Source organism: Kocuria sp. CPCC 205260 (assembly GCF_040981045.1).
Classification (GTDB): Bacteria; Actinomycetota; Actinomycetes; order Actinomycetales; family Micrococcaceae; genus Kocuria; species Kocuria palustris.
The window spans coordinates 1-56,605 of sequence record NZ_JAVKPT010000004.1; the positions used below are offsets into that span (position 1 = coordinate 1).

The window sequence follows — 56,605 nt, forward strand, 5'->3', positions numbered from 1 at the left end:
CGTCGTGGGGCGGTCGAGTTCCGCTGCGAAAAAAGCCGAGGCCTTTTTCAGGATCGGCGGATTCAAGCGGTCAGTGCAACGAGTCCTGTGAGATGAGGCAGTCACTGATCACAGGAGGATCCGGATGCAGGGCAGGCATGGTCATCTCAGCCGGGAGCAGAAGCAGCTCGCGCTCAGGCTGCACGGGAAGGGCTGGCGGCTGGTCGACATCGCGAAGGAGATCAGCTGCAGCGCGCCGCTGGTCGGCATCATGGCCCGCACCGGCAGGCACCTTGACGCCAGGCCGTTTGGGTGGGAGCCACGTCAGGGCTGTCTGACGATCGACGAGCGCGAGCAGATCCTGCTCGGGATCAATCGCGGCGATACCTTCACCGCGATCGCAGAGCAGCTGGGGCGTGCGGTGTCGACCGTCAGCCGTGAGGTGAAGCGCGGTGGGGGTCGCTGCGGCTACTCGGCGTGGCGTGGTCATGAACGTGCCCGCGATCAGGCGCGTCGACCGAAGCCGTTCAAGCTTGCGTCGGGCCGGCTGCTCGAGGAGGTCGCCAGCCGGCTGGAGCAACTGTGGTCACCTGAGGAGATCGCAGCGCGCCTGCGGTTGGATCACGCCGACGACCCGGAGATGCGCGTGAGCCACGAGACGATCTACCAGTCGCTGTTCGTGCAGGGCCGAGGCGAACTGCGCCGTGAGCTGGCGCGGTGCCTGCGGTCCGGAAGAGCGGCCCGCAAGCCCCGCGGAACCACGGACGGTCGCGGCCGCATCCCCGGCATGATCATGCTCAGTGAGCGCCCCGCAGAAGCCGACGACCGCGCCGTGCCAGGCCACTGGGAAGGAGATCTCATCCTCGGCGAGGGCAGCCGCAGCGCCATCGGCACGCTCGTTGAGCGCTCGACGCGAATGACACTGCTGCTGCACCTGCCCGACGGCAAGAGCGCCGAGCAGGTCGAGGCCGCGATGCGCGCCGCAATCAGCAAGCTGCCGTCCTCGTTGATTCGAACGATCACCTGGGACCAAGGCGCGGAGATGTCCAAGCACGCCGCGTTCACCATCGCCACAGGAATCCCGATCTACTTCTGCGATCCCCACTCGCCCTGGCAGCGGGGGAGCAACGAGAACACCAACGGCCTGCTGCGCCAGTACCTGCCCAAAGGCACCGACCTGAGCGTCGTCAGCCGCGAGGAGTTGGACGCGATCCAGGACAGCCTCAACGGACGCCCCCGCAAGACGCTGGGCTATCTGACACCATCAGAGAAGCTCACAGAGTTCCTTGCGCCCACCGCTTGAATGCGCCATCTCGTTAGCGCGTCTGGCCTCGGCCAGTTCGCGTCGCAGGCGGCGGATCTCCTGCTCCGGGGTCTCACCTGCCGCGGCGGGTGCGATCTCGTGGCCGTGGCGGTTGCACCACATCCGCAGTGTCTCCTCGCCGACACCGACCTGCGGGCCGATCACCCGGATCGAGTGCGAGCGAGGCCCGCCCTCAGCGGCCTGGCGCTCCAGGACCATCCTCACAGCACGCTCACGCAGCTCGGGACTGAACTTCTTGGGCATGTTCCGATTCTCCTTCAGTTGGATCGGAACCAAACCCAGGACGCTTCATCCTCCTAAGTCCTGGATTTCCTGCTGATGTGATGCGCGTCCGGATGCCGCCGGGCGCGCATCGTTTTCTGTGCGCTCAGCTGTCATCCTCGGCCTCCTCCAGATCGCCGATCACACCGTCCAGCGACGTCATCACCGTCGAGAGCACCTTCCGCAGCGCTTCCTGCGACTCGCCATCGAGGTCTTCAACACCGAGATCGACGATCACACCGCCGGCTGCCAGCACGGTCCGAGCTGCGGCCATCGTCAGCTGGGACGGCCCCGGATCCTGCGGATCCTCAGTCAGACGAGGCTCCGCCTTCCGCTGCTTCAGCAGTGCCGCGCAACGAGACTCAGCCTCGAGCAGCGCCTGTCGCGGCTCCTCCCACCAGGCCGATTCCGTCGGGGTCGACTCCTGCCCCGATGCCGCCTCCGGGTCCAAGACGTCCCCGGAGAGCACCTGATCGGCATCCGCACCAGGCAGATTCGCGGGATCGACCATCGGGATCCCGAGCCCGTCCAGGGAGACGTCGGCGAACTCGGCAGCGTGCTCCGCCGTCGGAGCCGACTTCTTGGGCTTCTTGTAGGACTTGCCATCCAGGCCCACGACGTTCGAGGACTCCTCAGGTGACCCATTTGGGTCACCTGCCCGTGCGGCACGCTGCACCGTGCTGTAGGACAGATCCGTCGCCTGCGAGATCGCCCGCATGCTCATGCCGGCCTCGCGCATCGACTGCACGACCTCGTCGCGCTGCTCACGCGGCGGGCGCAGCTGGAGCCCACGGAAGTTCGCGTCGATCCAGGCGTCCCACGTCTCGTAGCCCAGCGGCTCCCACACGCGGCCTTCCCAGGCCTGCACGATCAGCGAGTGGACATCAGCCAGCCCCTCGGCAATCTGGTCAGTCAGCTCCCGCGCATCCGCCTCAGTCAGCGGCTGCGGGCTCGTCGTCATCGTCGTCTCGCTCATCGCTGCATCTCCTTCTCCTCATCCGGCAGCAGATCTCGGAGCGAGACCCCGAGCACCTCCGCCGTCTTCATCAGTTCCGTGTAGGTGAAGTCCTTGTGCCCGTTCATGCGTGCCGAGACGGCCGCGTGACCGAGCCCGAGCGCCTCACCGAGCTGCTTCTGAGTCATGTCGCGCAGCGCCAGCCGGGATCGGATCTGGAGCGCGAGCTGCTTCTGCTTCGTCATGCGATCAGCGTGCTCGATTTGAGAACCCTATGTCAAGATCATCAATCTTGTTTCGAGAACGTCGTGTCGCCTGGAGCGCACCTTGGCCACGCACCGCGATACAATCTCGCCATGACTACGACGCCGCAGGACCAGCGCGACAATCCCGTCGCCCACCACGTCAGCGATGAAGTCCGTGCATGGCTGGGGCGCAAACGCCGTACCCAAAGCGACCTCGCTCGGCACATGGGAATCGCCAAGAGCGCGGTCAGTGTCCGGCTGAACGGCAGTAGGGAGTTCTCGATCTCCGAGCTTGTCGAGATCGCCGCTTGGCTCGACATCTCATTGGCGGACCTGCTGGGACCGGAGTTGCTCCAGGCACGACGAAGCCCCCGCAGCGACCGTGTCGCTGCGGGGGCTGGGGAAAAGGAGTGGGCCCTGTGGGGATCGAACCCACGACCCATGGATTAAAAGTCCACTGCTCTGCCAGCTGAGCTAAGGGCCCCACCGCCGCCCGGACGTGCGGACGACGCCCACCATCGTAGACCAGGCACCGCATGGGCCTCGGCTGAGAAATCGGCATCCGCCGCCCGACCCGGTACCGTCGTCCCGTGACCTCCCACGACAGGCAGCAGCGCCACGAGACCGCCCAGAACACCGACGACGATCAGAGCACCTCCTACCAGCTCGACGAGAACGGCGACCCGCTGGGCTGGGCCGACACCCAGCGCCCGAGCCCCGAGTGGTCGGAGTCGGAGAAGCTCTTCGGCCCGTCGCCCATCGAGGGCGCCCTGGCGGCCGTGCTGGATGAGGTCCGCGAGCTGACCGAGGGCGAGCCGTCGTCGTCGATCCCGGCCCTGGCCAACGCGGATCCGGAGAAGCTGGCGGTCGTGGTCGCCACGGCCGGTGGCCACATCTACGAGGCCGGCGACAGCCGCGACTGCTTCTCCATCCAGTCGATCTCCAAGGCCTTCGTCTACGGGCTGGCGATCGAGGACCGCGGCTTCGGGGGCGTGGACGCCAAGATCGATGTGGAGCCCAGCGGCGAGTCCTTCAACCGCATCTCGCTGCATCCGGAGACCAACCGCCCGGCCAACGCCATGATCAATGCCGGGGCGATCACCGCCTCCTGGCTCGTGGACCCGCACCGCGGCACCGCCCGCCGCGAGCGCGTCCGGCAGCTGTTCTCGGCCTTCGCCGGGCGCGAGCTGATGATGGATCCCGACGTCTACTCCCAGGAGCACAAGGAGGGCGACCGCAACCGCGCGCTGGGCTGGATGCTCAGCTCCGTCGGGATCATCGAGGAGGACCCCACCCAGGCGCTGGAGGACTACTTCGCCCAGTGCTCCGTCATGGTCGACACCCGGGACCTGGCGATCATGGGCGCCACCCTGGCCGCCGGCGGGCGCAATCCGTTCACCGACGAGCGCGTCATGGAGCCGGTCACGGTCGAGCGCGTGCTGTCGGTGATGAACTCCTGCGGCATGTACGACGACGCCGGCGAGTGGTTCGTGCGCGTGGGCCTGCCCGGCAAGTCCGGCGTGGGCGGCGGCATCATCGCGGTGGTCCCGGGCCAGCTGGCCGTGGCCACGTTCGCCCCGCCGCTGGATCAGCACGGCAACAGCGTGCGCGGCACGGCCGCCTGCGAGCGCATCTCCCAGGCCATGGACCTGCACTTCGCCCGCGGCCCGCGCCCGTCCAAGCGCACCGTGCGCTCCATCCACTCCCTGGCCGACGCCCGCTCCCTGACCCACCGCGATGAGGACTCGCGCCGGGCCCTCAGCGAGCTGGCTTCGGACGTCGCCGTGATCGAGATCCAGGGCAACCTGCTCTTCCCCGGCACCGAGGAGACCGTGCGCGCCCTGCGCCAGTCGGCGCAGACGGCGAGCTCCGTGATCCTGGACCTGTCCGACGTCGATCAGATCGCCGGCTTCGGCCGCCACCTGATCGCCGTGACCGCCACAGAGCTGTGCGAGGCCGGCCGCGACGTCGCCCTGGTCGTGGGCGACCCCTGGACCGACGACTGGCACGACGCCTGGGACACCGTCTGGGAGGACATCTGGAAGGACGAGCCCGACGACGACTCCGATGGCCCGTCCAACCCCTATACCGACTCGCTGCCTGCCATCTCGGCGGCGCGCAAGATCCGCACCACGACCAAGCCGGAGAACCTCACGGTCTTCGCCACCCGCGAAGAGGCCCTGGCGCACGTGGAGGATCAGCTGATCGAGCAGCTGCGCCGACGCGACGACGACGCCACCGCCTCCGACGCCGACGCCGACGAGATGCCCGATCTGGACGCCGAGTCCACCATCGAGGCCGCGCGCTCCACCGACCTGCTGCGCGACACCGACGACGAGATCGCCGAGACGATCTGGTCGCGCGCCCAGGAGCTGCGGGTCCGCGAGGGCGAGCCCGTGCTGGACCTGGAGCCCGGCGAGTCCGCGGTGGTCCTGGTGGTCGAGGGCCTCGTGGAGATGATCCCGCACGGCTCCCACGAGGACGGCTCGGTCGTGCGCCGCATGCGCCCGGGCACCGTCTTCCGCTCCTCGGGCGTCAGCGACGAGCGGCTGAGCGTGCAGGCCGTGGCCGGCACCGACCTGGTGGTGCGCGTGCTCGACGCCCCTGCCCTGCGGGCGCTGGAGCAGGAGGAGCCCGCCGCAGCTCTGGAGCTGTGGCGCTCGATGGCCCGGGCCGCCTCGGAGGACCTGGAGACCGCCCTGCGCGCCAACATCGGCTGGGAGCCCGGCGACCACTGGAACGAGACCCCGGTCGAGGACTGAGCTCTGGTCTGCTCACACGGGGCTTCGGCTGAGCGCTGATCGGACCCGTGCGGCCTGATGCGACCGGCAGCAGCGGTCGTACGCTGGAGGCATGTCTGCTCGTGATCATCACCGCCCGGTGAAGTTCGACCCCGCCCTCTTCGACCAGAGGATCGGCGGGGTCGATCCCGCCGTGCTCGCCGAAGCCGCCCACGTCACCGCTGCGGCCGTGCTGCACCGCGGTCGCGGGCACGAGGATCCCGAGGTCAGGCGCCGGCTCGTCGAGTTCACGGACACCGAGGGCCTCGACGGCCTGGCCGCCCTGTGGTCGGAGGCCCCTCCGGTCAGCCTTCCCGGGGCGCTGTGGCGGCTCTACGCCCTGCGCTCTGCCGTGCAGGCGGATCCGGTGCGCCTGAGCAGGTGGTTCGAGGCCGGGCGCGACACGGCGCAGGTCTCCTACGTGGTGGCCGGGGTGGCCGACCCGCCCCGGGCCGCGGAGATCCGGGAGATGGCCGTCGCGATCCTCTCGGGCGCCTGGAACGGCGACTTCGACGTCGCCCTGGAGCGCTTCGCCGCCTTCTGCCGCGTCACAGCGCTCGGCCGCACCCGTCTGGGCGATCCCTGGGCATCGGACGACGAGACCCGACGCACCACCGAGCGCCTTCCGAGCAGTCCCGCCGCAGGCGAGCTCGCCGTCGAGGCTGCGGCCGCCGAGCTGGACGGCGAGCGGATGGCGCGCCAGGAGATCGCCGGGGCCAAGCGCCTCGAGCGCACCGCTGATGATCTCGAGGCCGCCGCTCGGGCCTGGCGGGCCGGCTCGCTCGACTGAGGCGTTGCCGGACCGAGAGCCCGGCAGGCGCCCGACCGGCGATGGGCCCGCACCGCCAGGGCAGTGATCCGGACCGTGTCGTCGGGCTCGGACCCACGTCGGGATCGCGCGGAGCCGGCGCGGACCCCGGCCCCGTCGGCGGCTTTGACCCATCACCGGGGGCGGCCCGTACAATGGATGCCAGGTGCCGGGCTGCGGCAGCCCCGGGCTCCATCATTCAGCCGCCTCGAGCGGCCACACGCCGAGAGGCGCTCCCGGTCCGGCACCCCTCAACCATCGATCGGCCACGAGCCGGTCCCTGACCAGGTCCCGCAGCCGCCGCACTGCGGGCTCATCCGCTCCATCGACCGAAGGCATGGCTCCATGGCACTGCGTGTCTTCCCCGAGGACAGCGGGGTGCTGCACACCCTGGCGCAGCTCAGCGATCAGGTGCAGGAAGCGGTGCGCTGCTGCTCCGAGATGCTCCCCGCCGAGGGTGATCGCGTGGCCGAGCTGCAGGCTCAGACCAGCAGCATCGGCACCCGGACCGCGGATCTGCACTTCGGGGCCATGACCTCGGCTCGCACCACCTACGCCCTGCCCCTGCCCCGTTCGGACATCTACATCCTCAGCAGCCACCTGGCGGAGGCCTCCGAGCACCTCCAGCTGTGCGTCGAGGCCCTTGCCGTCGACCCGCACCGTCTCTCCCACGGCGCCCACACCACGGAGCAGCTCTCCAGCATCAGCCGCATGGCCTCGCTCTCGCGCACTGCCGTGCTGCGGCTGCGCACGCTCGAGGGGCTCGACGAGTACTGGTTCGACATGCACCGCCTCCGCAAGCAGACCGAGCGGACGTTCCTGGTGCACCGGCAGCAGCTGTTCCGGGAGCTGGAGCCAGCAGAGGCCTTCGAGTCGCTGCAGACCGCCGATCAGCTGCACGAGGCCGCCCGCTCCATGACGGCGCTGGCCCACGAGGTCGGGCGCATCAGCATCTCCGAGGCCTGATCCGTGCTGCTCGCAGCCTCCGCCGCCGTCCTCGTCCTGGCTCTGGCCTTCGCCGTCATCAGCTCCGGGCACGACGTCTCCAACGCGATCGCCATGCCCGTGCGCCATCGGGCCCTGACTGCTGGCACGGCGCTGGTGATGGCCGCGGTGCTCAACGTCCTGGGCGTGGCGCTGGTGGCGCTGCTGGTGCCCATGCAGCCGGCCACCGAGAATCTGGAGACGCTGGTCCCGGATCCGCGCACGGGACTGCTGGTGGTCGCCAGCGCGCTCATCGTGAGCATCGCCTGGGCCCTTCTCACGTGGCAGCGCGGCCTGCCCGCCTCCATGGGCGCCACCCTGACCAGCTCCCTGCTCGCAGCCTCCCTGACCGCCGGGGCCCTGGGCCTGACCAGCTATCCCCCGAGCGCGGCCTGGCCCCTGGGCCTTCTGCTCCTGCCCGTGGTCCTGGGCCCGCTGGTCGCCTTCGCCCTGTCCTGGGTACTGCTGATCCCCGTGGTTCACCTGGCCAGTCGGTTCGAGGCCGACCAGGTCACCCTCTCGGCGCGCGTGGCCCTGGCCATCGGCGCCACCGCCATCAACCTCGGCCACGGCGTGATCCACGGACCGCGCATGATCGCCCTGGTCACCGCCGTCGCGGGGCTGTCAGGCCTCTCTGCTCTCGAGGCGCCCGAGGCCGCCGTCGCGATCGACGTCGTCGTGGCCCTGTGCCTGGCCGGCGGCAGCCTGCTGGGCGGCTGGCAGATCGCCCGCACGATCTCCTCCCGCATGGTCCGCCCCGATGCCGTGCGCGGGGCCACCGCCCAGGCCGTGGCCGGCGCCCTGCTGCTGCCCGTGGCGCTGGGCTCGGACGTGCAGATGTCCACCTCGCAGACGACCGCCGCCGCCGTGCTCGGCGCAGGCGTCAACCAGCGCTTCCGCTCCACGCACCACGTGGTCGTCGCCCAGGTCATCGGCTGCTGGATCATCACGATCCCCGCCTGCGCCGCCGCCAGCGCCGTGCTGGTCACTGCGGCCTCCCCCCTGCTGAGCCTCTGAAGGACCCCTGCCTTCCCCGGCTGTCGCCGCTGCGCTTCCTGCCCCCGACGCACGCCGCGGGACCGCTCGATCAGCTCCCGGGCACGCCGTCCGAGAATGACAGCGCCCCCGCTCGGATCCATCCGAGCGGGGGCGCTGAGTGCCTCTGAGGAGCCTGCGCGGGCAGGCCCTGCCGATCAGCCGAAGCGACCGGAGACGTAGTCCTCGGTGGCCTGCTGCTGCGGGTTCTGGAAGATGTTCGTGGTGTCGTTGTACTCCACGAGCTTGCCGGGCTTGCCGGTGGCCTCCAGGTTGAAGAAGGCGGTGCGGTCGGCCACGCGCTGGGCCTGCTGCATGTTGTGAGTCACGATCACGACCGTGAAGTCCTTCTTGAGGTCGTGGATCAGGTCCTCGATCGCGATGGTCGAGATCGGGTCCAGGGCCGAGCAGGGCTCGTCCATCAGGATGATCTCGGGCTTCACGGCGATCGCGCGGGCGATGCACAGACGCTGCTGCTGGCCGCCGGACAGGCCCGACCCCGGGCGGTCCAGACGGTCCTTGACCTCGTTCCAGAGGTTGGAGCCGCGCAGGGACGACTCCACGAGCTCGTCGGCGTCCTTCTTGGAGATCGCCTTGTTGTTCAGCTTCACGCCGGCCAGCACGTTGTCGCGGATGGACATGGTGGGGAACGGGTTCGGGCGCTGGAAGACCATCCCGATCGTGGAGCGGACGGTCACCGGATCGACGCCGCGGCCGTACACGTCCTCGCCGTCGATCAGGACCTTGCCCGTGGTGTAGGCGCCGGGGATGACCTCGTGCATGCGGTTCAGGGAGCGCAGCACCGTGGACTTGCCGCAGCCGGACGGGCCGATGAAGGCCGTCACGGTGTTGGGATCGATATCGATGTTCACGCCCTCGACGGCGCGGAAATCTCCGTAGAAGACATCGAGGTTCTCGACGTCGATTCGCTTCGACATGTGGTTCAGAGCTTCTTTCTCAGTCGGCGGAGGGTTCAGCGACCAGCGGTCTTGGGTGCGAAGGCGTTGGCGATCAGTCGTGCCGCCAGGTTCAGCAGCATGACGAAGACGATCAGCACGAGCGCGGCAGCCCACGCGCGATCCGTGGACGGATCAGGCGTGGTCGGCGAGATCGGGCGCATCAGCTGCTGGTAGATGAAGGTCGGCAACGAGGACATCCAGTCGTGGAACGGATTCGCGTTCATGGAGTCCAGGAAGCCGATCGTCACCATCAGCGGTGCCGTCTCACCGATCACTCGGGCGATGGCCAGCGTGACGCCGGCGGCGATGCCCGAGATCGCGGTGGGGATGACCACCTTCAGAATCGTACGCCACTTGCGCACTCCCAGGGCATATGAGGCTTCTCTCAGCTCATTGGGCACGACCTTCAGCATCTCCTCCGTGGACTTCACCACGGTGGGGATCATCAGCACGGTCAGCGCGATCGCGCCGACGATGCCCATGCGCACGCCCTGCTGACCCAGGATGATCGTGAAGAGGGCCGAGGCGAACAGGCCGGCGACGATCGACGGGATGCCGGTCATGACGTCCACCAGGAAGGTGATGATCTTCGACAGCGTGTTGCCGTTGGAGTACTCGACCTGGTAGATGGCCGTCAGCAGGCCGATCGGGACCGAGATGATCGTGGCGCACAGGGTCACGATCACGCTGCCCACGATGGCGTGCAGGATGCCGCCCTGGACGCCCGTGCCGTTCTCGACGCTCTGCTGATCGTCGATGGCGGTCACGCTGGACATGGTGGTGGTCAGCAGCTCCGGCGACAGCGTGGGGATACCGCGGAAGAGCACGGTCCAGATCACCGAGATCAGCGGGATGACCGCCACGATGAAGGCGCCGTAGACCAGATAGGTCAGGGCCGCATTCTTGCCCTGACGGGAGCCCTCGATCGAGGTGACCGCGATCGGAGCGGCGATCAGGAAGACCACGGCCGCGAACAGGGCCCACAGTGCGACGCTGAAGCTCACGAGGGCGGCCAGGGCGGCTCCGACGACGATCGAGCCGACGAGGATGGCCGGGATCAGCCACTTGGGGCGCTGACCCGACGTGAGCGAGTTCTGATTCTTGGGGCTCCGGGTCTCGGAGCGCTGCTCAGTGGTGTTGGTCGACATCAGTTTGCCCCCGAGAATTCCTTGTAGCGGGCGGTGATCGCGCGTGCTGCGAGGTTCACGATCAGCGTGATGATGAAGAGCACGAAGCCGGCGGCGATGAGCTCGGTGAACCGGTTGCCGAAGGCCTCCGGGTAGTTCAGCGCGATCTCCGCGGCGATGGTGTTGTTGCCCGTGCGGATCAGCGACCACTGCAAGCCGCCGGTGGAGAGCACCAGCGCCACGGCCATGGTCTCGCCGAGTGCACGGCCCAGGGCCAGCATGACGGAGGAGACGATGCCCGCCCGGGCGAACGGCATGACGGCCTGGCCGATCATCTCGAGTCGGGTGGCGCCGAGGGCCAGCGAGGCCTCCTCGTGCAGCTTGGGCGTCTGGACGAACAGCTCGCGGGACATGGCGGTGATGATCGGCAGGATCATGATCGCCAGCACCACACCCGCGGTGAGCATGGTGCGCCCGGTGTTCGAGGCCGGCCCCTCGAGCAGCGGGATCCACCCGAAGCTCTCGGCGAGCCAGTTGTAGAACGGCACCAGCGCCGGAGCCAGCACCGTCATGCCCCAGGCGCCGTAGACGACCGAGGGGATGGCCGCGAGCAGGTCGATCACGTAGCCGACCGGCTTGGCGACCTTGGGCGGGGCGAAGTGTGAGATGTACAGAGCCACGAGGATGCCCAGCGGGGTCGCGATCAGCAGCGCGATCACGGCCGCCATCAGGGTGCCCAGGACGATCGGGTAGACGTAGGCGAAGAACCCCTCGCCGCCGGTGATGGCGGAGCCCGGGATCGTCAGGATGTCGGCGGACTTCCAGCCGAGGAAGGTGAAGACCGCAAGCAGGATCACGAAGATCAGGATGCCTGCGGCCAGGCTCAGACCGGAGAAGAGCTGGTCGCCGAAGCGCCCGCCCTTCGAGCCGGAATCGAAGGCCCGGGAGCCCTCCGGCTTCTGCTCCGGCCGCCTCTTCTCAGAGACATTGGTGGACATTCTCGACCCCTTCGGGTGTAGATGCTTTCGTCGGCGGGCCGTCGGGCCGCTCGTGGTTGCGCGGCCAGCGGCCACAGCGACGGGCCCGCCCGTGCCCGGGATCTCTCCTCAGGGAGGCCCGGACGGGCCCGTCGCGGGGCGCGCATGCCGACTGGGTCGGCCTGCGCGCAGCGGATCAGCCGGCGGCGGTGATCTGGTCGATCGCGTCGTGCGCCTCCTGGCGCATTCCCTCGCTCAGCGGAGCGGAGTGCGCGGCGTCGGCAGAGGCCTGCTGGCCCTCCTCCGAGACCACGTACTGGCCGAAGGCCTTGGCCGCGTCGGCGGTGTCCTGATCCTGGTACTCGTTGCAGTAGATGTGGTACGAGACCAGGATGATCGGGTAGGCCCCGTCGGCCTCGGTGTCGCGGTCGAGCTCGAGCGCCATGTTGTTCTCGGCGCCGCCCTCGACGCGCTGGGAGGCGTCGACGGCCGCAGCGGCAGCGTCGGGGCTGTACTCGACGTAGTCTTCGCCCACGCCCACGGCCACGGTGCCCAGATCGCCGATGGCGGAGGCATCGGCGTAAGTGATGGCGCCGTCCGTGTCAGAGGCGGTGGAGACCACGCCGGAGGTGCCCTGGGAGTTCTCCTGGCCGGAGATCGGCCAGGACTCGGAGGCCTCGTCCGACCAGGCCTCGGGGGCGGCCGCATGCAGGTAGTCGGTGAAGTTCTCGGTGGTGCCGGACTCATCCGAGCGGTGCACCACGGTGATGTTCGTGTCCGGCAGATCGGCATCCGGGTTCTGCTGGGCGATGGCCGGATCGTTCCAGGTGGTGATCTCGCCGGAGAAGATGCCCGCGATGGTCTCGGCGTCGAGGTTCAGGGAGTCGATGCCCTCGAGGTTGAAGCCGACCGCGATCGGGGAGATGTAGGCGGGGACGTTGAACGCACCCTTGTCGCCGCACTGCTCCTTGGAGGACTCGAACTCCTCCTCGTCCATGGCGGCATCCGAGCCGGCGAAGCTCGCGCCGCCGGCCAGGAAGGCCTCGCGGCCGGCGCCGGAGCCATCCGGCGAGTAGCGGACCTCGACGGCCGGATCCAGCTCGCCGGCGCCATCCGACCAGGCGTTCATGGCCGCCTCCTGCGAGGACGCGCCCGCGCCCTGCAGCGTGGTCGTGCCGCCGCCGCCGCCGCAAGCGGTCAGTGCGATAGCGCCGATGGAGAGAATCGCGGCGCTCTGGCCGATGCGAGAAGCCTTCACGTGGTGCCCCTGTTCCTGTGGTTCTGCTGAAGCTGACGTGCCGGTGAGGTCCGGCGGCGCTGGACGAAGGCCCCGAATTCCCGGCCAAGCCCACCCAACGCTCACCGACTCTAGGATCGGCACGTAGCCGGACTCCGCTCAGGCCGTGAACGGAAGGTGAACTTCCCCGACCCTTCGGCGGTCTTTATGTATTGCTGAGCACATATTTTTTGATGGCGTGAGCGTCGTCATGCGGACCGCAAGCTCCCGAGCGGCCAGCATCGAGGCACCCTCGGTGCCACCGGCGAGGGGGCCAGATGCACCTAGGATGGCTCGCATGAGCGAAGCCGAGCAGAGTCCCGGGCTGGTGCACCGCGCCGGCAGGGAGTTCAGCGAGCGCGCCCGCGCCGGCGGGGCTCGCCTGCGCGGCGACATCCTGCAGGCCCTGCAGCTCACGGTCGCCGCGATCGGCGCCTTCGTCTTCGCCGAGAACGTGCTCGGGCACACGGGGCCGATCTTCGCGGCCACGGCGGCCACCGTGGCCCTCGGCTTCTCCAAGGGCGGGCAGCGCTACCGGCGCGTGCTCGAGGTCGCCATCGGCTGCACGCTCGGCATCGCGCTGGCCGAGGTGCTGATCCACTTCATCGGCGTCGGGACGTGGCAGGGCGGCGTCGTCATGCTGGTGTCCATCCTGCTGGCCCGGTTCCTGGACAGCGGCGTCCTGTTCACCACGCAGATGGCCCTGCAGTCGCTGCTGGTCGTCATGCTGCCGCCGTCGTCCGACGGCGCGTTCGCCCGCTCGACCGATGCCATGGTGGGCGGGGTCTTCGCCCTGCTCATGGCCTACCTGGTCCCCTCAGACCCCCGCCGCCAGCCGCGTGTGCACGTGCGCCGGCTGACCGATGAGCTCTCCGCCGTGCTGCGCGAGGCCGCCCAGGCCATCACCGAGGACGACTCCACGGCCGCATGGCACTGCCTGGTGCGCGCCCGGCGCACCCAGTCCGAGATCGATTCCGTGAAGACCGCGCTGCAGGCCTCCCAGGAGATCGCCGCGGCAGCGCCCGTGCATCGGCGCCACCGCTCGGAGATCGAGCAGATCGCGATCTCGGCGCACTACCTGGACCTGGCCGCGCGCGACAGCCGGGTGCTGGTGCGCCGGGTGGCCGGGGTCATCAACCACGTCACCCTGGCACCGGCTGCCATCGAGTCGATCTCCGAATGCCTGAGGGACATGGCGGATTCGACCGACACGGTGGGCCGCGCCCTGGCCGTCCCTCAGCGGGAGTCGCGCGAATCGTTCCTGCGCCAGGCGCGCAACGAGCTGATCACCGTGGCCGAGCGCCTGAACCCCCAGGACATGGGCGTGCAGACCCTCGAGGGCCAGACCCTTGTGCTGCTCATGCGGCCGCTGGCGGTGGACCTCCTCGAGGCCACCAACATGGACCACGAGGACGCCATCGCCCACCTGCCGGCCCTCGACGACTGGGACCGCATGTGAGCACCCGCTGTGCTGTCGGACCCGGTTCCTAGCGTGTGAGCCATGAGGTCGACGGCATGAGCACCAGGTCCAAGCGCAGCTCCTCGGGATACCGCTGCACGGAATGCGGGTGGAGCACCGTCAAGTGGGTGGGCCGCTGCGCCGAATGCCAGGCCTGGGGGACCATGGAGGAGGTCGGCGAGCACAAGGCCCGCACCACCCCGGCCCGCTCGATCGCCGATCCCGCCAAGCCCATCGCCCAGGTGGACGCCACCCAGGCCACCAGCGTCCCCACCGGCGTCGGAGAGCTCGATCGCGTCCTGGGCGGCGGGCTCGTGCCCGGCGCGGTGATCCTGCTGGCCGGGGAGCCGGGCGTCGGCAAGTCCACCCTCCTGCTGGACGTCGCGGCTCGCGTGGCCCAGGGCACCGCACCGCGCGGTCCGCGCTCGGTCCTGTACATCACGGGTGAGGAATCCGCGGCCCAGGTGAAGCTGCGCGCCGACCGCGTGGGCGCGCTGGCTGATTCCCTCTACCTCACCTCGGAGACGGATCTGTCCACCGCACTGGGACAGGTGGAGGCACTGTCGCCGGAGGTCCTGGTCGTGGACTCCGTCCAGACCCTGGCCAGCGCCGAGGTCGACGGCTCCGCCGGCGGCGTGACCCAGGTGCGGGAGGTCGCCGCCTCCCTGATCGCCGCGGCCAAGTCGCGGGGCATGACCGTGCTGCTCGTGGGGCACGTGACCAAGGAGGGGACCATCGCCGGACCCCGGCTGCTCGAGCACCTGGTGGACGTGGTCTGCCAGTTCGAGGGCCAGAAGCACTCGAGCATCCGGCTGCTGCGCGCGGTCAAGAACCGCTACGGTCCCACCGACGACGTCGGCTGCTTCGAGCTCGTGGACAGCGGCATCCGCTCGGTCTCGGATCCCTCCGGGCTGTTCGTCTCGCGCACCGCGCATCCGGTGTCCGGGACCTGCCTCACCGTGACCATGGAGGGGCGGCGCCCCCTGCTGGCGGAGGTCCAGGCGCTGCTGGACCAGTCCTCGACCGCCCAGCCGCGCCGCGCCACCTCCGGTCTGGACAGCTCGCGGGTGGCCATGCTGCTGGCCGTCCTGCAGCGCCGAGCGGGTGTGGGACTGGCCTCCATGGACGCCTATGTCTCGACCGTGGGCGGTGTGCGCCTCGGCGAGCCCGCCGCGGACCTGGCCACCGCGCTGGCACTGGCCTCGGCCGCACAGGACAAGCCCCTGCCCCAGCGCCTCGTGTGCTTCGGCGAGGTCGGCCTGGCCGGTGAGGTCCGGCCCGTTCCGGGGATCGAGCAGCGCATCCGGGAAGTCGCCAGGCTGGGCTTCACCCACGCCGTGGTCCCGGCCAGCCCGCAGGGGCTCAGCAGCATCCCCGACGGCTTCCGCGTCCGCGAGGTCACCAGCCTGGTGGAGGCCCTGCAGATCTTCTTCCCGCCGTCCTGACCTGTCTCACTTCAGGGTGAACTCGACCGGCTCCGCGGAGTCCTCGCCCAGCGAGACCTCCAGCTCATAGCCTCCGGCCGCGGCGTCCTCGAGATCCTCGGCGCACCCTTCCGCCGAGCGCTGGCGGTTCCACTGCATCCGGGCGCTCTCCTTGCCCCCGGCCTCGAGCTCGATCGGACGGTCCTGGCCGTCGATCTGGCAGTGCTTCGAGTCGAAGACCGTGTCGGAGCCGGAGGTGACCGTGTAGTCCATGCGCGCGGTGCCCGCATTGACCATGCAGGGGTCCTCGCCCGTGTTCTCGATGGTCATGATCAGGATCGGGTCCGCGTCCTCGGCATAGGTCTCGTGGTCCGTGGACCCCGTGATCTTCAGGGCATCGCCGCAGGCCTGTGCGGCCGGGCCGCTGGCGCCGTCGGTGGTCTCGTCCTGCGGGCGCGCGGAGAAGCCGTCGAAGGGATCCTCCGACTGCGCCGCCTCGGTGGCCGCCGCCTCGGGGTCCTCGGCCGTCTCCGAGCCGCCGGTGAGCGCGTTCACCGACCAGATGCCCACCGCGATCAGCAGCAGCACCACAGCTGCCGGGACCAGCAGGCGGGTCAGCCGCTGCGGATCACCGATCCAGCTGCGCCACCGCGACTGCCGAGCCTCCGGTGCCTCCGCCCAGTCCTCGTCGTCCCAGTCTTCGGCATATCCGCGCTCGTCGTCCCAGTCCTCGGGATAGCCGTGCTCGTCGCCCCAGGCGTCGCGATCGTGGTCGTCGTGCCGCCTGCGGTCAGGGCGCGCACCGCCTGCGGGCCGGCCGTGACGACGTCCCGCTGAGCCGCGCCGCTCCTCACGGTCCAGGTCCCCACCGCTCAGCTCCTCGACACGACCGCTCTGGGCTCGGCGCTGGTGCTCAAGCGCATCGCCGGGAGCGGCCTGCTCCCTCGATGAAGCCGCCCCGGCGGCGCGGCCCGGGCGCCGTCGCGCAGGCTTGCCGGTGGCCCAAGCAGGCAGCAGGTCGTCCTCCGGTGCGGAGGCTGCGCGCGAGGAGCGCGCACCGGAAGAAGACGAAGCAGCCCCGTCGCGGGACCCTGCACCGGCTGAGCTGCGCGGAGCAGAGGAGTACGGCTGAGGGGCCCCGAAGTCGTCGGGGACGTCATCGTCGTCCGGCAGCTGGGGACCGCGCGGGCCCGGGCCCACCGTGGACAGCTCCTCGGCGGAGTGCGGGATCAGGTCGTGGTCGTCCTGATCGATGGGGTCGTCGTCGAGGCCCTCGAAATCCAGCGGGTCCTCGGAGGACCGTCTGCGACCCGTGCGCTGCGGCGAAAACCGCGTCGCGGGCTCGGAGCTCGAGCGCGTCCGGGGCTGCGATCGTTCCTCGGACGGGGTCTGCGGCGCCTCCTGCTGCTCGGCACGGCGGCGGCGCCGGTGATGCTCGGGGGTCGTGGAGGCTCCGAGATCCGGCAGATCGAAGTCCCAGGGGGCGTCCCTGCGCCCGTCATCCGCGTCGTCCCGTGCCATGGCCTCCAGGCTACAGTGGCGCGATGCCCAGCCCGCACATCGCCGATCCCTCACCTCAGGATGCTCAGCGACTCGCGCAGATCCGCGACCGGATCGCCGCCTGGTACGCCAGCGACGGCCGCGACCTCCCCTGGCGCTGCCCCGAGCGCACCGCCTGGGGCGTGCTGGTCTCGGAGATCATGCTCCAGCAGACTCCCGTGGTGCGCGTGCTGCCCCGCTGGCTCGACTGGATGCGGCGCTGGCCCTCCCCCGCCGACCTTGCCGCGGCGCCGACCGCCGACGTCCTGCGCGCCTGGGACCGCCTGGGCTATCCCCGACGGGCCCTGCGGCTGCAGGCCGCCGCACAGGCGATCGTCGCGGACCACGGCGGCCGCGTGCCGCGCGAGCACGACCAGCTGCTGGCGCTGCCGGGCATCGGGGCCTACACGGCCGCGGCGGTCTCGGCCTTCGCCTTCGGCGAGCGCCAGTGCGTGATCGACACCAACATCCGACGCGTGCACGCTCGCCTCTTCTCCGGCAAGGGGCTGCCGAGCCGGTCCCTGACGGCAGCCGAGACCCGTCTGGCCCGCGCGCTGCTGCCCGAGCAGCGCGCGGCCTCGGTGGTGTGGAACCAGTCCGTGATGGAGCTCGGCGCCCTGATCTGCACGGCTCGGTCTCCGCGCTGCGACCAGTGCCCCGTGCAGGATCTCTGCGCCTGGATCGCAGCCGGTCGCCCGGAGCCGGAGGAGGCCCCGCGGGGACAGTCCTGGAAGGGCACCGACCGGCAGGTGCGCGGCGCGGTCATGGCGGTGCTGCGCGCCGCGGATCAGCCGGTCCCGGAGAGCTGGCTGACGCGGGACCAGCAGGTCACCCTGCCGCGCGGCGCGAGTGCGGATCTGGCCCGCCCCCTCGAGGCCCTGCTGACGCTCGAATCCCCCGTCGAGCAGCGACAGCGCGCGGTCGACGGCCTGGTCTCCGATGGCTTGGCCCACCGCCGCGGCGACAGGATCGCTCTGCCCGGCTGATCCCGACCGGTCTGCGCGGCCCCCGTCAGAGCGTGAGGATCATCCGGGTGTTGCCCAGCGTGTTGGGCTTCACCCGGGCGAGGTCCAGGAACTCGGCCACGCCCTCGTCATGGGAGCGCAGCAGCTCCGCGAAGACGTCCGGGTCGATCGGGCGCTGATCGGCCATGACCCGGAAGCCCTGGCGCTGGAAGAACTCCACCTCGAAGGTCAGGCAGAAGACCCGGTCCACCCCCAGCCTGCGCGCCCGCTCCAGCAGGGCCTCCACGAGCCGCCACCCCACGCCCTGCCCGCGCACCCGCGGGTCGGCGGCCAGGGTGCGGATCTCGGCGAGGTCCTGCCACATCACGTGCAGGGCCCCGCAGCCCACGATCCGGGCCGAGGTCCCGCTGGGCGACGGCTGCCCGTAGGCGATCCCGGACTCGTCGACCAGGCCGGCGCCGGAGGGGTCGTCGTCCACGAGCTCGGCGATGAGGAACTCCTGGATGCCCTCGTAGTACGCGACGGTCTCCTTGATCACCAGCACGCCCTCCTGCGCCAGCGGACCCACGAGGGCCTTGATCGCGTGGACGTCGCCCGTGGTGGCAGGGCGCAGGCGCAGCTCGAGAGTCATCCGGAAAGTGTACGACCGCCCGCGACCCTCGCCCTCGCCGGGGCCCCGGCCGAGCCCGGAGAGCGCAGACGCCGACGCCCTCCCCGAGCTGAGCTCGGGGAGGGCGTCGATGACAGGTGCCGCAGCGGATCGGCCCCGTGCCGGAGGATCAGGCCGTGGTCGGACCCGACTCCGGGCCGTGGCCGGGCTCGGGAGCCTCGGCGCCGGCCGATCCGGTGTCGCCGTCGGTGCTGTGCGGGACGTTGGTCCCGGACGGCACCTCACCGGGCACCAGATCCGGATCCTGAGCGGAGCCGTCCTGGTCGTCGTCGGAGAACTCCGTGTCCGGCAGCTCCGACATGGCCACCGACGAGAACGTCAGCTTGGCGTCGTCGCCGTCTCCGTCCACATCCACGGAGACGCGCTCGCCCTCCTTGATGTCGCCGAAGAGGATCTTCTCCGAGAGCGTGTCCTCGATCTCGCGCTGGATCGTGCGGCGCAGCGGACGGGCGCCCATGGTTGGGTCGTAGCCCCGCTTGGCCAGCACCTTCTTGGCGGCGTCCGAGACCACGATCGACATGTCCTGCTCGCGCAGGCGCTCCTGGAGACGGGCGACGAACAGATCGACGATCTGGACGATCTCCTTCTCCTCCAGCTGCGGGAACACGACGATCTCGTCCACGCGGTTGAGGAACTCGGGGCGGAAGTGCTCCTTGAGCTCGTCGTTGACGCGCTGCTGCATGCGCTCGTAGTTCGTGGTCGAGTCGTTGCCCGCCTGGAAGCCCATGGGGACGCTGCGCGAGATGTCCTTGGTGCCCAGGTTCGTGGTCATGATGATCACGGTGTTCTTGAAGTCCACCACGCGGCCCTGCGAGTCGGTCAGTCGACCGTCCTCGAGGATCTGCAGCAGCGAGTTGAACAGGTCCTGGTGCGCCTTCTCGACCTCGTCGAAGAGCACGACGGAGAACGGCTTGCGGCGGACCTTCTCGGTCAGCTGGCCGCCCTCCTCGAAGCCGACGTAGCCGGGAGGGGCACCGAACAGCCGCGAGACCGTGTGCTTCTCCTGGTACTCGGACATGTCCAGCGTGATGAGGGAGTCCTCATCGCCGAACAGGAACTCCGCCAGCGACTTGGCCAGCTCCGTCTTGCCGACGCCCGTGGGGCCGGCGAAGATGAACGACCCGCCGGGGCGCTTGGGGTCCTTGAGGCCCGCACGCGTGCGTCGGATGGAGCGGGAGAGAGCCTTGATGGCCTCCTCCTGGCCCACGACGCGCTTGTGCAGCTCCTCCTCCATGCGGATGAGGCGGCCGGACTCCTCGTCGGTCAGGCGGTACAGCGGCACGCCCGTGGCCGCGGAGAGCACGTCCGAGATGACCTCTGGGGTGACCTCGGCGACCTGGTCGCCGCCCTCGCGCCAGGCGGTGTCCTTGTCATCGCGCTCGGACAGCAGCTTCTGCTCCTGATCGCGCAGCGAGGCGGCCTTCTCGTAGTCCTGGCCCTCGATCGCATCCTCCTTGGCCTGCTTGACCTTGGCGATGCGCTCGTCGAGCTCCTTGATCTCCGGCGGGGCCGTCATGCGCTTGATGCGCAGGCGGGCACCGGCCTCGTCGATCAGGTCGATCGCCTTGTCCGGCAGGAAGCGGTCCGAGATGTAGCGGGCCGACTGGTGCACGGCGGCCTCGAGGGCCTCGTCCGAGATCGACACGCGGTGGTGCGCCTCGTACTTGTCGCGCAGGCCCTTGAGGATCTCGATCGAGTGCGCCTCGGAGGGCTCGTCGACCTGGATCGGCTGGAAGCGGCGCTCGAGCGCTGCGTCCTTCTCGATGTGCTTGCGGTACTCATCCAGCGTGGTGGCGCCGATGGTCTGCAGCTCGCCGCGGGCCAGCATGGGCTTGAGGATCGAGGCGGCGTCGATCGCGCCCTCTGCGGCACCCGCGCCGACGAGCGTGTGGATCTCGTCGATGAACAGGATGATGTCGCCGCGGGACTTGATCTCCTTGAGCACCTTCTTGAGGCGCTCCTCGAAATCGCCGCGGTAGCGAGAGCCGGCCACGAGCGAGCCGAGGTCCAGCGTGTAGAGGTGCTTGTCCTTGAGCGTCTCCGGGACGTCGCCGCGCACGATGGCCTGGGCCAGACCCTCGACCACGGCGGTCTTGCCGACGCCCGGCTCGCCGATCAGCACCGGGTTGTTCTTGGTGCGCCGCGACAGGACCTGCATGACGCGCTCCATCTCGCGGGCGCGCCCGATCACGGGGTCGAGCTGGCTCTCGCGGGCCGCTGCCGTCAGGTTGCGCCCGAACTGGTCGAGCACAGCCGAGCCCGCGGGGGTGCCCTCGCCGGAGGTGCGAGCGCCTGCGCCGGCGGTCTCCTTCTCCTCGCCGCCGGACTGGTAGCCCGAGATCAGGTCCAGGACGGTCGAGCGGACCTTCTGCGGCTCGGTGCCGAGCTTGGTGAGCACCTGGGCGGCCACGCCCTCGCCTGCGCGGATGATGCCCAGCAGGATGTGCTCGGTGCCGATGTAGTTGTGCCCGAGCTGCAGCGCCTCGCGCAGGGAGAGCTCCAGGACCTTCTTGGCCCGCGGCGTGAAGGGGATGTGCCCGGAGGGGGCCTGCTGGCCCGGGCCGATGATGTCCTGGACCTGCTCGCGGGCCCCGTTGAGGGTGATGCCCAGCGAGTCCAGGGCCTTGGCGGCCACGCCCTCGTTCTCGTGGATGAGGCCCAGCAGCAGGTGCTCGGTGCCGATGTAGTTGTGGTTGAGCATCCTGGCCTCCTCCTGGGCCAGGACCACGACCCGTCGGGCCCGATCGGTGAATCGTTCGAACATGGATACTCCTCAGTCGATGTTTGGCACCGATGCTACGCACGCCGGAGGGTCTCGCCGCCATTGTTCGCCACCGGCGAGACGACCCCGCACTGCCCCCCGAAGGAGCCTTCTGACAGGCGGCCGGAGGCAGCGGCGCTCAGGGCACGGCGGTCCCCGAATGAGGAATCCCCGCACGTCCGGAAGGACGAGCGGGGATCCGCACTGCGATGGAACGGCAATCTCAGATCGAATACCTGCGGGCATTCACCACGAGTTCGTTTCCGAAGCGACCTGAGATTCTCGATTCGGTGATGAATCCCTCAGGCCGCGCGCGCTCACTTGTGAGCGGCGTAGTACGCGTCCTGGACCTCCTGGTGGATGCGGCCGCGATCGGAGACGTTGTAGTTGTTCTCCTTCGCCCAGGCACGGATCTTGGGGGTGTCCGGATTGGCGCGGGTGCCCGAGGACTTCGCGGCGGGGCGGCCGGCCTGCTTGGCCTGAGCCCGGCGGGCCTTGCCCACGTACGGGCGGATGGCCGCGCGCAGCTTGTCCGCGTTGGCGGAGGAGAGGTCGATCTCGTACTGCGCGCCGTCCAGGCCGAAGCGGACGGTCTCGTCCGCGGGGCCGCCGTCCAGGTCGTCCTCGAGAATGATCTTCACGGTCTGCGCCATGTGTGGAGCTCCTTCAGCATTGATTCGATGTGCTCGTGCGGTCAGGAGATCCGCGGAGCCGATTCCGGGCCCGATCACCACGAATTGCGCACTCAGGATCCCCTATTGCCCGCAACTATAGATATCGGATGCCGCTGAAAGCAATTCCCCGGCTCGGAGAAGCCGGGGAATCGGAGAAGAATCAACTGCGCGGTGCATCCTGATGTTCATCGGATCCGCTCCGAGCGGAACCGCGTCCGCCGGATTCCCGCGCCTTCAGATCCTGATACCACTTCTCGGCATCGGCCTGATCGCGATTCACGGCCTCCTGCGCACGGCGCTCACCGCGATCGGCCCGGAACAGGGCCCGCATGGTGAACCAGAAGATCAGCCCCACCCCGATCGAGGGCAGGAGCACAGCGATGTATTCGCCCATGGCGGATCAGTCCTTCTCGGGCTTCATCAAGGGGAACAGGATCGTGTCGCGGATGCCCAGATCCGTGAAGAGCATGATCAGACGGTCCAGGCCCAGCCCCAGTCCGCCCATGGGCGGGGCGCCGTGCTCGAGGGCGCGCAGGAAGTCCTCATCGAGCTGCATGGCCTCGTCGTCGCCGGCCGCGGCCAGGCGGGACTGCTCGGTGAGCCGCTCGCGCTGCACCACCGGGTCGATCAGCTCGGAGAACGCGGTGCCGCGCTCCATGCCGCCGATGATCAGGTCCCAGGCCTCGATGACGTCCGGCTTGTCGCGGTGCGGCCGGGCCAGCGGCTGGGCCGCCGGCGGGTAGTCGCACACGAACGTGGGCTGGATCAGCGTGGGCTCCACGATCTCTCCGAAGAGCTCGATCACGAGCTTCTCGGCACCCCAGGCGGGATCCACCGAGACGTCGTGCTCGGCGGCGATCGCCCGCAGCGCCTCGGCGGGGGTCTCGGGCGTGATCTCCTGTCCCACGGCCTCCGAGAGCCCCGGGTAGACGCTCAGCCACGGCCACTCGCCGCGCAGGTCGATCTCGCCCTTGGCGGTGCGCAGCGGGCCGTCGATCCCCAGGGCGTCGGCGGCGGCCACGATCATGCGCTGCATGAGCTCGGCCTGCGAGAACTGATCGCCCCAGGCCTCGTAGACCTCCAGGGTGGTGAACTCCGGGGAGTGCGTGGAGTCCACGCCCTCGTTGCGGAACACCCGCCCGATCTCGAAGACCCGCTCCACCCCGCCCACGACGGCGCGCTTGAGGTAGAGCTCCGTGGCGATGCGCAGGGTCATGTCCTGATCGAACGCATTGAGGTGCGTGGCGAACGGACGGGCCGTGGCGCCGCCGTGCACGAGCTGCAGCACGGGGGTCTCGATCTCGATGTAGCCCTCGTCCTCGAGCGTGCGGCGCACCGCGGAGATGATCGCGGCCCGCTTGCGGACCACGTCGCGCGCCTCCTGGCGCACGAGCAGGTCCAGGTAGCGCTGCCGGACGCGGGTCTCCTCGCTGAGCTCGGATCCCTCGTAGAGATTGGGCAGCGGCCGCAGGGCCTTGGAGGCCATCTGCCAGGAGGCCACCATGACGGAGAGCTCGCCGCGGCGGGAGCGGATCACGGTGCCGGTGGCGGCCACGAAGTCGCCCAGGTCCACCAGGGACTTCCACTCGGCCAGCGACTCCTCGCCCACGACCGACTTGGAGAGCATGAGCTGCAGCTGGACGCCGTCGCCGTCCTGCAGGGCCGCGAAGCACAGCTTGCCGGTGTTGCGCACGAACACCACGCGCCCGGTCACGGAGACGACGTCCTCGGTCTCCTCGCCGGTCTCCAGATGCTCCCAGCCGTCGCGGACCTGGGGCAGCGTGTGGGTCCGGGGGACCTCGACCGGGTAGGCCTGGCGACCCGTCTCGAGCAGCGCGGCGCGCTTGTCCATGCGGAACTGCCGCTGCTCGTCGCTGCGGGCGGCCTCGGCCGCGGCGGACGAGGACTCGGGTGCGGGGCTGGCTGCGTTCTCGCGCGTCTGATCAGTGGTCACAGTCCCCCAGGATAGCCACCGGCCGGGGTGTCGTCGCATCGGCACCGGGCCCCCGACCGGCGGTGAGAGCCGCCTCACGGACGCGGGGCGGCCTCGATCTCCCGGTTGTCGATCAGCCGCGTGGTCCCCACCCGCGCCGCCACCAGGGCCAGGGCTCCGGGGCGCGGCGGGATCTCGCTCAGGGTCTCAGGCTCCACGACCACGAGGTAGTCGAGCTCCACCGTGCGCCCGGTGCCGATCGGCTCCTCGTCGATCCGACGGCGGGCCCCCGCCAGGTCGATCTCCCCGAGGGCGAGCTCCCCCAGCGTGCGGGAGAGCACGAGCCCGGCCCGACGCTCGTCGTCGTCCAGGTACGCGTTGCGCGACGACAGCGCGAGCCCGTCCGGGGCCCGCACGATCGGGACCGGCCGGATCTCGACGTCCAGGTTCGTGTCGCGGACCATGCGCTGCACGATCAGCAGCTGCTGGGCGTCCTTCTGCCCGAAGTACGCGCGCAGCGGCTGCTCCGTGCGTCCTGAGACCAGGCTCAGCAGCTTGTTGACGACGGTGACTACGCCGTCGAAGTGGCCGGGGCGCGAGGCTCCGTCCAGCACCGTCCCGAGCCGCCCCGAGCTCACGGTCACCAGCGGGTCCCCGCCCGGGTACATGTCCTCGAGCCCGGGAGCGAAGACCAGATCGACGCCCAGCCCCCCGAGCAGCTCCAGGTCTGCCTCCAGGTCCGACGGGTAGCGCTCGAAGTCCTCGTTCGGTCCGAACTGCAGCGGGTTCACGAAGATGGAGACGATCACCAGGTCGTTCTCCTCGCGGGCCCGGCGCACCAGGTGCGCGTGCCCCTCGTGCAGCGCGCCCATGGTCGGCACGAAGCCGATGGACAGCTGCCCTCCCCGCCGGGCGACCTCCCGCCGCACGGCGGCGCGCAGCTTCTCCGGCTCGCGCACTACGACGGGGTCCGACGATTCCGCGGAACCGCGCGGCGCCGAGGCATCGGCCGCGGGGAAGCCGCCGAGAGCGGCGGCGCCCTGCCCGGCGGCCGCGTGGGCGCTGCCGGATCCCTCGCTCCGGCTCCGGCTCAGCGCCTCGAGGACCTGCGCGTGCTGGGCCTCGGTGAGCATGCCGCGGTCCCGGGCTCGGTCAGCCGTCAGGGCCGCGAGCGCCCGGTAGGCCCGGTCGATGTCCTGCTGACCGGTGCCCAGGGCGTGCTCGGCGAGGGTCTGGCGGTGCTCGGCCACGGTGCCGGCGTCGCCGCGGGCCACCGGGCCGGTCAGCGCCGACTCCCCTGCCGACAGCGCATTGTCCAGGGCGGCCCGCGCCAGGGGTCCGAGCACGCGCTCCGGCTGCTCGAGTCCCAGCTCGCCCAGCAGCTGCAGGGCCTGGCCGGTGATCGTGGTGAGGTGGTTGGCGCCGTGGGCCAGGGCCGCGTGGTAGATCGGGCGGTCGGCCTCGGCGATGACCACGGGCTCGCCGCCCATCTCCATGACCAGCGCCTGCGCGATCGGCAGCACCGCCGCCGGGGCGGTGACACCGAACGCGCAGCCGCTGAGTCGCGGCAGGTCCAGACTCAGCCCGGTGAACGTCATGGACGGGTGGATCGCCAGCCCGATGGCTCCGGCCTGCCGCGCCGGCTCCAGGACCTCCACGCCCCAGCGGCCGGCGGTGTGTGCCACGAGCTGCCCGGCCTGCCAGTGCCCGGTCGCGGCCAGTCCGCTCACCAGGTCGGCCAGCTGATCGTCGGGAACGGCCAGCAGCACGAGCTCCGCGCGCTCCACGATCTGCTGCGGGGTGAGGATCGGGACCTCGGGCAGCAGCAGCTCGGCACGCTCCCGGGAGGCCTCCGAGACGGCGGCGACCCCCACCACCCCGTGCCCGGCGGCACGCAGCGCGGCTCCCAGCACCGCCCCCACTCGCCCGGCGCCGATCACGCCCACTCCCAGGCGCCCGGGGCGGTTGGCGGCTTCGCTCACGGTCTTCTCCTGTGTGCTCTCGGGTCTCTGGGCCGACGCCCGCTTGCGACGGTCCCGACGGCTCCTGCGACGGTGCTGCTGCGACGCTCCGGCGCAGCGCCACCACCCTATGACGGGCGGTGCGCTCGCGCGCACGCTCAGCCCCTGGCGCCCACGAGGGTGTGCTTCTCATGCGCCCGCAGCGACTGCTCGGACACGAAGCGCTCGGCGACCTCCCGGTCCATGGCCATGATCATGGGGCTGACCGGTCCCTGGATCGAATGCAGGCTGACGTCCGAGAGATCCAGCCAGCGCGCCAGCGGCCCTCGCGAGATCTCCATCGACTGGATCTTCCCGTGCGGGACCAGGCAGGCGGTGCGGGAGAGCCTGCCGTCGATCGTGACGACCTCACGCCGCGTCACCGAGAAGCCCCGACGACGGCGCACGACCCAGGAGATGCGCGCCGCTCGGCGCGGCGAGATCGTGAACCGGCACTCGGGATCCTCTACGAGATCGGCCGTGAGGCCGTAGCACGCCGTCTCGAAGGCCTCGCGCGACTCGTCGGCGCCCAGCGCCTCGGCGAGCATGATCGCCAGGTGCTCGTCGGTCGCCACCGGGATCAGCGTGGTGCGCCCCGAGCCGTTCATCTCCTCGGCGGGATCGCCGTAGCCGGCCACGTTGATCGCCACGCGGCTCCAGCCCGGGCGCCGCCACAGCATGGGGCGGTTCACCTTCAGCGCCTGGATCCGGCCCGTGGGCACGGTCTGGGAGACCGTGCTGAGCAGCCCGTAGCGCAGCCGCAGACCGCTGTCGGTGCGGTAGGCGCTGAAGCCCCAGGTCTTCTCGAGGCGCTGGAAGAGCGAGACCACCAGTCCCACGACGACCGGGATCCAGCCCGCGAAGGCCGCGCCCATGAACTCGGGGAAGAAGATCAGCGCCGCGAGCGCCGCCGCCCCGACGACCACCAGCATCACCATGGACGGGCTCAGGGCCCAGGACAGCAGGACGCGGCTCACGGGAACGCGCAGCAGCAGCTGCTCTGCGCCGTGGTCCTGAGCCGCGGCCGGGACAGCGGCTCGCGCCCAGGGCAGCGCCGCCTCGGCATCGCCGGCCTCCGCAGGGGCCTCCGGCTGCGGACGGCTGCGCGAGAGCAGCTGGGAGCGCAGCCGTCGTGCGTGGGCATGGGTCAGGTAGCGCAGCACGACGGCCGACTCGCCGGCATCGGCGACCTCGAAGCTCAGCTCGGCCAGGCCGAAGATCCGCGCGCCCAGGGGCCGCCGGATGTCGAGGGCCTGGACGCGATCCAGGCGGGTCTGGCGCTCCTGGCGGGCCAGGGCGCCCTGGCGCAGACGCACGTGGGTGCCGGTGATCTGATACGTGGTGAACCACCAGGCGACCAGCGAGAACAGGGCCACGACCACCAGCAGGCCCACGACGACCACCACGCCCACCAGCAGCAGTACGAGCCACAGGACGGTGCCCTCGAGCATCGAGGCCCAGCCCGGCAGGCCCTCCGCGGAGTCGTTGAGACCGGGGCCGTCGCCGCGGAAGAAGCCGTCCATGACGTTGGACAGCAGCACTCCCAGGACCGCGAGCACCACGATCCAGCCGCGGATCAGCGGCGAGAGCGGGTGGAGGCGGTGCCAGTCCTCGGCCGAGTCCGGCTGATGCGCCTCCGCCTCCGGGGAGGCGCCCGTCGGCTGGGCCTCCGAACGCTGCGCAGGGCTGCGATCGGACATCTGCTCGCCCCTCACAGCTCGATCAGGCGGGCTTCCCCGCGCTCGGTGAGCCTCTCGCGCAGCCGCCTGGCCTCTTCGGCGGTGATCCCCGGCAGCTCGGCGTCGGTCTCCGCCGAGGCGGTGTGCAGGGTGATCGACGACAGCCCGAACATCCGCAGGATCGGTCCGCTGCTGACGTCCACGTACTGCATGCGGCCGTAGGGCACCACGACCAGCGTGCGGACCAGAAGGCCCTTGCGGACCATGAAGTCATCCGCGTCCTCGCGGTAGCCGTAGGAGCGCACGCGCCGCGGGGTCAGCAGGACCTGCACGAGGCACAGCACCGCGACCCCGAGGGGCCACGGCAGCACGGCCCACCACGAGGCCTCGCCCCACACGCCCACGAGCTTGAGCACGAGCGGCCAGCCCACCGCCGCCGCGAAGATCAGATAGCCGATCACCTCCGAGATCACGCGCACTCGGATGTACCTGGGGTCCAGCCCCTTCCACTGTCCGTCCTGGGGGCCGGGGGCCGGCAGGGTGGCAGGATCATCAGCGCGCAGCCTCGGAGCGCCGTCGGGCTCATGGGTCATGATCGAGATGCTCCTGATCGAGAAGATGACGGATCAGCACCCCACAGTAAGGGGCCTGCCAGCGCACGCACATCCTCCGTGCGAGGGATCCCTGCCCTCCGGAGGCACGAGGCTCAGTCGCGCCAGCGGGCGAGCCCGCCCTCCTCGGCCGTGCGGCCCCGACCGCGCTCGGCGGCGCCGTCGGCCTCCGCGTCCGGGTCCTCCGGCGGGATGCGGCAGAAGCGCTCGACGATCCACCCGACGACGGCCAGCGCGACCCCCACGCCCACCTGGAACAGGCAGCGCCACAGCGGCCCCTGATCCGTGCGCAGGGAGATCAGCGCGGCCTGGTCCACGGCGAGCATGGCGTGCCAGCCCAGGCACAGGGCGCCCAGCACGGCCACGGCCTGCGCCAGGGCGGCGATCACGGTGCCCCAGGTGCGGTCCATGCGGATCTCGCGGTCACCGTCGCGCAGCCTGCGCACGCGCAGTCCGGCGACCAGCAGGATCGCGGCGAAGACCAGCAGCGCGATCCCGGAGGCCACCGGCAGGGCCAGCAGGGGCCCGTGCAAGCTCTCGGAGACCAGCTGGGCGATCCAGCCGCCCATGAAGGCGACCGCCGCGAGCACCGCGAGCAGCCGCACCGTCAGCCCCTTCACCATGTTCCTGCCTCCGTCCTCGATCCTGTCCGCCGCCGGCTCAGTCGTCCGCGGTCTCGTCCTCGCCGGGGGCGTCCTCGAGGCGGAAGGTCTGCGCCCGTACGCCCCGGGCATCCGAGGCCTGCGCCGCCAGCTCGGCGATCCTGCTCCCGGCGAGCTCGGCCTGGGGCTCGAGCAGCGCCCAGGGGAAGAGCACGAAGGCCCGCTCGTGGGCCCGCGGGTGCGGGATGGTCAGCTCGGGATCATCCATCACCGCGCCGTCGAAGTCGATGATGTCCAGATCCAGGGTGCGCGGACCCCACCGCTCCAGGCGCACGCGGTCGTGATCCGCCTCGATGCGCTGGCACAGTGCGAGCAGTTCCCTGGGCGAGAGCTCGGTGCTCAGCCGCACCACGCCGTTGAGGAACTGCGGCTGGCCGGGCGGCCCGCCCACCGGATCGGTGATCGCGATCGGGGAGACCGCCTCCACGCTCACCCCGGGGGCGGCGCGCAGCTGCTCGACCGCCGAGCGCAGCAGCTGCCCGCGGTCCCCGAGGTTGGAGCCCATGCCGATCAGCGCCCGCGGCATCAGGACCGCCCCCTCAGCACCGTCACGGCCACGTCCCGGAAGGCCACCTCGATCGGGGCGTGCGGCTTGTGCACGGTGACCTCGACAGCCTCCAGAAGGGCCTGCTCCCGCAGCAGCCGGGCCGCGATCCGCTCGGCCAGAGCCTCGATGAGATCCACCGGCGGGCCGACGATCTCCTCGTGGACGGCCTCGGCGACCTCTCCGTAGTGCACAGTGCGGGTCAGCTCGTCCGAGCTGCCCGCAGGACGCAGGTCCAGGTGCAGCACCAGGTCGACCGAGAACTCCTGGCCGTCGCGGCGCTCGTGGTCGAACACCCCGTGATGGCCCACCTCGGTGAGTCCGTTCAGCGCGATCCGATCTGCGCTCATGCGATCCCCTCCTTGCCGACGGGGCGGTTCCAGGCCCCGGCCACGGCGATGGCGTCGACGCTCGAGGCGACGTCGTGCACGCGCACCGCCCACGCCCCGCGATCGGCAGACAGCGCCGAGATGGCCGCCGTGGCGATATCTCGCTGATCCGCTGGACGCGGCGCGGTGCCGTTGCCGAGCAGATGGCCGATGAAGCGCTTGCGCGAGGCCGCCACCAGGATCGGATAGCCGGTGGCCACGAACCGCGGCAGGGCCTCCAGCAGCTGCCAGTCCTGCCGCCCTCCCTTGGCGAAGCCGAGCCCCGGATCCAGCACGAGCTTGGAGGGATCCAACCCGGCATCGAGGAAGCGCTGGGCGACCTCATGGATCTCGCGCAGCACATCGCCCACGAGGTCGTCGTAGACCGCCAGCGAGTCCATGGTCCCGGGGGTGCCGCGGGAGTGCATGCAGATGTACGGTGCCTGCCGCTCGACGACCAGCGGGACCATGCCGTCGCGCACAGCCACGCCGGAGACGTCGTTGACGCAGTGCGCCCCGGCGTCCAGGGCGGCCTCTGCGGTCGACGGGTTGAAGGTGTCCACGGACAGCACGATTCCGGCATCCGACAGCTCGCGGATCACCGGCAGGATGCGCCGGCGCTCCTCCTCCGGATCCACGCGCTGCGAACCGGGGCGGGTGGACTCGCCGCCGACGTCGATCAGATCCGCGCCCTGGGAGGCGAGCTCGTGCCCGTGGGCGATCGCGGCCCGGTGGGAGTCGTGCCGGCCGCCGTCGGAGAAGGAGTCCGGCGTGACGTTGAGGATGCCCATGACGAGCGTGCGACCGGAGGGCAGCCCCGCCCAGTCCCCCCAGCCCAGCTCGCCGCGGACGGCAGCGGGCTGCGGGGCGACGGCCTCCGGAGGGGTGGGCTGCATGGTCGTCTCAGCCTCCCAGGATCAGGCTCATGGCCTCGGAGCGGGTGGCGGCCTCGCGCAGCTGGCCGCGCACCGCGGAGGTCACGGTGGACGCGCCGGGCTTGCGCACCCCGCGCATGGACATGCACAGGTGCTCGCACTGCACCACCACGATCGCCCCGGCGGCGCTGAGCTCGTCCATGAGGGCGTCGGCGATCTGGGTGGTCAGCCGCTCCTGGACCTGCGGGCGGCGGGCGTAGACCTCCACGAGCCGGGCGATCTTGGACAGGCCCGTGACCCGGCCCGAGGGCCCCGGGATGTAGCCCACGTGCGCACTGCCGTGGAAGGGCACGAGGTGGTGCTCGCAGGTCGAGTAGAACGAGATGTCCTTGACCAGCACCAGCTCGGAGTGCCCGATGTCGAACGAGGCGCTGAGCACCTCCGACGGATCCTGGGCGAGCCCGGAGAACATCTCGGCGTAGGCGCGGGCCACCCGGTCCGGGGTCTCTCTCAGGCCCTCGCGATCGGGGTCCTCCCCGATCGCGGACAGAATCTCCCGGACCGCGTCCCGGATGCGCGGCTGATCGACCGGGGCGAGATCGCCGGGGCCGCCGCCGACCTCGTGGTGGTCCTGCTGCTGCATCGCTCAGCCACGCTCCCTGTCATCGGGGGCGTCCTGGTCCCAGGGGGCGTCGTCCGAGCCCGCCGCGGTGGAGCCGGCGCGCCCGGAGGGCGCCTGCCCGTCGCCGGACTCGGAGCGGTTGTCGCGCCCGTCGCGATCGGGGTGCTCGGCGCCCGGCTCGTCGTCGTGGCGGTGCCCGGCCTGACGCTGCTTGGGGTCCTCGCCCTCGCCGGGCATGGCCTCGAAGCGCTCGCGCTCCTCGGGGGATGCCTCGGCCAGCTCCTCCTTCTCGCGGGAGGTGGTCACCGGGGGCAGGTCCGACTGCGGGCGGCCCTCGGCGGAGATCCACTGCTGCCGCTCGGGCTGGCGGACCAGCTCGGCGAAGATCTCGGCGATGTCCGCCTCGAGGAGGGTCTCGCGCTCGAGCAGCTCCAGGGCCAGGCGGTCCAGGATCTCGCGGTTGGCCACCAGGATCTGATGGGCCTCGTTCTGCGCGTTCTCCAGCAGCGCGCGGACCTCGGCGTCGACGATCGCCGCCGTGGCCTCCGAGTAGCCGCGCTCCTCCGAGCCGCCGCGGCCCATGAACGGCTGGCTGTCGTCGCCGCCGAGCTTCATGGAGCCCACGCGCGAGCTCATGCCGTACTGCGTGACCATCTTGCGGGCCGTGTCGGTGGCCTTCTGGATGTCGTTGGCCGCGCCCGAGGACGGGTCCTTGAACACGACCTCCTCCGCGGCGCGCCCGCCCATGGCATAGGCCATCTGATCGAGCAGCTCGTGGCGGGTGGTCGAGTACTTGTCGTCCGCCGGCATGACCATGGTGTAGCCCAGGGCCCGGCCGCGCGGCAGGATCGTGATCTTGGTGACCGGATCGGTGTTGCGCAGCGCCGCCGCCACCAGGGCGTGGCCGCCCTCGTGGTAGGCGGTGACCTTGCGCTCGTGCTCCTTCATGAGCCGCGAGTGCTTCTGCGGTCCGGCGATCACGCGGTCGATCGCCTCGTCCACGGCGCGGTCGTCGATCAGCTGGGCGTGCGAGCGCGCGGTGAGAAGCGCGGCCTCGTTCATGACGTTGGCGAGCTCGGCGCCGGTGAAGCCCGGCGTCCGCTTGGCCACCGAGCGCAGGTCGACCGACTCGTGCAGCGGCTTGTCCTGCGCGTGCACACGCAGGATCTGCTCGCGGCCCTTCATGTCCGGGGCGTCCACGCCGATCTGGCGGTCGAAGCGGCCCGGGCGCAGCAGGGCGGGGTCCAGTACGTCCGGGCGGTTGGTCGCGGCGATCAGGATGACGTTGGTCCCGGCCTCGAAGCCGTCCATCTCCACGAGCAGCTGGTTCAGGGTCTGCTCGCGCTCGTCGTTGCCGCCGCCCATGCCGGCCCCGCGCTGGCGGCCGACGGCGTCGATCTCGTCCACGAAGATGATCGCCGGCGCCGACTCCTTGGCGGTCTGGAACAGGTCGCGGACTCGCGAGGCGCCCACGCCCACGAACATCTCCACGAAGTCCGAGCCGGAGATCGAGAAGAACGGGACGCTGGCCTCCCCCGCCACGGCCTTGGCCAGCAGGGTCTTGCCGGTTCCGGGAGGGCCGTAGAGCAGCACGCCCTTGGGGACCTTGGCACCCAGGGCGGTGTAGCGATCGCGGTCGACCAGGAACTGCTTGATCTCGTCGAGCTCCTGCACGGCCTCGTCCGCGCCGGCCACGTCCTTGAACGTGACCTGCGGGTTGTCCATATCGAACTTCTTGGCCTTGGAGCGGCCGAACTTCATGACCTGGGAGCCGCCGCCCTGCATGCGGGCGAACACGAACCAGAAGATCGCCAGGATGATCAGGAACGGCAGCAGGAACTGCAGCAGGGACAGGAACCAGTTGGTCTGCACCGGCTGATCGGTGTAGCCCTCGAGCCCGGCGTCGTCGATGGCCTGCACGACCTGCTCGCCGCGCGGCTCGACGTAGAAGAACTCGACGTTTCGCCCGTAGTCGCGTCCGTCCGCGGAGTAGTCCTCCGCCAGCGTCAGCTCGACCTTCTGATCGCCGTCGTAGATCTTGGCCTCGGTGGCCTTGTCGTCCTGCAGCAGCTCCAGGCCCACGTTGGTGTCCACCCGGCTGCCTCCGCCGGAGGTCAGTGTGGACAAGACGGGGATCAGGACGAGCAGAGCCAGCAGGACCCAGATGAAGGGTCCCCTCAGGAAGCTCTTCTTCTTCTTCTCAGTGGCCAAGGCCGTGGGTCCTCTCTTCGCATTTCCCGTCCGCGATGCGTCGCGAGGCCGCCGGACGTGCCGGAGCCTGATGTGCAAGGGTATCGCCCGGTCCGCACGGCATCGTGCGGCGGACCGGGCGTTCACCCCTCGGCGGACACCCTCAGGAGTAGACGTCCGGGGAGAGCACCGCGATGCATTCCAGGTTGCGGTACTTCTCGTTCCAGTCCAGGCCGTAGCCGACCACGAACTCGTTGGGGATGTCCCACCCGACGTAGCGGACGTCGATCTCGACCTTGGCGGCCTCCGGCTTGCGCAGGAGGGTGCAGATCTCGACCGAGGCGGCGCCCCGGGACTTGAGGTTGGCAAGCAGCCAGGACAGGGTCAGCCCGGAGTCGATGACGTCCTCGACGATCAGGACGTGGCGGTCGGTGAGGTCGGTGTCGAGGTCCTTGAGGATCCGCACCACTCCCGAGGACTTGGTGCCGGAGCCGTAGGACGACACGGCCATCCAGTCCATGGGGTACTGCCCGGCCAGGGCGCGGGACAGATCGGCCATGATCATCACGGCGCCCTTGAGGACGCCCACGAGCAGGACGTCGCTGTCTCCGTAGTCGGCATCGATCTGCGCGGCCAGCTCGGCCACCCGCTGATCGATCTCCTCCTTGGTGTGCAGGACCTCGGTGAGGTCCCCCTGCGCATGCTCGGGCTTCACGGCTCTCCTTGTCCGCCTCCGTGCCGCTGTCGTCGAGGAACGCAGCGGCAGGCCTGTGGCCGGGCCGTCGTGCGGTCGGGGCCGGTGCGGGAGACGCGGAAGCCTGCGGCTGCATGCCGCTCAGCGCGGCTGGAGGACCAGCTCGAGCGTCCCTGCTCGGCCGCCGCCGCAGCTGGGTCGGCGCCTGTACGCGGCCACCCTACCCGCCATCTGCACGGGTCCGGCCTCCCCGTGCCCCGAGGCGAGCTCGTGCAGGGCGGTGAGCCGCTCGTGCGTGGGCCGCTCCCCTCCGGCGCGCATGCAGGCCTGCGCCAGGGCGCGGCGCACCAGCGGCTGCGGCTCGGACTGCAGGACCGCCAGGGACAGGACGACGACGGCCGCCCCGTCGCGCTGCGGCCCGACCTCCGAGCCTCTGTGCGGCGGCTCGTCCGGGACGACGACGGCGCGCTCGAGCACCTGCAGGGACAGCTGCTCGAGCAGCTCGGCATCCGGACCGAGGATGGCTGCGGTGCGGGCCAGGGCCTCGGCCACCCCGGGACCCAGCTGGCGCTCGAGCTCGGGAAGCACCGCGGCCCGGACGCGGGCGCGCAGCATCGTCTCGTCGGCGTTCGCGGGATCGTGCCAGGGCTCGAGCTGCTCGGCCGCGCAGATCGCCTCCGTCTGGCGGCGGCGCAGCTCGAGCAGCGGGCGCAGCACGGGGACGGGGCCGTCGTCGCGCACGCGCGGCATGCCGGACAGCGAGCGCGGCCCGGAGCCGCGGGCCAGCCCGAGCAGCACCGACTCGGCCTGGTCGTCGAGGGTGTGCCCCAGCAGGATCGCTCGGGCGCCGTGGGCGGCGGCGATCTCGTGCAGGGCCGTGTAGCGGGCCGCGCGCGCGGCGGCCTCGGGCCCCTCGCCGCGTTCGCGGACCTCGACCGCTCGGATCTCCACGGGATCCAGCCCGAGCTCGCGGGCCTGCTCAGCGGCGCGCTCGGCGACCAGGGCGGAGCCCTCCTGCATGCCGTGATCGATCACCGCGGCCCCCACGCGCAGTCGGCCCCTGCGCGCCCAGTGGGCGGCGGCGGCGGACAGGGCCAAAGAGTCGGGTCCGCCGGACAGGCCCACGAGCAGCAGGCCCGGGGCCTCCGCGCGATCCGGGCTCTGCGTTGCGACTGGGGCCGGCGCGGGCGGGAAGGCGGTCTCGACCGTGCTGAGCACGGCTCGGCGGGCGAGGGCGACGTCCTGCGACAGTCGGCCGCGCCGTCCCCTCTGGGTCAGTTCAGCCCCGCCGCCGACTCGTGGTGGCGGGCCTCCCGCAGGGCGAGCTCGAGCACCTTGGACAGCGTGGGCGTGGTCTCGCCGAGGGCGCTCAGCGCGGATTCGAGCTCGGCGACCGGAACCACCGAGGCCAGGGCGGACACGGCGTTGGACTCGCCGTGGATCCCGGTCTGGATCTGGGTGGTGGTCAGCACCGGCTGGGACTTCTCGACCGTGCTGAGCACCTCTTCGATGTCCGAGGTGCCGGCGCGCTGCTCGAGCATCACCAGGCGCTCGTAGACCGCCGGGTTGCCGATCTTGATGCGGCGTCCGGAGTTCAGCTGCGAGAGCATGGGAGCGGACAGCCCCAGGACCTCCGCGAGGCGGCGCTGGGTGATGCCGTACGCGCCCACGACCGCCCCGAATCGCTCGGAGAGCGGCTGGCCGTACAGCTTGATCTGCTGGTCGATGTTCTCGGTGCTCACTTTTGCAATTATGTCACAGTCAGGTCACGAACGGGACTCGATCGGCCTTCTGAGACCTCAGAAGGCGACCCGATCGACCCACTCCTGCGGGTGGCGGATCTCCCGAGCCGAGGGCAGGTTCTGCGAGCCGAGCCAGACCCGGTTGAAGCCGTCGCGGCCCACGGCCTCCACGACCTCCGTCACGAAGCGCTGGCCCTGCACGTACTGCGCGGCCTTGGCCTCCAGGCCCAGCAGCCGGCGCACGGCCCGGTCCAGGGGCCCGCGCAGATCGGCGCGGCGCTCGAAGCGCCGGCGGATGGTCTTCACCGACGAGACGATCGAGGAGTCCACCCCGTCCATGACCCAGTTGGCGTGGCCCTCGAGCAGGCTCATGACGGCGGTGGTCCGCTCGAGCATCTCCCGCTCCCGCTCATCCAGCGCCGCGCTGAGGGGACCGAGCAGCGAGTCCGGATCCTGCGCCTCCTGCCCGCGGCCACGGCGCATGCGCTTCACGGCGGCCCCGGCTGAGGAGCCCACGGCGGACAGCCTGCGCCCGAAGGCGTCGGCGTCCCCGGACAGCGAGACCGTCAGCTCCCGCATGTCCCGGATCATCTGCTCGCGCAGCCACGGGGCGGCCGCGAACTGGACCCGGTGCGTCTGCTCGTGCAGGCACACCCACAGGCGGAAGTCGTCGGGATCCACGTTCAGCTCCCGCTCGATCTGCAGCACGTTCGGGGCCACGACCATGAGCCGCCCGCCCGGGAAGCGCCGAGCGGCGTCCTCCGAGACCATCCCCGCATAGGGGTCGTACTGGCCCAGGACCTTGGTGGACAGGTAGGCCATCAGCCCGCCGGCCTCCGCCGCGGCCGCCCTGGCGGCGACCGACTGGATCAGCTCGGCGTTCATGCCCCGGTCCAGGCGGTCGGCCCGCGCCCGCCGCAGCTCGCTCAGCGCCGGCTCGAGCAGCAGCTCGAAGGTCGCCGTGTTCGCCCGGGACCAGCCGGCGCGGTCCACGACGACCACCGGGGCGTCATCCAGCCCGCGCGCCGCCGCCAGACCGGAGATCGCGTGGACGTGATCGACCGAGGCCTCGGCGTGCCCGCGGATCGAGTCCACCGCGGTCCGCAGCTGCTCGGGCTCCGGGGTGGGCCCCGGCGGGGCGGTGCGCGCCGCGATCCGGGCCGCGCTCGGCCAGTGGATCAGCCCGGAGCGCTGCGTGCTCGACGACGACTCGGAGGTGCTCATGGCGCTATGGGATCACAGGCGCCCGACAGCGCAGGGGACGGGGGCGGCGCGGCTCAGGAGCCGTCGGCGGCGACGATCGCGTGGATCCGGTCGGCGGCATCGCGGGCGGCGTCGGTGTCCTCGACGTCGTCGAAGAGGACGACCACCACGGCCGGGCTGCCGTCCGCCCGGATCGTCTGCCCGGACAGCGCCGTGACCACGTTGAGGGTCCCGGTCTTGGCGCGGGTCACACCGCGCGCCTCGGACTCGTCGGGGTCGTCGAAGCGCTCGGCCAGCGTGCCGGTGGCCCCGCCCACGGGGAAGGCCTCGATCATGGGAGCGAACCGCCCCGAATCATCGGCGGCGGCCGTCAGCAGCAGGCGGCCCAGGACGTCGGCGCTCACGCGGTCGTCCATGGTCATCCCGGAGGCGTCGACGATGCGCAGACCGTCCGCTTTGGAGGCCTCCTCCTCCGGCAGCGTCTCGAGCACGGCCTCCCGCGCGGCCTGCTGGGCCCCCTCGATGCTGCCGTCGTGACCGGCCGAGCGGGCCGCCACCCGGCCCAGCACCTCCGCCAGGCGGTTGTCGGACTCGCCCATCATGCGCCCGGCCTGCTCCTGCACGGTGGCCGACTCCACGCGGCCCAGCTCCGTGACGCCCTCCTGCTGTTCGGACGGCAGCAGCGGGTCCGCGGACGTGTCCTGCTCCCCGGCCGACTCGACGCGGACCTCCTGGCCCACCTGCTCCTCGAGCTGCGAGCCGAGCTCGCGCTCGAAGGCCTCGGTCACCGAGGCGACCGGGTCCTCGTCGTAGACCCCTTCCTTCCCGGGCACCTGATGGGAGCCGAAGGCCATGGGGCTGATCGGCCCGATCTCCTGGGACTCGATGTCGCCGTCCTCCCAGGCGGGGTTCAGGGACGGGCCCGAGAAGATGCTCGTGTCCACCGCCACCCGCACGGGCTTCTCGGGATCCACCTCCCCTGCCATGGCCTGCGCGGTGGACTCGGCGAGATCGGCGATCCCCGCCCGACCCGTGACGGCCTCCGGATCGCCGTCCCCGGGCGCCAGCAGGGTGTCCCCGCCGGCCACGAGGACCACTTCGTTGGGGCTCTGGCCGGCTACTGCGGTCGTGGCCAGGCGCTGGTCCGGACCGGTGTGCGCCAGCAGCGAGAAGTGGGTCAGGATCTTCTGGTTGGATGCCGGCACCAGTGCCTCGGCCTCCCCGTCCGAGAACAGGACGTCGTGCGAGCCGGGATCGATGACCATGACTCCTGCAGACCCCGCGGTGGAGTCCTCGATCGCCGCCCGGATCCCGTCCTCGGTCTGCTGCGACAGATAGCCTCCCGGCTGGTCCTGCCGCGGCGCGGCCGGGTCCGGCACGGTGACATCTGCGTCGGCGTCGTCCTGGCCGCCGAAGGCCCCGGGGACGGAGACGATCAGCGAGGCCGCGATCGCCAGCACCACGAGGGCGGCGATCACCGCGGCGACGGGGCTGCGGCGTCGGGAGGGGCCGTCCTGGGGCTCGTCGCCGGGCACAGGGCGGTCGCGGCGGGGATCCTGTGGGGTGCTCACGCCCCCTATTGTGCCGATCCCGCCCGCGCGCCGCCGAGGCCCGACCTGCGCGGCGGGCGCACGGGCCGCTACCCTGAGAGGCGAACGAGTCAGAGAACCCCGACGGAGCACGAGGAGCAGCCATGGAGCTGGACGTCACCATCGAGATCCCCAAGGGATCGCGCGTCAAGTACGAGATCGACCACGAGACGGGGCGCATCCGCCTGGACCGCGTGCTGTTCACGTCGATGGGATACCCGGAGCACTACGGCTACTTCGAGGACACCCTGGGCGAGGACGGCGATCCGCTGGACGCCATGGTCCTGCTCGACGTCGACATCATGCCCGGCGTGATCGTGGAGGCCCGCCCGGTCGCTGTGTTCAACATGAACGACGAGGCCGGCGGCGACGCCAAGGTCCTGTGCGTGTCCACGGACAAGCGCTACGACCACATCCAGGGCCTGGATGACATCATGGATTTCAAGCAGAAGGAGATCCAGCACTTCTTCGAGCGCTACAAGGATCTCGAGCCCAACAAGTGGGTCAAGGGCGAGGGCTGGTCCGGCAAGGACGAGGCCGAGCGCCTGGTCCGCGAGGCGCAGGAGCGCTTCGAGGCCTCGCACTACGACTCCGCCGCCGAGGCCGAGCAGAACTGAGTCCATTCGCGCCCAGCGCACAGGCCCCGCCTCCCGTCGCGACGGGAGGCGGGGCCTGTCCTCTTGCTGAGGGAGCCCGACGTCGGCCGTCGTCGCCCCTTGTGCTGTCGGTGCGCTGTGGTTGCATGAACCCGTGATGAGCCGATCGGATGAGGTCCCCCAGCGGGTGCCCTACGTGCTCGAGCACCAGGGCACCACGGTCGTGCTCGGCGAGCCGCTGCACCTGGCGGAGATCGATCGCATGCTCCAGCGGATGCACGTCCAGACCGCCACGACCGTCTCGGCCACCGGCGGCATGAACCTGGAGGGCGTCCTGCTCAACAGCGTGAGGGCGGACCTGCCCCTGCACCGCTTCTGGGAGACCCTGCACCTCGCCGCGTTCGACGACGACTCCGTCGACTGGCGCGACCAGGACGCGGACGTCCTGGTGCCCGAGCCCCCGCAGTGGCTGCGAGAGGCCCGGTGCTGGGAGTACGACCCCATCGCCCCGCTCATGGGAGGCTCGGCGCAGGACCCCCAGATGCCGCACTCCGGCGGCTGGGTGGCTCGACCCTCGTTCGGGGGGCTGGACTCCGCCCGCCACGGCGGTGCGGTGGGGCTGTTCCAGCTCATGGACCGGGAGAGCTTCTGGGTGCTCGCCGGACAGGACGCCCTGATCGAGATCGTGGAGCTGGCCAGGGACCTGCAGCGCTACCGGCGCGGCTTCCCGCAGATGCGCGTGTGCTTCGACGAGACCGACCGCATCGGCTCCCTGTGCCTGCCCCTGATCTGCCGGGAGGTGCTGGAGGACGAGCTGATCGCCCGCTCGATCGACATCGAGCCGCGGTTCTGGCCCCCCGGCGACGACTGAGCCGGCAGAGCCGACCACGCCACCGGCTCAGCCGGCCGGCTCGGAGATGAAGCCCTCGGAGACCATCCAGTCGAAGGCCACGTCGACCGGCTCGCGGCCCTCCACGTCCACCTGGGCGTTGAGCTCCTGCAGCGTCTCGTTGTCGAGCTCGGCCATGATGCTGTCCATGACCTCTGCCAGCTCCGGGGACTCCGCGAGCGTCTGCTCGTTGTAGACCGCCGAGCCGTTGTAGGCCGGGAAGTACTTCCGGTCGTCCTCGAGAACGGTGAGATCCAGCGAGAGGATTCGACCGTCGGTGGCGAACACCTCGCCCACGTTGCAGTCGCCGTGGTCCGTGGCCGTGTAGATCGCCCCGGTGTCGTAGAGGCCGATGTTGCCCTCGGGCATCTGGTCGCTGTCCCGTGCCAGGTCATAGTGCTCGAGCAGGGGATTCAGCCCGTCCGGACGGGAGTTGAACTCGGCCTCCACGCACAGCGTCCGGTCCTCGACGGGCAGGCTGCGCAGGTCGGAGATCGTCGTGAGCCCGTGCTCCTGCGCGAACTCCGAGCGCACCGCCAGGGCGTACGTGTTGTTGAACTCGGCCGGCGGGCCCCAGATCAGTTCGTTGCTCCGGTCCTCGTCGGCCACGGCCTGCCACTGCTCCTGGGGATCGGGGATCCCCTCCTCATGGCCCATGTAGGTGATCCAGGCGGTGCCGGTGTACTCGACGGTGAGATCGCCCTCGCCCTCCGCCATCATGCGGCGCACCGGCTGCGAGCCCGGCACATTGGTCTGGTCGGTGACCTGGTACCCGGCGGCCTCCGCGGCCAGGACCAGGATCTTGCCCAGAATGAGCTGCTCGGTGAAGTTCTTGGAGACCACCGTGACCGGGACGTCCTCGGCGCCTTCGACCGGGGTGATGGAGCCCTCCTCGAACTGCGGGACGTAGGAGGCCGACGGGGACAGACCACAGCCGGACAGAGCCATGGCGGCCGCCGCGGCCAGCGATGCCGCGGACAGGGCCCGACGGCGACGCGGCGAGCGGAGCCCGGCTCGCGTCCTCGATCCGCTGGTGGTGGTCGTGGTCATCCTGGCCTCCGTGCTCCGATTCTGGTGCTGCTTGCTGACATCGCCCACGGCGGCCTCACAGCCCCCGGGGACGGGCGATGTGCTCGACCACCCGTCCCAGCCAGTCGATGGCCAGCGCCAGCAGCGAGACGAGCACCGATCCAGTGATCAGGACTCGTGGCAGGTCCAGGTTCACACCGGTCGTGATCGCCACGCCCAGACCGCCGGCGCTGACGAAGGTGGCGAGGGTGGCTGTGCCGACCACCAGCACGAGCGCGGTCCGGATACCGGCGAGCATCAGCGGCACCGCCAGCGGCAGCTCGATGCGCCACAGCACGGACAGCGCGGACATGCCCATGCCCCTGCCCGCCTCGACCAGCGACTGATCCACCGAGTCGAGTCCGACCATGGTGTTGCGCAGCACGGGAAGCACCGCGTAGACCACGAGCGCCACGATCGCGGCCGTGGAGCCGAAGCCCATCCACATGGCGAAGAGCACAATCAGGCCCACCGCCGGGGCCGCCTGGCCGATGTTGGCGATCGCCATGATCACCCCGGTCCAGCGCCGCATGGGCCCTCGGGTCAGCAGGATGCCCAGCGGGATCGCGATCACGAGCACGACGACGGTGGCGATCGCGGTGAGGCGCAGGTGCTCGAGGGTCGCGTTCAGCAGCGGTCCCGGTGCGAGCGTGACCAGCTCGGTCTCCGTGAGATCCGCCTGGCTCAGCCACAGGATCAGCACGCCCAGGGCCGCCAGCAGCACGACCGGGTAGATGATCAGCGAGCGCAGCCGGCCCCGGTCGGCCTGGATCCCGGAGGCGCTGCCCAGATCTGCCGCGGCCGTCATCGTCGAGCCTCCTCCGGCTCGGCCGCGCTCGAGCCGCCATGCGGGTCCTCCTCGGTGATGACCCGGATCTCGCCGGTGTCGTCGTCGCGCGAGACGCGGATGTCGGCGTCGTTCGAGCCCACGGGGGCCGCTCCCGAGCCGGTCGCGGTGCGCTGGGACTGCAGCGACTCCATGACCGCGTCCAGGTCGACGACGCCCTCGAAGCGCCCGCGGGCGCCGACCACCAGGCCCGCGCCCACCCGGGAGACGAGCATGGTGTTCAGCGCGTCCTCGAGGGTCGCGTCCTCGCCCACGATCGGCAGGTCCGGATCCAGGCGGCTGGGCAGCTGCTGAGCCCGGCTCAGCTGCTCGAGCGACGGCCAGGCCAGCGGGCGCCCGGAGCCGTCCACGATCACCACGTGCCCGTGGCCCGCGCTGCCGGCGCGCTCGAGAGCTCTCTGCACGGAGTCTTCGGGGGTCAGCGTCACGGCCTCGCGGCGCGGCATGTCCCGCACGCGGGACAGCCCCAGCGCCTTGAGACCGGCGCCGCGGCCCACGAAGTCGGCCACGAAGTCGTTGGCGGGCTCGGCCAGGATCCGCTCGGGGCGGTCGTACTGCTGGATGTGCGCACCCTCGTCGAACACGACCACCCAGTCGCCGAGCTTCACGGCCTCGTCGATGTCATGGGTGACGATCACGATCGTCTTGCGCAGCTCCCGCTGGATGGAGATCATCTCCTCCTGCAGACGAGCGCGCGTGATCGGATCGACCGCGCCGAACGGCTCGTCCATGAGCAGCACGGGCGGATCCGCGGCCAGGGCCCGGGCCACTCCCACGCGCTGCTGCTGCCCGCCGGAGAGCTGCTTGGGGTAGCGGTCCCGGTACAGCGCCGGGTCCAGGGAGACCAGATCGAGCAGCTCGTCCACGCGCTCGGCCACCCGCTGCTTGTCCCACCCCAGCATCTTGGGGACCAGTCCGATGTTCGCGGCCACGGTCATGTGCGGGAACAGGCCGCCGGCCTGGATGACGTAGCCCATGCGCCGACGCAGCTCATCGCCGTTCATGGTCGTGACGTCCTCGCCGTCGATCACGATCCGGCCCTGGCTGGGCTCGATCAGGCGGTTGATCATCTTCAGCGTCGTGGTCTTGCCGCAGCCGGACGGGCCCACGAACATCACGGTCGAGCCTGCCGGGATCTCGAGGGTCAGGTGGTCGACCGCCGGCTTGGCGCGCGAGCCGTACTGCTTGGTCACGCCGTCGAGCAGGATCGGGACGCCGGTGACCTCGGAGCGGGCTTCGGGGGCGGTGTTCTGGGCAGAGCTGCGCGGATCAGACACGGAGACCTCTCGAGGTGGTCAGGCGCCCCAGCAGGGCGAGGAGGAGATCGAGGATGAAGGCCACGACGATCACAGCGATGACGCCGGTGAGCACCGAGGCCAGAGCGTTGGCTCCGCCCAGCCGGGAGAGCCCTGAGAAGATGAAGCCGCCCAGGCCGGGACCCAGGACCCAGGCCGCGATCGCGGCGACGCCCATGACCATCTGACCCGAGACGCGCATTCCGGTGAGGATGACCGGCCAGGCCATGGGCAGCTCGACGCGCAGCAGGGTGGACAGCCGGCTCATGCCGATGCCGCGGGCGGATTCCACGACGGTGTCCGGGACGCCGGCCAGGCCCACGACCGCGTTGCGCAGGATCGGCAGCGCGGCGTAGAAGGTGATCACGACGATGGCCGGGGCGATGCCGAAGCCCAGCGGGGCGACCAGCAGACCGATCAGGGCGAACGAGGGGATGGTCAGACCGATCGCGGTGACGCTGTTGGCCAGCTCGGACAGGCGCTGGGAGCGGTAGCACAGCAGCGCGATCGCGACGGCCAGCACGGTGGCCAGCGCCAGGCACTGGATCACCAGCCACAGGTGCTGCCAGCTGGAGAACAGGATCACCTGCCAGCGCTCAGCGAGATAGTCGGGCACGGGTCGGTCCCTCCGGAGACTGGGAGCTGCCGGGGCGGAACCGGCAGATGGGCTGGGCCCCTCTGACCCGTTCACCATAGGCGGGTGAATGCTCATCTGCGCGGATTGGCTCATCAGCGCACTGACCTGTGATCCGCATCTCAGAGCTTCGGGTACGATGCTGCGGCCGCCGGGCGCCCCGGCCCGCGCACCGTCTCCCGCCGCACCCGGCAGCGTGATCGCCGGCACCGGCATGCAGGCCGGCCTGGCCCCGCTGGCCTGGCGCGACGGCCGCGGCCCGGCGGTGATCAGCGCGAAATCGATGAGCCCACGGCTCGGCTCGGCGGCCCCCGGCGCCCCGAGACCGCCATGCGGGATGTCCTGGCCTGCCTGCTGCCGGAGCTGGCGCTTCCGGCGCCCGAGCCGCCGAGCTGATCCGGCCGCCGCGGGCGAGCGGCAGCCCCAGCGCAGCGGCTCGCCCGAAGCCCGGGCTGCGGCTCAGCCCTGCGGCAGCAGGGAGCGCAGGATGCGGGCGGCGCCGTCCTGGTACACGCTCGTGGTGACCTCCCGCGCCGCCTCCACGACCTCGTCCGGGGCCTGGCCCATGGCCACTCCGCGGGCCGCCCACTCGAGCATCTCGATGTCGTTGTGCCCGTCGCCGATCGCGACCGTGTGGGCGGGATCGACGTCCAGGCGGCGACGAACCTGCTCCAGCGCGCTGGCCTTGGAGACGCCGTTGGCCGCCACATCCAGCCATGAGGTCCAGCCCACGGAGTAGGCCACGCCGTGCAGGCCCGAGCGGTCGATGGCCTCGGCGAAGTCCTCCGGCTCCTCCGCAGAGCTGCTGACCACGAGCCGCACGGCGTCGAGCTCGGCGAGCCCGCGCATGTCCGTGGGGATCGCCTCGATGCCGAAGGAGCCGTCCTGGAAGCGCTCGGTCGAGTAGAAGCTGCCGTCGGCGGTCTCGATCGCGTACTTGGCCGCGGGCAGGACCTCCCGCAGCGCCTGCAGCGCCTTCTCGGGGTTGAAGGTCACCGCGTCGATCACGCGGTACCAGTCCTCGTGCTCGCTCGACAGGTGCATGGTGATGCCCCCGTTGGAGGACACGGCGTAGCCGGACTCCAGCCCGAGCTTCTCGCACACGGGCAGAGTGGCTCCGCGCGAGCGCCCGGTGGCGATCACCAGATGGTGCCCCGCTGCAGCCGCGGCGCGCGCCGAGTCCAGCACCGCCTGCGACATGCGTCCGTCGTGATCCACGAGCGTGCCGTCCACGTCCAGGCACACGAGGTAGCGCACGCCCTCCTGCAGCTGCCAGTCGCTGCCGACCGGCTCGCGGTCGGGCTCGGGGAACGGCGCCGCCCCGTGATCCGGGGCGTGGGGCGGATCCTGCTGAGGGTCCTGGGGCTGGGGAAGGGTGCCATCGGCGTCGTGCGGCTTGTCGTGAGCCCGATCGTCGGTGTCGGCGCGCTGCGTCTGAGTCATCCCCCGAGCCTGCCACAGCACGACGGCGGGCCGCCGTGGCCGACACCACGACGACCCGCCGCTTCACGGGACGTTCACCCAGCAGGCGCCTGAGGGGCTCAGCGCACCTGGATGACCTCCTGGCCGCGCATGTACGGGCGCAGCGGCTCCGGGATCACGACGGAGCCGTCGGCCTGCTGATGCGTCTCCAGGATCGCCACGAGCCAGCGCGTGGTGGCCAGCGTGCCGTTGAGGGTGGCGATCATCTGCGTCCCGCCCTTCTTCACCTTGCCATCGGCGGTCGTGGTGTCGGCCAGCCGCTCGCGGATGTTCAGGCGGCGGGCCTGGTAGGTGGTGCAGTTCGAGGTCGAGGACAGCTCGCGGTAGCGGCCCTGGGTGGGGATCCAGGCCTCGCAGTCGAACTTGCGCGCAGCGGAGGTGCCGAGATCGCCGGCGGCGGTGTCGATCACCCGGTAGGACAGCCCGCAGGCCTGCAGCATCTGCTCCTCCCACTCGAGCAGGCGGGCGTGCTCCGCCTCGGCCTGATCCTGGGTGCAGTAGACGAACATCTCCAGCTTGTTGAACTGGTGGACGCGGATGATGCCGCGGGTGTCCTTGCCCGCCGAGCCGGCCTCCCGGCGGTAGCAGGTCGACCATCCGGCATAGCGCAGCGGGCCGTCGGACAGGTCGATGATCTCATCGGCGTGGTAGCCGGCGATCGCGACCTCGGAGGTGCCGACCAGGTAGAGGTCGTCCTTCTCGAGGCGGTAGATCTCGTCGTCGTGCTCGACGTCGAAGCCGGTGCCGGCCATGATCTCCGGGCGCACCAGGGTGGGGGTGGTCAGCGCGATGAAGTCGTTGTCCATGGCCAGGTCCTGGCCCATGCGCAGCAGAGCGGTCTCCAGACGCGCGATGTCGCGCTTGAGGAAGTAGAAGCGCGAGCCTCCGACCTTGGCGCCGCGGGCCATGTCGAGCCCGTCCACGAGCTCGCCGATCTCCAGGTGATCGCGCGGCTCGAAGCCCTCGGCTGCGAAGTCCCGGGGCTGACCCACGTGCTTGAGCACGGCGAAGTCGTCCTCGCCGCCTGCCGGGATGCCGTCGATGATCAGGTTCGGCAGGGCCTTGAGCAGCTCGTCGATCGTGGCCTGGGCGGCATCGGCCCGGGAATCTGCGTCCTTGACGCGATCGGAGAGGTCCTTGACCTCGGCCAGCAGCTGCTGCTTCTGCTCGCCCTGAGCCTGGGCGACCTTCTTGCCGAAGCTCTTCTGCTCGGCGCGCAGCGTCTCGTACTCGGTGATGGCCGAGCGGCGGGCGGAGTCGGCCTCGAGCACGCGGTCCACCACGGACTCGTCGGCGCCGCGGGCGGCCTGCGAGGCGCGGAACTTGTCGGGATTCTCGCGGAGCATGTTGATATCGATCACCGGGCCAGGGTAGCGGAGTCGGCCTTTCCCGGCTGGCTGTCATAGCTGCGCGCTACGGTGGTCGCTCTCAGTCGATCGCAGGCCGTGCGCCGTCCCGATCCGCCACCACTGCGAAGCTCAGGAGCCCCTGCCGTGTCCGAGTCCCTGGACCAGCCCCACGTCCAGCACGTGGCCGTCGTCGTCAACCCCATCAAGGCCGGGGCGGACGATGCCATCAACCACACCACGCTGGCCTGCCGCAAAGCGGGATGGCCGCAGCCCCGGTTCTTTGAGACCCGGGCCGATGACCCCGGAACGTCCATGACCCGCGAGGCCCTCGAATGGGGCGCCGATGTGGTGCTGGCCGCCGGCGGCGACGGCACCGTGCGCACCGTGGCCGAGGTCCTGGCCGGCACCGGGACGCCGCTGGGGCTGATCCCCATGGGCACCGGCAACCTCCTGGCCCGCAACCTGGGCGCCCACCTGGATGACATCCACCACTCCGTGGATGTCGCGCTGTTCGGGGAGGACAAGGCCCTCGACATGGTCGCCTTCCGCACCGAATCGGACGACGGAACCATGGACGAGAAGCTGCTGTGCGTCATGGGCGGGGTCGGGTTCGACGCCGAGATCATGGAGCACACGAGCGACCGCCTCAAGAAGAGGATCGGATGGATGGCCTACGGCGAGGCAGGGATGCGCCGGGTGCTCATGTCCCCGGCGTGGGCGCGCTTCAGCCTGGACGACGGCCCCTGGCAGTCGCGGCGCGTGCGCTCGATCATGGCCGCGAACTGCGGGACCCTGACCGGCGGGCTCGTGCTCGTCCCCGGCGCCAAGCTGGACGACGGCAAGATGGATGTGGTGGTGATCGCCCCGCGCCACCTGCTCGGCTGGGCGCGGCTGGCCGGCAAGGTGATCACCCAGCACCGCCATCCGCTGCCCGAGCTCGATCACTACGAGTGCCGGAAGGTGCGCGCCGAGTTCGCCGAGCCGACCAGCGGCGAACTCGACGGCGACTCCGTGGGCCATGTGGTGGCCTTCGAGGCCGAGACCCTTCCCGCGGCCCTGAAGCTGCGGGTTCCGCCCACCATGGTGCGCGAGTCCCTGGATCTGATCGACGACGACACCCAGGCTCGCCACCCCGAGCATGAGCCTGCGATCCAGGCGGACTTCCACCGCCGCCGCAGCGCCGACGACGAGCGCTGAGCCTTCCGCAGAACGCCGGGGCGGGCTACAGGAGACCGGCCAGGCCGTAGACGGCCGCGGCGATCAGGAAGCCGACCACGGCGATGATCGTCTCCAGCACCGTCCAGGTCCTGAAGGTCGTGCGCACGTCCATCTCCAGGAAGCGGCCCACGAGCCAGAAGCCGGAGTCGTTGACGTGGGACAGCGCCACGGAGCCGGCGGCCACCGCGACCACGAGCGCTGCGACCTGCAGCCCGCCGAGTTCGGCGGCCATCACCGCGGGCGCGATGAGGCCCGCGGCGGTCGTCAGCGCGACGGTCGCGGAACCCTGGGCCACGCGCATGATCACGGCGATGATGAACCCGGCCAGGATGATCGGGATGCCGAGGTCGGTGAGGACGTCGGCCAGGGCGTCGCCGATGCCCGAGCTGCGCAGCACGCCGCCGAACATGCCGCCGGCTCCCGTGATGAGGATGACCGAGCAGACGGGGCCCAGAGCCGATTCGAAGGTCTTCTCGATCGCGCTGCCGCTGACGCCGCGCGCCTTGCCCACGAGCAGGGCCGCCACCAGCAGGGAGATCGTCAGCGCCACCGGGGTGGCACCCAGGGAGACCAGCAGCTGGAACCAGGCCTGCTCCCCCACGCCCTCGGGGATGGCCCCGGACTTCAGCAGGGTGGACAGCCCCGTGTTGAGGAAGATCAGCAGCATGGGCAGCAGGAGGATGAGGACCACGGTCCCCGTCTTCGGCGGGTTCTGCACCGCCTCGGCCTCACCCAGGATGCTGGGCACAGGCAGATCGATCCGCCGTCCCATGACCTTGCCGAAGAGGTACGACGACAGGTACCAGGCCGGAAGCGCAGCCACCAGGCCCACGAGCAGGACCAGGCCGACGTTCGCCTCGAAGAACGTGGAGGCGGTGACCGGCCCCGGATGCGGCGGCAGGAACACGTGCATCACGGAGAACGCGCCGACCGACGGCAGCGCGTAGAGCAGCACGGAGCCGCCGAGTCGTCGGGCCACGGCGAAGACCACGGGCAGCATGACGACCAGGCCGGCGTCGAAGAAGATCGGGAAGCCGAACAGCAGGGAGGCCACTCCCAGCGCCAGCGGGGCCCGCTTCTCGCCGAAGATCGAGATCAGCTTCTCGGCCAGCACCTGGGCGCCGCCGGAGGTCTCGAGCAGCCGTCCGAGCATGGCGCCCAGGCCCACCAGCAGCGCCACGCTGGCCAGCGTGCCGCCGAAGCCGTCGAGCATCACGGGCACGACCGCGCCGAACGGGATGCCCGCGGCGACCGCCGTGAGGAAGCTGATGACGATCAGCGCCACGAAGGCGTGCATCTTCAGCTTGATGATCAGCACCAGCAGGGCGGCGATCGCCGCGGCGGCGATCAGCAGCAGCGGACCTGCGGTGAGGGTCTGCTCCCAGCCCTCGAGCTCCTCGACCATGTCTCGGCTCCTTGCGTATGTCGGGGCGCTCGTCATCGAGCATCGAAGGGCTCAGCGTATCCGCCTGCCGGCCGATGGAAGGGAGTCGGCTCAGCGCCCTTCGCGCAGCTGCTGGACCCAGTCCCTCGCCTGGCGGAAGGCTCCGTCCGTGTGCCGGCCCTCGACCTCCGTCACGCCCTGCTCCGCCCTGGGGTACGAGCCCAGGAACCGGGTGGTCGGACAGATCCGCCGCAGGCCCACCACGGCCTCCGAGACCCGCTCGTCCAGGATGTGACCGTCCAGATCGACCGAGAAGAAGTAGTCCCCCAGCGAGGCGCCGGTGGGCCGGGACTCGATGCGCGAGAGGTTCACCCCGCGGGTGGAGAACTGCTCCAGGATCTCCAGCAGGGCGCCGGCGCGGTCGCTCCACAGCGGGATGACGAGCGTGGTGCGATCCGAGCCCGTGCGCTCCGGCAGCTGCTCGCCCGGCTCGGTCACCTGCACGAAGCGGGTGACGGCGGCCCGGTTGTCCCCGATGTCATCGGCCAGCACGGTCAGCTCGGGATGGGCCGCGAGGATCGCCGGGGAGCAGATCGCGGCGTCATAGCCCGCGGACTCCCCCGAGGCCAGCAGCCCCAGGGCGCCGGCCGCGGTGGACGATGCCGGAATGTATTCCACCTCCGGCATGTTCTCTTCCACCCAGCCTCTGACCTGGGCCCACGCATGCGAGTGCGTGGCCACGGCCCGGACCTGGGACAGCTCCATGGGCCTCAGCGCCACGAGCGCGAAGCGGATCGGCACGAGCATCTCCGCGCAGATCCGCAGCTCGGTGCCCTCGGCGAGCGCATCCAGCGTGGCGGTCACGCCGCCCTCGACGGAGTTCTCGATCGGCACGACCGCCGAGGCGGCCCGCCCGTCGCGCACCGCCGCCAGGGCCGCGGGGACCGAGGCGACCGGCAGGTGATGAGCGGGATCCGGCTCGATCTGCCGCAGCGCCGATTCGGTGAAGGTCCCGGCGGGACCCAGGAACGCGATGCTCATGGTCTCCGGGGCGTCACTTCACCGAGGGGGTGTCGTCGGTCTCCGAGACCATGGGCTTGTCGGCATCCGCCCATGCGCCCATGCCGCCGAGCACGTTGATCGGGTCGAAGCCGCTCTGTGCCAGGAAGGCCGTGGCCTTCAGGGACCGGCCGCCGGAGCGGCAGATCACATAGACGTCCTCGTCCATGGGGACCTCGCCGTAGCGGGCCGAGAGCTCGCCCAGCGGGATGTGCTGCGCACCCTCGATGTGCCCGGCCTCCCACTCGAAGTCCTCGCGGACGTCGAGGACCTTGGCGTCCTCGGGAACCTCGGTGACATCGGCGCTGGGCAGGTTGTCCACGTTGTCCATGGCGATCCTCCAGTTCATCTCGGCGCCCGGGGCCGATCCCCTGCGGCGCGGTGGCTCGCGGGGCCGCGATCGGCCCCGTCGTCGTCCCCTCACCCTAATCGGGGTCCCCGACGACACAGCGGCCCCCGCCCGGCACGAGCCGGGCGGGGGCCGCTGCAAGGGCCGAGAGGATCAGGCCTTCGGCGTGTGCACCAGCTTGGTGTTGGCGAACTCGCGCATGCCCCAGGGGCCGAGCTCGCGGCCCACGCCGGAGCGCTTCACGCCGCCGAAGGGCAGGTCCGGGGCGGTCTCGGCCTGGCCGTTGACGTAGACCATGCCGCTCTCGATCTGCCGGGCGACCTCGGTGGCATGCTCGACGTCGGAGCCGAAGACGATGCCGCCCAGCCCGAACGCGGAGTCGTTGGCCAGCTCGATCGCGGCGTTGGCGTCCGGGACCTTGTAGACCACGCCGATCGGGCCGAAGAGCTCCTCGGAGTAAGCGCGCATGTCCGGGGTGACGCCGGTGAGGACGGTGGCCTCGATCCAGGCGCCGTCGCGGTCCGGGACCGTGCCGCCGGCCTCGACCTTGGCGCCCTTGTCCACGGCGTCCTTCAGCTGCTCGGCGAGCTCGTCGCGCTGCGAGGTGCTGACCAGCGGGCCCAGGAAGAAGCCCTCGTCCTGCGGATCGCCGAGCTCGATCTCCGACACCCGGCGGGCGAAGGCCTCCACGAAGGCGTCGTAGGCCTCCTCCACCACGATGAAGCGCTTGGAGTTCGTGCAGGCCTGGCCGTTGTTGCTCACTCGGGCGAACACGGCCTCCTTGGCCACGCGGTCGATGTCCTTGTCGTCCAGGACGACGAAGGCATCGGAGCCGCCCAGCTCGAGCACGACCTTCTTGAGATTCGCGCCCGCGGTCGCGGCCACCGACTTGCCCGCCCGCTCGGAGCCGGTCACGGAGACGCCGTGGATGACCGGCGACGGGATGACGATCTCGGAGATCTGCTCATTCGAGGCGAAGACGTTCTGGTAGACGCCCTCCGGGAACCCGGCCTCCCGCATGAGGTCCTCCTGGACCTGGGCGGACTCGGGGACCATGGCCGCGTGCTTGAGCAGGATCGTGTTGCCCAGCATCAGGTTCGGCGCCGCCAGGCGGGCCACCTGGTAGTGCGGGTAGTTCCACGGCATGATGCCCAGGATCGTGCCCGTGGGCTGCAGCTCCACGCGGGCGGTGCCGCCGGTGCTGGCCGGGTACTCCTCGGGCTTCGTGAACGACTCCGCATTCTCGGCGTAGTAGTCGTAGATGCTTGCCACGAGCTCCATCTCCGCCATGCCCTGGCTCAGCGGCTTGCCCATCTCGCGGGCCTGGGTCGAGGCCAGGTCCCGGCTGCGGCTGCGGTAGAGCGAGGCCAGCGCGGCCATGGTCTCCGCACGCTCGCGCATGGGGGTCTCTCGCCAGGCCTGCTGCGCCGCATGGGCGCGGTCGAGCATCTGGCGGATCTGATCGTCGGTGTGCGCCTCGAACTCGCGCACCTTCTGGTTGTCGGCCGGATTCACTACGGCGTAATCAGTCATGGGTTCAACCTAGGGAGCGGCCTGGGGTTCGGTCCATGGAGCCGAGGCAGGATTCGCAGTCGGCTGAACATAGGATGTGCTCCAGTTCACGATCACCCGAGTCCAGGAGGACGTCGATGACGAAGGACCGAGACGACGCCCCGGAGCAGGAGGGGGCCTTCGTCAAGGCGCTGGGCTCCCTGGATGCGCTGTTCATCGGCTTCGGCGCCATGATCGGTTTCGGCTGGATCACCCTGACGGGCGGCTGGATCGACAGCGCCGGCACGGTGGGCGCGCTGCTGGCCATGATCTGCGGCGGCATCCTGATGGCGCTCGTGGGGCTGGTCTACTCCGAGCTCGTCGCCGCCATGCCGCAGGCCGGGGGCGAGCACAACTACCTCCTGCGCGGCCTGGGCCCCCGAGCCTCGATGATCGGCTCCTGGGCCATCGCCGGGGGCTATATCTCCGTCGTGCTCTTCGAGGCCGTCTCGACCCCCACCACCGCGTCCTACATCTTCCCCGGGCTCGAGCAGATCCGCCTGTGGAGCATCACGGGCTTCGACGTCCACCTGACCTGGGCGCTGACCGGATCCATCGCAGCGCTCGTGATCATGTGGATCAACATCCGCGGGGTGAAGCTGGCCGGGCTGGTCCAGACCTGGGTCGTGTGCTTCCTGATCCTCATGGCGGTCCTGCTGCTGGGCGGCAGCGCGATCGGCGGCGACCCGGCCAACCTGCAGCCGCACTTCACCGGCGGGGCCGTCGGGTTCGTGGCCGTGCTGGGCGCGGTGCCGTTCCTGTTCGTGGGCTTCGACGTCATCCCCCAGTCCGCCGAGGAGATCGACATCCCGCCGCGGAAGATCGGCCGGCTCGTGGTGGTCTCGGTCTTCATGGCGGTCGCGTTCTACGTCGCGATCATCGTCAGCACGTCCATGGCGCTGCCGGCCTCCGAGCTCATGGGGCTGAAGCTGGTCACCGCCGATGCCTTCGCCGCCCTGACCGGCAGCGCCGTGTGGGGCAAGGTCGTGATCGCCGGGGGGCTGGCCGGGATCATCACCTCCTGGATCGCGTTCCTCATGGGCGCCTCGCGGCTGCTGTGGGCCATGGCGAACTCCGGGATGCTGCCCCGCTGGTTCGGGAAGATGCACCCCAGGCACCGCACTCCCGTCAACGCGCTGCTGTTCATCGGGGTGCTCTCGGCGATCGCGCCGTTCTTCGGGGCCCCCATGCTCAACTGGGCGGTCGATGCCAGCTCGCCCCTGATCGTGCTGACCTACGGTCTCGTGGCGGTCACGTTCGTGATCCTGCGGCGCACGCAGCCGCAGATGGACCGCCCGCTGCGCATCGGCGGCAAGGGGCGCGGCGGCGTGGTGATCGGGGGCGTGGCCGCCGTGCTGTGCGCGGCCCTGCTGCTGGTCTACATCCCCGGGCTCACCCCGATCTCCGTGACGCTGGCCTGGCAGTCGTATCTCATGCTCGGCGTCTGGCTCCTCGCCGGCGTCGTGCTGATGCTGCGCCTGCCGCGCGGCATCCGCCCGGGCCCGGAGGCCGAGGAGGAGCTCAAGGCGGCCCTGCAGCGCCGCCGCGACGGCTGAGCCCGCGGCCGGGCCCGCTCCGTAGAGTGGAGACGACCACCGACGAGAGGACCCCGCCCGCCATGAGGCTCTACCTGATCCGCCACGGGCAGACCCCGTCCAACGTGCAGCGCCTGCTGGACACGGGCGAGCCCGGCCCGGGCCTGACCGAGCTCGGCCGGCAGCAGGCGGAGGCGCTGCCGGAGGCCCTGGCCGGCGCTGGGATCGAAGCCCTCTACGCCTCGAGCCTCGTGCGCACCCAGCTCACGGCTCGGCCGCTGGCCGACGCGCTGGGCCTCGAGCCCGCCATCCGCCCGGGCCTGCGCGAGATCGGAGCCGGGGACCTGGAGATGGCCGGCGACGACGCCTCCGTGCGCACCTACCTGAGCACGGTGTTCGGCTGGGGGCAGGGCCGGATGCACGAGGCAGTTCCCGGCTCCGGGGAGGACGGTCACGACGTCCTGCGCCGCTTCGACGAGGTCGTGCAGGAGGTCCTGGACTCCGGTGTGCAGACGGCCGCCCTGTTCTCGCACGGCGCCATGATCCGCGCCTGGAGCGCCTCGCGATGCCGGAACCTCAGCCCCGCGTTCGTTGCGCGGGAGGGACTGGGCAACACCGGAGTGGTCGTGATCGAGGGCGATGGCAGCACCTGGACGGCGCTGAGCTGGCAGGACGCCTCATTGGGCCCCAAGGCCGTGGACTCCGACGACGACGGCCCCGCCGCCGAGCCCCTGGATCCTTCCGAGATCAAGGGCTGAGACCTCCTCCGGGGAGCCTTGTGCTGTCAGCGAGACCCCCTAGGCTGAGAGGCAGAACACAGCGATCAGCTGAATCCGCGCCCACCGGCTGACGGCCCAGGGATCCTGCCCGCGAACCGGCGCGCTCACTTTGTCGAAAGGCTGTACTCCATGACCGCTTCGCAGTCCTCCTTCGCCGATGCCTCGCCCGACCAGCGCCAGGAGATCATCCGCGATCTGCTCGAGCGCACCCCCAAGGGGATCCTGATCGAGGGCACCTGGCGCGATGCCTCCGGTGGCGAGACCTTCGACGTCGAGAACCCCGCCACCGGCGAGGTCCTGGCCTCCGTCGCCTCGGGCACCGAGAAGGACGCGCTGGCCGGGCTGGACGCGGCCTCGGCCGCACAGGAGGACTGGGCCCGCACCCCGGCCCGCGAGCGCTCGGAGATCCTGCGCCGCGCCTTCGACCTGGTCCAGGAGCGCCGGGAGGACCTGGCCCTGCTGATGACCCTGGAGATGGGCAAGCCCTTCGCGGAGTCCCTGGGAGAGGTCACCTACGGCGGCGAGTTCCTGCGGTGGTTCTCGGAGGAGGCCGTGCGCCACTACGGCCGCTACGCCGACACCCCGGAGGGGAATCTGCGGATGGTCGTGCGCCACAAGCCCGTGGGCCCGGCGCTGCTGATCACGCCCTGGAACTTCCCGCTGGCCATGGCCACGCGCAAGATCTCCCCCGCGGTCGCCGCCGGCTGCACCATGGTGCTCAAGCCCGCGCGCCTGACCCCGCTGACCTCGCTGTACTTCGCGCAGATCATGCTGGATGCTGGTCTGCCCGCCGGCGTGCTCAGCGTCGTGCCCTCGGCCTCGGCCTCCTCCATCTCCGAGCCGCTGATGCAGGACGAGCGCCTGCGCAAGGTCTCGTTCACCGGCTCCACCGGCGTGGGCAAGAACCTGCTCAAGGCCGCCGCGGACAACGTGCTGCGCACCTCCATGGAGCTCGGCGGCAACGGGCCCTTCCTGGTCTTCGAGGACGCCGACCTGGACAAGGCCGTGGCAGGTGCCCTGGCCGCCAAGATGCGCAACATGGGAGAGGCCTGCACCTCCGCCAACCGCATGCTGGTCCACGAGTCCGTGGCCGAGGAGTTCGGCCGCCGCCTGGCCGAGGCCATCGGCGCCAAGAAGGTCGGCGACGGCACCGAGGACGGCTCGGAGGTCGGTCCGCTGATCGAGAAGAAGGCGCTCGAGTCCATCTCCTCGTTCGTGGACGATGCCGTCGAGCGCGGCGCCACGGTGCTGACCGGCGGCGAGCGCATCGGCGAGAAGGGCTACTTCTACGCTCCCACCGTCCTGGCGAACGTCCCCCGCGACGCCCGTGCGGCCTGCGAGGAGATCTTCGGCCCCGTCGCCCCGATCCTCACCTTCACGGATGAGGACGACGCCGTGGCCCTGGCCAACTCGACCGAGTACGGCCTGGCCTCCTACGTCTTCACCGAGGACCTCAAGCGCGCCCATCGCATCGGCGATCGACTGGACTTCGGCCTGCTGGGGCTCAACGTCGGCGTGATCTCCAATGCCGCCACCCCGTTCGGCGGCATCAAGCAGTCCGGCATGGGCCGCGAGGGCGGAGCCGAGGGCATCGAGGAGTACACGGAGGTCCAGTACATGGGCATGGAGAACCCGTGGAGCTGAGCCTCCCGCTCA

At 70.7% G+C, this 56,605-nt stretch carries 53 protein-coding genes, 1 tRNA gene and 1 pseudogene (1 of these 55 cut by a window edge); 16 read left to right on the forward strand and 39 right to left on the reverse strand.

Features of this window, described 5'->3' with window-relative positions; all coding sequences use genetic code 11:
- Window positions 1–124 precede the first annotated feature (124 nt).
- A complete protein-coding gene (locus tag RF645_RS08455) occupies window positions 125–1,282 on the forward strand; it encodes an IS30 family transposase (protein ID WP_053447561.1) in 1,158 nt (385 codons plus the stop codon).
- On the opposite strand, the gene RF645_RS08460 is transcribed toward RF645_RS08455, so the two are convergent.
- The 3 genes from RF645_RS08460 to RF645_RS08470 all read right to left on the reverse strand — a co-directional run bounded on the left by RF645_RS08460 (window position 1,244) and on the right by RF645_RS08470 (window position 2,764).
- A complete protein-coding gene (locus RF645_RS08460) occupies window positions 1,244–1,546 on the reverse strand; it encodes a transposase (RefSeq protein WP_137802753.1) in 303 nt (100 codons plus the stop codon). The genes RF645_RS08455 and RF645_RS08460 overlap by 39 nt on opposite strands.
- A gap of 124 nt (window positions 1,547–1,670) precedes the next feature.
- Complete coding sequence (locus tag RF645_RS08465) at window positions 1,671–2,540, reverse strand: hypothetical protein (protein WP_368818930.1); 870 nt, start codon at window positions 2,538–2,540, stop codon at window positions 1,671–1,673.
- Window positions 2,537–2,764 carry a helix-turn-helix domain-containing protein gene (locus tag RF645_RS08470; protein WP_058872135.1) on the reverse strand — a complete coding sequence of 76 codons (228 nt, stop codon included), beginning with the start codon at window positions 2,762–2,764 and terminating at the stop codon, window positions 2,537–2,539. The genes RF645_RS08465 and RF645_RS08470 overlap by 4 nt, the downstream gene beginning before the upstream one ends.
- A gap of 111 nt (window positions 2,765–2,875) precedes the next feature.
- On the opposite strand from RF645_RS08470, the gene RF645_RS08475 reads away from it, so the two are divergent.
- A complete protein-coding gene (locus tag RF645_RS08475; protein WP_137802759.1) occupies window positions 2,876–3,214 on the forward strand; it encodes a helix-turn-helix transcriptional regulator in 339 nt (112 codons plus the stop codon).
- On the opposite strand, the gene RF645_RS08480 is transcribed toward RF645_RS08475, so the two are convergent.
- Window positions 3,176–3,248 (reverse strand) — tRNA-Lys (locus RF645_RS08480). The genes RF645_RS08475 and RF645_RS08480 overlap by 39 nt on opposite strands.
- 106 nt (window positions 3,249–3,354) lie before the next feature.
- Between RF645_RS08480 and glsA the strand changes: the two genes are divergently transcribed.
- From glsA to RF645_RS08500, 4 genes are all read left to right on the forward strand, one after another.
- Window positions 3,355–5,526: a glutaminase A gene (glsA, locus tag RF645_RS08485; protein WP_314301655.1), complete on the forward strand. Its 2,172-nt coding sequence runs from the start codon at window positions 3,355–3,357 to the stop codon at window positions 5,524–5,526.
- A gap of 91 nt (window positions 5,527–5,617) precedes the next feature.
- Window positions 5,618–6,334 (forward strand): hypothetical protein, encoded by a 717-nt coding sequence (locus tag RF645_RS08490; RefSeq protein WP_368818931.1) that lies wholly within the window; start codon window positions 5,618–5,620, stop codon window positions 6,332–6,334.
- A gap of 363 nt (window positions 6,335–6,697) precedes the next feature.
- The gene (locus RF645_RS08495; RefSeq protein WP_137802750.1) at window positions 6,698–7,318 is read left to right on the forward strand and encodes a hypothetical protein; all 621 of its coding nucleotides are present in this window, start codon (window positions 6,698–6,700) and stop codon (window positions 7,316–7,318) included.
- A gap of 3 nt (window positions 7,319–7,321) precedes the next feature.
- Window positions 7,322–8,353, forward strand: coding sequence for an inorganic phosphate transporter (locus tag RF645_RS08500; protein ID WP_137802749.1), 1,032 nt, complete (start codon window positions 7,322–7,324; stop codon window positions 8,351–8,353).
- Window positions 8,354–8,529: 176 nt separating this feature from the next.
- Here RF645_RS08500 and pstB read toward each other — a convergent pair whose 3' ends face one another.
- The 4 genes from pstB to pstS form a co-directional block, all read right to left on the reverse strand.
- A complete protein-coding gene (pstB, locus tag RF645_RS08505) occupies window positions 8,530–9,309 on the reverse strand; it encodes a phosphate ABC transporter ATP-binding protein PstB (RefSeq protein WP_053446833.1) in 780 nt (259 codons plus the stop codon).
- A gap of 35 nt (window positions 9,310–9,344) precedes the next feature.
- Window positions 9,345–10,478, reverse strand: a complete 1,134-nt coding sequence (pstA, locus tag RF645_RS08510) for a phosphate ABC transporter permease PstA (protein ID WP_137802748.1) — start codon at window positions 10,476–10,478, stop codon at window positions 9,345–9,347.
- A complete protein-coding gene (gene pstC / locus RF645_RS08515) occupies window positions 10,478–11,455 on the reverse strand; it encodes a phosphate ABC transporter permease subunit PstC (RefSeq protein WP_137802747.1) in 978 nt (325 codons plus the stop codon). Before pstC ends, pstA begins: the two co-directional genes overlap by 1 nt.
- 175 nt (window positions 11,456–11,630) lie before the next feature.
- On the reverse strand, window positions 11,631–12,692 hold the full coding sequence (gene pstS / locus RF645_RS08520) for a phosphate ABC transporter substrate-binding protein PstS (protein WP_137802746.1): 1,062 nt from the start codon (window positions 12,690–12,692) through the stop codon (window positions 11,631–11,633).
- Between the two features lie 316 nt (window positions 12,693–13,008).
- On the opposite strand from pstS, the gene RF645_RS08525 reads away from it, so the two are divergent.
- Both RF645_RS08525 and radA read left to right on the forward strand, forming a co-directional pair.
- Complete coding sequence (locus RF645_RS08525) at window positions 13,009–14,169, forward strand: aromatic acid exporter family protein (protein WP_137802745.1); 1,161 nt, start codon at window positions 13,009–13,011, stop codon at window positions 14,167–14,169.
- A 56-nt stretch (window positions 14,170–14,225) separates the two neighbouring features.
- Window positions 14,226–15,614, forward strand: a complete 1,389-nt coding sequence (gene radA, locus RF645_RS08530; protein ID WP_137802744.1) for a DNA repair protein RadA — start codon at window positions 14,226–14,228, stop codon at window positions 15,612–15,614.
- Window positions 15,615–15,620: 6 nt separating this feature from the next.
- Here the strand turns inward: radA and RF645_RS08535 are convergent, their stop codons facing one another.
- Entirely contained in the window at window positions 15,621–17,114 is a 1,494-nt protein-coding gene (locus tag RF645_RS08535) for a hypothetical protein (protein WP_249933850.1), read from the reverse strand.
- A gap of 23 nt (window positions 17,115–17,137) precedes the next feature.
- On the opposite strand from RF645_RS08535, the gene RF645_RS08540 reads away from it, so the two are divergent.
- On the forward strand, window positions 17,138–18,118 hold the full coding sequence (locus RF645_RS08540) for an A/G-specific adenine glycosylase (protein WP_137802743.1): 981 nt from the start codon (window positions 17,138–17,140) through the stop codon (window positions 18,116–18,118).
- 25 nt (window positions 18,119–18,143) lie between these two features.
- Here the strand turns inward: RF645_RS08540 and RF645_RS08545 are convergent, their stop codons facing one another.
- The 20 genes and pseudogenes from RF645_RS08545 to RF645_RS08640 form a co-directional block, all read right to left on the reverse strand.
- The gene (locus RF645_RS08545; RefSeq protein WP_024289204.1) at window positions 18,144–18,728 is read right to left on the reverse strand and encodes an amino-acid N-acetyltransferase; all 585 of its coding nucleotides are present in this window, start codon (window positions 18,726–18,728) and stop codon (window positions 18,144–18,146) included.
- Window positions 18,729–18,876: 148 nt separating this feature from the next.
- On the reverse strand, window positions 18,877–21,531 hold the full coding sequence (locus RF645_RS08550) for an ATP-dependent Clp protease ATP-binding subunit (protein ID WP_137802742.1): 2,655 nt from the start codon (window positions 21,529–21,531) through the stop codon (window positions 18,877–18,879).
- A 314-nt stretch (window positions 21,532–21,845) separates the two neighbouring features.
- Window positions 21,846–22,181, reverse strand: coding sequence for an Lsr2 family protein (locus tag RF645_RS08555; protein WP_006213592.1), 336 nt, complete (start codon window positions 22,179–22,181; stop codon window positions 21,846–21,848).
- A 181-nt stretch (window positions 22,182–22,362) separates the two neighbouring features.
- On the reverse strand, window positions 22,363–22,596 hold the full coding sequence (locus tag RF645_RS08560) for a hypothetical protein (RefSeq protein WP_053446827.1): 234 nt from the start codon (window positions 22,594–22,596) through the stop codon (window positions 22,363–22,365).
- Between the two features lie 6 nt (window positions 22,597–22,602).
- Window positions 22,603–24,156: a lysine--tRNA ligase gene (gene lysS / locus RF645_RS08565; RefSeq protein WP_053446826.1), complete on the reverse strand. Its 1,554-nt coding sequence runs from the start codon at window positions 24,154–24,156 to the stop codon at window positions 22,603–22,605.
- Between the two features lie 74 nt (window positions 24,157–24,230).
- Window positions 24,231–25,094: a pantoate--beta-alanine ligase gene (gene panC, locus RF645_RS08570; protein ID WP_283957217.1), complete on the reverse strand. Its 864-nt coding sequence runs from the start codon at window positions 25,092–25,094 to the stop codon at window positions 24,231–24,233.
- Between the two features lie 132 nt (window positions 25,095–25,226).
- Window positions 25,227–26,117: pseudogene (locus RF645_RS08575) on the reverse strand (Rossmann-like and DUF2520 domain-containing protein); the annotation flags it as partial.
- Window positions 26,118–26,254: 137 nt separating this feature from the next.
- Complete coding sequence (locus tag RF645_RS08580) at window positions 26,255–27,835, reverse strand: PH domain-containing protein (protein ID WP_137802741.1); 1,581 nt, start codon at window positions 27,833–27,835, stop codon at window positions 26,255–26,257.
- 11 nt (window positions 27,836–27,846) lie between these two features.
- Window positions 27,847–28,407 (reverse strand): PH domain-containing protein, encoded by a 561-nt coding sequence (locus RF645_RS08585; RefSeq protein WP_006213597.1) that lies wholly within the window; start codon window positions 28,405–28,407, stop codon window positions 27,847–27,849.
- Between the two features lie 113 nt (window positions 28,408–28,520).
- Window positions 28,521–29,048, reverse strand: coding sequence for a DUF3180 domain-containing protein (locus tag RF645_RS08590; protein ID WP_051990391.1), 528 nt, complete (start codon window positions 29,046–29,048; stop codon window positions 28,521–28,523).
- A gap of 37 nt (window positions 29,049–29,085) precedes the next feature.
- The gene (gene folK / locus RF645_RS08595) at window positions 29,086–29,613 is read right to left on the reverse strand and encodes a 2-amino-4-hydroxy-6-hydroxymethyldihydropteridine diphosphokinase (RefSeq protein ID WP_006213599.1); all 528 of its coding nucleotides are present in this window, start codon (window positions 29,611–29,613) and stop codon (window positions 29,086–29,088) included.
- Complete coding sequence (folB, locus tag RF645_RS08600; RefSeq protein WP_137802739.1) at window positions 29,613–29,981, reverse strand: dihydroneopterin aldolase; 369 nt, start codon at window positions 29,979–29,981, stop codon at window positions 29,613–29,615. The genes folK and folB overlap by 1 nt, the downstream gene beginning before the upstream one ends.
- Window positions 29,978–30,895 carry a dihydropteroate synthase gene (gene folP, locus RF645_RS08605; RefSeq protein ID WP_137802738.1) on the reverse strand — a complete coding sequence of 306 codons (918 nt, stop codon included), beginning with the start codon at window positions 30,893–30,895 and terminating at the stop codon, window positions 29,978–29,980. The genes folB and folP overlap by 4 nt, the downstream gene beginning before the upstream one ends.
- A 7-nt stretch (window positions 30,896–30,902) precedes the next feature.
- Window positions 30,903–31,517 (reverse strand): GTP cyclohydrolase I FolE, encoded by a 615-nt coding sequence (gene folE / locus RF645_RS08610; protein WP_137802737.1) that lies wholly within the window; start codon window positions 31,515–31,517, stop codon window positions 30,903–30,905.
- A 3-nt stretch (window positions 31,518–31,520) separates the two neighbouring features.
- Window positions 31,521–33,707 carry an ATP-dependent zinc metalloprotease FtsH gene (ftsH, locus tag RF645_RS08615; RefSeq protein WP_137802736.1) on the reverse strand — a complete coding sequence of 729 codons (2,187 nt, stop codon included), beginning with the start codon at window positions 33,705–33,707 and terminating at the stop codon, window positions 31,521–31,523.
- 142 nt (window positions 33,708–33,849) lie between these two features.
- Window positions 33,850–34,401, reverse strand: coding sequence for a hypoxanthine phosphoribosyltransferase (gene hpt, locus RF645_RS08620; RefSeq protein ID WP_006213604.1), 552 nt, complete (start codon window positions 34,399–34,401; stop codon window positions 33,850–33,852).
- 120 nt (window positions 34,402–34,521) lie between these two features.
- Window positions 34,522–35,598, reverse strand: a complete 1,077-nt coding sequence (gene tilS / locus RF645_RS08625; protein ID WP_137802735.1) for a tRNA lysidine(34) synthetase TilS — start codon at window positions 35,596–35,598, stop codon at window positions 34,522–34,524.
- Window positions 35,599–35,654: 56 nt separating this feature from the next.
- The gene (locus RF645_RS08630) at window positions 35,655–36,122 is read right to left on the reverse strand and encodes a hypothetical protein (protein ID WP_006213606.1); all 468 of its coding nucleotides are present in this window, start codon (window positions 36,120–36,122) and stop codon (window positions 35,655–35,657) included.
- A 57-nt stretch (window positions 36,123–36,179) separates the two neighbouring features.
- On the reverse strand, window positions 36,180–37,346 hold the full coding sequence (locus tag RF645_RS08635) for a zinc-dependent metalloprotease (protein ID WP_137802734.1): 1,167 nt from the start codon (window positions 37,344–37,346) through the stop codon (window positions 36,180–36,182).
- A 53-nt stretch (window positions 37,347–37,399) separates the two neighbouring features.
- A complete protein-coding gene (locus tag RF645_RS08640; protein ID WP_137802733.1) occupies window positions 37,400–38,896 on the reverse strand; it encodes a D-alanyl-D-alanine carboxypeptidase in 1,497 nt (498 codons plus the stop codon).
- A 122-nt stretch (window positions 38,897–39,018) separates the two neighbouring features.
- Between RF645_RS08640 and RF645_RS08645 the strand changes: the two genes are divergently transcribed.
- On the forward strand, window positions 39,019–39,531 hold the full coding sequence (locus RF645_RS08645) for an inorganic diphosphatase (RefSeq protein ID WP_137802732.1): 513 nt from the start codon (window positions 39,019–39,021) through the stop codon (window positions 39,529–39,531).
- 136 nt (window positions 39,532–39,667) lie between these two features.
- Complete coding sequence (locus RF645_RS08650; protein ID WP_024289217.1) at window positions 39,668–40,381, forward strand: hypothetical protein; 714 nt, start codon at window positions 39,668–39,670, stop codon at window positions 40,379–40,381.
- A gap of 27 nt (window positions 40,382–40,408) precedes the next feature.
- On the opposite strand, the gene RF645_RS08655 is transcribed toward RF645_RS08650, so the two are convergent.
- The 6 genes from RF645_RS08655 to serS form a co-directional block, all read right to left on the reverse strand.
- Window positions 40,409–41,449, reverse strand: a complete 1,041-nt coding sequence (locus tag RF645_RS08655; protein WP_081609418.1) for a glycine betaine ABC transporter substrate-binding protein — start codon at window positions 41,447–41,449, stop codon at window positions 40,409–40,411.
- Window positions 41,450–41,504: 55 nt separating this feature from the next.
- Window positions 41,505–42,275, reverse strand: coding sequence for an ABC transporter permease (locus tag RF645_RS08660; RefSeq protein ID WP_006213614.1), 771 nt, complete (start codon window positions 42,273–42,275; stop codon window positions 41,505–41,507).
- A complete protein-coding gene (locus RF645_RS08665; protein ID WP_259904077.1) occupies window positions 42,272–43,591 on the reverse strand; it encodes an ATP-binding cassette domain-containing protein in 1,320 nt (439 codons plus the stop codon). The genes RF645_RS08660 and RF645_RS08665 overlap by 4 nt, the downstream gene beginning before the upstream one ends.
- Window positions 43,584–44,225 carry an ABC transporter permease gene (locus RF645_RS08670; RefSeq protein WP_053446814.1) on the reverse strand — a complete coding sequence of 214 codons (642 nt, stop codon included), beginning with the start codon at window positions 44,223–44,225 and terminating at the stop codon, window positions 43,584–43,586. The genes RF645_RS08665 and RF645_RS08670 overlap by 8 nt, the downstream gene beginning before the upstream one ends.
- A gap of 477 nt (window positions 44,226–44,702) precedes the next feature.
- Window positions 44,703–45,686 carry an HAD family hydrolase gene (locus RF645_RS08675; RefSeq protein WP_368818932.1) on the reverse strand — a complete coding sequence of 328 codons (984 nt, stop codon included), beginning with the start codon at window positions 45,684–45,686 and terminating at the stop codon, window positions 44,703–44,705.
- Between the two features lie 98 nt (window positions 45,687–45,784).
- Window positions 45,785–47,086: a serine--tRNA ligase gene (gene serS / locus RF645_RS08680; protein WP_368818933.1), complete on the reverse strand. Its 1,302-nt coding sequence runs from the start codon at window positions 47,084–47,086 to the stop codon at window positions 45,785–45,787.
- Between the two features lie 132 nt (window positions 47,087–47,218).
- Here serS and RF645_RS08685 point away from each other — a divergent pair, with 132 nt between their 5' ends.
- Window positions 47,219–48,271 (forward strand): diacylglycerol kinase family protein, encoded by a 1,053-nt coding sequence (locus RF645_RS08685; RefSeq protein WP_137802727.1) that lies wholly within the window; start codon window positions 47,219–47,221, stop codon window positions 48,269–48,271.
- Between the two features lie 25 nt (window positions 48,272–48,296).
- On the opposite strand, the gene RF645_RS08690 is transcribed toward RF645_RS08685, so the two are convergent.
- The 4 genes from RF645_RS08690 to RF645_RS08705 form a co-directional block, all read right to left on the reverse strand.
- Window positions 48,297–49,697, reverse strand: coding sequence for a GntP family permease (locus tag RF645_RS08690; protein WP_271404126.1), 1,401 nt, complete (start codon window positions 49,695–49,697; stop codon window positions 48,297–48,299).
- A 90-nt stretch (window positions 49,698–49,787) separates the two neighbouring features.
- Window positions 49,788–50,717 (reverse strand): prephenate dehydratase, encoded by a 930-nt coding sequence (gene pheA, locus RF645_RS08695; RefSeq protein ID WP_368818934.1) that lies wholly within the window; start codon window positions 50,715–50,717, stop codon window positions 49,788–49,790.
- A gap of 13 nt (window positions 50,718–50,730) precedes the next feature.
- Entirely contained in the window at window positions 50,731–51,066 is a 336-nt protein-coding gene (locus RF645_RS08700) for a rhodanese-like domain-containing protein (RefSeq protein WP_024289227.1), read from the reverse strand.
- A 171-nt stretch (window positions 51,067–51,237) separates the two neighbouring features.
- Window positions 51,238–52,617 (reverse strand): NAD-dependent succinate-semialdehyde dehydrogenase, encoded by a 1,380-nt coding sequence (locus RF645_RS08705; protein WP_006213627.1) that lies wholly within the window; start codon window positions 52,615–52,617, stop codon window positions 51,238–51,240.
- Between the two features lie 116 nt (window positions 52,618–52,733).
- On the opposite strand from RF645_RS08705, the gene RF645_RS08710 reads away from it, so the two are divergent.
- From RF645_RS08710 to RF645_RS08725, 4 genes are all read left to right on the forward strand, one after another.
- Entirely contained in the window at window positions 52,734–54,191 is a 1,458-nt protein-coding gene (locus RF645_RS08710) for an APC family permease (RefSeq protein ID WP_058872112.1), read from the forward strand.
- A gap of 62 nt (window positions 54,192–54,253) precedes the next feature.
- Window positions 54,254–54,928 (forward strand): histidine phosphatase family protein, encoded by a 675-nt coding sequence (locus RF645_RS08715; protein WP_024289230.1) that lies wholly within the window; start codon window positions 54,254–54,256, stop codon window positions 54,926–54,928.
- Window positions 54,929–55,078: 150 nt separating this feature from the next.
- Window positions 55,079–56,593: an NAD-dependent succinate-semialdehyde dehydrogenase gene (locus RF645_RS08720; protein WP_053446806.1), complete on the forward strand. Its 1,515-nt coding sequence runs from the start codon at window positions 55,079–55,081 to the stop codon at window positions 56,591–56,593.
- Window positions 56,584–56,605, forward strand: partial view of an amidase gene (locus RF645_RS08725; RefSeq protein ID WP_368818935.1) — the start only. 1,649 nt of this gene lie beyond the right edge of the window; only the first 22 of its 1,671 coding nucleotides appear in the window; it begins with the start codon at window positions 56,584–56,586; its stop codon lies beyond the right edge, outside the window. Before RF645_RS08720 ends, RF645_RS08725 begins: the two co-directional genes overlap by 10 nt.

Bases quoted from the DNA above. Each gene is read 5' to 3' on its own strand.
- RF645_RS08455 (WP_053447561.1), top strand. From the start codon at position 125: ATGCAGGGCAGGCATGGTCATCTCAGCCGGGAGCAGAAGCAGCTCGCG.
- RF645_RS08460 (WP_137802753.1), bottom strand. From the start codon at position 1,546: ATGCCCAAGAAGTTCAGTCCCGAGCTGCGTGAGCGTGCTGTGAGGATG.
- RF645_RS08465 (WP_368818930.1), bottom strand. From the start codon at position 2,540: ATGAGCGAGACGACGATGACGACGAGCCCGCAGCCGCTGACTGAGGCG.
- RF645_RS08470 (WP_058872135.1), bottom strand. From the start codon at position 2,764: ATGACGAAGCAGAAGCAGCTCGCGCTCCAGATCCGATCCCGGCTGGCG.
- RF645_RS08475 (WP_137802759.1), top strand. From the start codon at position 2,876: ATGACTACGACGCCGCAGGACCAGCGCGACAATCCCGTCGCCCACCAC.
- RF645_RS08490 (WP_368818931.1), top strand. From the start codon at position 5,618: ATGTCTGCTCGTGATCATCACCGCCCGGTGAAGTTCGACCCCGCCCTC.
- RF645_RS08495 (WP_137802750.1), top strand. From the start codon at position 6,698: ATGGCACTGCGTGTCTTCCCCGAGGACAGCGGGGTGCTGCACACCCTG.
- pstB (WP_053446833.1), bottom strand. From the start codon at position 9,309: ATGTCGAAGCGAATCGACGTCGAGAACCTCGATGTCTTCTACGGAGAT.
- pstA (WP_137802748.1), bottom strand. From the start codon at position 10,478: ATGTCGACCAACACCACTGAGCAGCGCTCCGAGACCCGGAGCCCCAAG.
- pstC (WP_137802747.1), bottom strand. From the start codon at position 11,455: ATGTCCACCAATGTCTCTGAGAAGAGGCGGCCGGAGCAGAAGCCGGAG.
- RF645_RS08525 (WP_137802745.1), top strand. From the start codon at position 13,009: ATGAGCGAAGCCGAGCAGAGTCCCGGGCTGGTGCACCGCGCCGGCAGG.
- radA (WP_137802744.1), top strand. From the start codon at position 14,226: ATGAGCACCAGGTCCAAGCGCAGCTCCTCGGGATACCGCTGCACGGAA.
- RF645_RS08535 (WP_249933850.1), bottom strand. From the start codon at position 17,114: ATGGCACGGGACGACGCGGATGACGGGCGCAGGGACGCCCCCTGGGAC.
- RF645_RS08540 (WP_137802743.1), top strand. From the start codon at position 17,138: ATGCCCAGCCCGCACATCGCCGATCCCTCACCTCAGGATGCTCAGCGA.
- RF645_RS08545 (WP_024289204.1), bottom strand. From the start codon at position 18,728: ATGACTCTCGAGCTGCGCCTGCGCCCTGCCACCACGGGCGACGTCCAC.
- RF645_RS08550 (WP_137802742.1), bottom strand. From the start codon at position 21,531: ATGTTCGAACGATTCACCGATCGGGCCCGACGGGTCGTGGTCCTGGCC.
- RF645_RS08555 (WP_006213592.1), bottom strand. From the start codon at position 22,181: ATGGCGCAGACCGTGAAGATCATTCTCGAGGACGACCTGGACGGCGGC.
- RF645_RS08560 (WP_053446827.1), bottom strand. From the start codon at position 22,596: ATGGGCGAATACATCGCTGTGCTCCTGCCCTCGATCGGGGTGGGGCTG.
- RF645_RS08580 (WP_137802741.1), bottom strand. From the start codon at position 27,835: ATGTCCGATCGCAGCCCTGCGCAGCGTTCGGAGGCCCAGCCGACGGGC.
- RF645_RS08585 (WP_006213597.1), bottom strand. From the start codon at position 28,407: ATGACCCATGAGCCCGACGGCGCTCCGAGGCTGCGCGCTGATGATCCT.
- RF645_RS08590 (WP_051990391.1), bottom strand. From the start codon at position 29,048: ATGGTGAAGGGGCTGACGGTGCGGCTGCTCGCGGTGCTCGCGGCGGTC.
- folK (WP_006213599.1), bottom strand. From the start codon at position 29,613: ATGCCGCGGGCGCTGATCGGCATGGGCTCCAACCTCGGGGACCGCGGG.
- folB (WP_137802739.1), bottom strand. From the start codon at position 29,981: ATGAGCGCAGATCGGATCGCGCTGAACGGACTCACCGAGGTGGGCCAT.
- folP (WP_137802738.1), bottom strand. From the start codon at position 30,895: ATGCAGCCCACCCCTCCGGAGGCCGTCGCCCCGCAGCCCGCTGCCGTC.
- folE (WP_137802737.1), bottom strand. From the start codon at position 31,517: ATGCAGCAGCAGGACCACCACGAGGTCGGCGGCGGCCCCGGCGATCTC.
- RF645_RS08635 (WP_137802734.1), bottom strand. From the start codon at position 37,346: ATGAGCACCTCCGAGTCGTCGTCGAGCACGCAGCGCTCCGGGCTGATC.
- RF645_RS08645 (WP_137802732.1), top strand. From the start codon at position 39,019: ATGGAGCTGGACGTCACCATCGAGATCCCCAAGGGATCGCGCGTCAAG.
- RF645_RS08650 (WP_024289217.1), top strand. From the start codon at position 39,668: ATGAGCCGATCGGATGAGGTCCCCCAGCGGGTGCCCTACGTGCTCGAG.
- RF645_RS08655 (WP_081609418.1), bottom strand. From the start codon at position 41,449: ATGACCACGACCACCACCAGCGGATCGAGGACGCGAGCCGGGCTCCGC.
- RF645_RS08660 (WP_006213614.1), bottom strand. From the start codon at position 42,275: ATGACGGCCGCGGCAGATCTGGGCAGCGCCTCCGGGATCCAGGCCGAC.
- RF645_RS08675 (WP_368818932.1), bottom strand. From the start codon at position 45,686: ATGACTCAGACGCAGCGCGCCGACACCGACGATCGGGCTCACGACAAG.
- RF645_RS08690 (WP_271404126.1), bottom strand. From the start codon at position 49,697: ATGGTCGAGGAGCTCGAGGGCTGGGAGCAGACCCTCACCGCAGGTCCG.
- pheA (WP_368818934.1), bottom strand. From the start codon at position 50,717: ATGAGCATCGCGTTCCTGGGTCCCGCCGGGACCTTCACCGAATCGGCG.
- RF645_RS08700 (WP_024289227.1), bottom strand. From the start codon at position 51,066: ATGGACAACGTGGACAACCTGCCCAGCGCCGATGTCACCGAGGTTCCC.
- RF645_RS08705 (WP_006213627.1), bottom strand. From the start codon at position 52,617: ATGACTGATTACGCCGTAGTGAATCCGGCCGACAACCAGAAGGTGCGC.
- RF645_RS08710 (WP_058872112.1), top strand. From the start codon at position 52,734: ATGACGAAGGACCGAGACGACGCCCCGGAGCAGGAGGGGGCCTTCGTC.
- RF645_RS08715 (WP_024289230.1), top strand. From the start codon at position 54,254: ATGAGGCTCTACCTGATCCGCCACGGGCAGACCCCGTCCAACGTGCAG.
- RF645_RS08720 (WP_053446806.1), top strand. From the start codon at position 55,079: ATGACCGCTTCGCAGTCCTCCTTCGCCGATGCCTCGCCCGACCAGCGC.